Genomic DNA, 53,510 nt, shown 5'->3' with positions numbered 1-53,510 from the left:
CGAGATAGCGCGACTGGAGCCGTGGCAGGTCATTGCACGCGGTCAGCAGAAGACGGAGGAGTTTGTGAAGTTTACCGCTGAGGCGTTCTACAAGAGCTACTCGTGATGCGACGTGGCTCTCCGCCGCGACACAGAATCAGCCCGTCCTCCTGCCGGAGCCACGAGTTGCGGCCCTTACAGACAGGGTTGCAGCCGGCCGGGCGAAAACGCGGCCAGCCGCGCTCATCGTGCCCCGATCAGGCGACGCGAAGCTGGGCCAGAGAAGCGACCGCGTCGTTGTTGCCGTCGTTGCCGATGTCCGGGGTAATGATCAACTCGAGCACCTTGACCCCGGCAAGCTCGACTTGATGCTCTTCGGTCTCGGAAGTCGACGCTTGCGGGCTGAAGTTCCATTGCTGTCGGACGATCTCCCGAAACGATTGTCCGCCGTCGGCAGACCAGCGCAGCAGATACTCCTGCGTCCGCTGCACGGACGTCTCGAAAAAGCTGATCCGTATTTTACGCAGCCGCTGCGGCTGCGTAAAAAGGATCCGGATCGACTGCTTGCCGGGCGCCGCGGCGCGCCATCCGCTGCCTTCACCGGGCAAGAGAGCGGATTCGATGGGATAGGCGGGGTCTTCGGAGGTGATTTCCACCTCCGCCAGTTGCTCGATATCGAGCCAGTCGGCAGGCGCCGGTGGGCTACCTTGCTTGACGTCGGTGATCAGTCGCTTGCGCATTCGTTCGTCCTCGTTGTCAGTGGCGCACGATCCGCAAAGCGGACCGCACGTTGCTAGGCTGCCGTTTCGCCGAGTTGAGCGGCAATCTCCTGCTCGGCAAGCGCCCAGTAATGCGTATCACAGCCCTGGAAACCATTCCTTTCGGCGATGAAATAGGCTGCCGACTGGACCATTAGATAGCGTTCCTCGGCACTTGGCTTCGCCGGCGCTGGTGTCAGGTCTGGCGTGACCGTCTCGGCCGGTGTGGCCGCGGCGATGATGGTGACCGGCGCCGCTGCTGTCTCGGCTGCAGGAGGCGGCTGGGTTGCGATCTCCGGCGTCTGGACGGCTTTCCTGGCTGGCGTTTTTTTCTCGGCGGCCGCCGGTGGCGCTTTCTTGACCGCCGGCGTCTTGCTTGCCTCGCTGGCAGTCGGCGCGGCGCTCGCTGCGGTCTTCTTGGCAGCGGTCGCCCTCTTGGGCGTGCTCTTTTCTTCCATCATGATAATCCTCTTGTCGATGTGGGTGGAGTGCGGGGAGTGAGTGCTTCTGGAGCGGTTGTGGCTAAGCACAGTGTACGCTTGCAGGATAGAAAAAACAGGTCTGCCGGTCAAGGCGCGTGCAGAAAAGTGCCTGGAGCGACTGATCTCGCCCGCCGGATCGATGGTCTCCCGACGCTGTTGAAGGGGCTGAGCGGCCACCCGCTTGCCAATCACCCCTGCCGCTTCGGGCGCAGCCTCTTCAGGTGCCCGACAGCGTCGTCGACGTAGGTGAAGACGACCGGGATGACCAGCAGGCTGAGGAAGGTCGAGGTGATCAACCCGCCGATGACGACGATGGCCATCGGCGCGCGGAAGCTGGGGTCGGTGCCGAGGCCGATGGCGATCGGCAGCATTCCGGCGCCCATGGCGACGGTGGTCATGATGATCGGTCGGGCGCGCTTGCGGCAAGCGTCGAGCAAGGCGTTCCAGCGGTCCAGGCCGTGTTCGCGGCGGGCCAGGATGACGTAGTCGACGAGCAGAATCGAGTTCTTGGTGGCGATCCCCATAAGCATGATCAGGCCGATCATCGAGGGCATCGACAGCGCCGTTCCGGTGACGAAGAGCGCCAGGAAAGCGCCCGGCACCGAGAGGACGAGGGCCGCGAGAATGGTTGCCGGCTGGACGAAATCCCTCAGCAGCAGGACCAGCACGATGTAGATGCAGAGCACTCCGGTGAGCATCGCCAGACCAAAGCTCTGGAACAGTTCGCCCATCGCCTCGGCGTCGCCGACCGTGCTCTGCATGATCCCCGGCGGCAGGTCTTTCAGGCTGGGCAGGGCGAGCGTGTTCTTTTCGACTTCGCCCAGCGGCTGTCCGTTGAGTTCGATTTCGAAATTGATGTTGCGCAGGCGGTCGTAGCGGTCGATCTCGGCCGGGCCGCCGGAGAGGCGCAGGCTGGCGACGCTGCCGATCATCACCGGGCCGTTCTTGCCGGCGACGGTCAGGCGTTCGAGCAGGCCGAGATCCTGGCGCGCTGCCGGCGGCAGCTTGACGACGATGGGGATCTGGCGCTGCGCGAGGTTGAGCTTGGCCAGGCTCTGCTCGTAGTCGCCGGCAGTGGCGATGCGCAGCACGTCGGCGATGGCTGCCGTGGTGACGCCGAGGTCGGCAGCGGCGGCAGAATTCGGCCGCACGACGAGTTCTGGACGAACCAGGCTGGCGGTCGTGGTGATCGCGCCGACTCCGGGGATGGTCCGCAATTCGCGTTCGACGGTGCGGGCGTGTTCGTCGAGCAGCGGGCCGTTCTCGCTGGCCAGCACGAGGACGTATTTCTCGTTCGATCCGCCGAGGCCGACTTTCACCTGGGCGCCGGGCAGCAGCGTCAGGGCCTCGCGCAACTGCCGCTCTACCTCCTGCTTCTTGACCCCGCCGCGTTCGCCACGCGGCGTCATGTTGATGGTCAGTGTCGCCTTGCGCACCTCGGCGGCCCCACGCGCGGCAAACGGGTCGCTGCCCGTCGCGCCACCGCCGATGGCGGTGTAGACCATTCTCACGTACGGATTCTTCTCGACCATTCGCCGGGCTGCTTCGGCGGTGGCGAGCGTCTCCCGGAAAGTGCTGCCGGGCTGCAGCGACAGGTAGACCTGCGTCTGCGACAGGTCGTCCGGCGGCACGAAGCCGGTCGACAGCAGCGGCAGCAGGGCGAATGAGCCACAGAAGAATATGGCGGCGGTGAGGGCCGTCGTCAGCCGGTGCCTGAGACACCAGGTGGCCCAGCCGGTGTAGATGCGCAGCCAGCGCGGTTCGCCGGGTGTTGTTTTTGGTGGTCGCAGGATATAGGCGGCCATCATCGGCGTCAGCATGCGCGCGACGACGAGTGAGAAGAAGACGGCAATCGCCGCTGTCCACCCGAAGTGGACGAAAAACTTGCCCGCCACGCCGCTCATGAAAGCGGTGGGCAGAAAGACGGCGATCAGCGCGAAGGTCGTCGCGATGACCGCCATTCCGATCTCGTCGGCGGCTTCCATCGCCGCCTGATAGGGCGTCTTGCCCATGCGCAGGTGGCGCATGATGTTCTCGATTTCGACGATGGCGTCGTCGACCAGGATGCCGACGACCAGCGACATCGAAAGCAAGGTGACGACGTTGAGCGTGAAACCCATCAGATGCATGGCGGCAAAGGTCGGGATGATCGACAGCGGCAGCGCGGTGGCGGAAACGAAAGTCGCCCGCCAGTCGCGCAGGAAGAGCCAGACGACGATCACCGCCAGGATGGCGCCCTCGATCAGCAGCCACATCGACCCCTCGAAATTGTCCACTACCGGGTCAACGAAATTGAAGGCCTCGGTGATCGTGATGTCGGAGTGCTCGCGCTTGAGTTGCTCCAGTTTGCTGCGCACGCCATCGGCGACCTCGACTTCTCCGGCGCCGCGCGCGCGGACGATCTCGAAACCGACGACCGGCTGACCGTTGAGGAGCGCTGCCGAGCGCTGCTCAGCGACCGTGTCGCTGACCTTCGCCAGTTCGTTCAGGCGAATCCGGCGGCCGTCGGTGAGCGCAATTTCCATCGCGCCGAGTTCCTCGGCCGACGCGACCGTGGCGATGGTACGCACCGACTGCTCGGCGCCGCCGATATCGGACTGGCCGCCGGAAGCTTCCTGCTGCGTTTGCCGCAACTGGCGCGAAACGTCGGCGGCCGTGGTGCGCAAGGCGAGCAGGCGGGCCGGGTCGAGCTCGATACGGATTTCGCGGCTCACCCCGCCGACGCGCGACACGGCGCCGACGCCGCGGACACTCAGAATGGCCTTGGTGATGGTGTTGTCGACGAACCAGGAGAGCGCTTCGCCGTCCATCCGGCTGGAAGCGACGGTATACGTCAGGATCGGCGCTCCGGCGAGGCTGACCCTGGCGATCACCGGGTCTTTGAGGTCGCCCGGCAGATCGGAACGGATGCGCGAAACGGCATCGCGCACGTCGTCGACAGCCTCCTGGCTGGGCTTCTCGAGGCGGAATTCGACGGTGACCGTTGCCGTGCCATCCTGCACCTTGGTATAGATGTGCTTGACACCCTGCAGCGTGGCGACCGAGTTCTCGATCTTGCGCGCCACTTCGGTTTCCATCTGCGCCGGTGCAGCTCCGGGCAGGCTGGCAGTGACCGTGACCGTCGGCAGGTCGACGTCCGGGAACTGCTGGATCTTCATTCCGCGGAAGGCCATCAGCCCGAGCACGGTGAGCAGGACGAAGAGCAGAATCGACGGAATCGGGTTCCTGATCGACCACGAGGAGACATTCATGGCTGTCGGCCGGCAGCGATGACGCGTACCGTGTCGCCGTCGGCGAGAAATGCGCCGCCGTTGGCGACGACCTGCGCGCCAGCGTCGAGCCCGCTGGTGATCTCGATTCGGTCGCCGCTACGGCGGCCAGTGCCGACCTTCGTTTGCACGACCCTGGCCAGGGTGTTGCCGGCCGACTCGCTGGCGGAGCCGCCGCCCGAGTCGAGGCGGAAAACGTAGGCAAAGCCCTCGCGCAGCAGGACCGCCGACTGCGGTAGGGTCAGCGCCGGGCGCTGCGCCAGCTCGAAGCGGCCGCGGGTGAACATGCCGGCCGCGAGCGCCCGGGCGGCCTGCGGCGTCAGGTCTACGTAGATCAGTCCGTTGCGCGTCTGCGGGTCGACGGTCGGCGCAACGGCACGGACGATGCCGGCGACGCTGCCGCCGTCAGGCGTTTCCAGGCGTGCGGTCAGACCGGGTTTGAAGTGCGCCAGTTCGGCGGCGGTGACTTCGGCGCGCCATTCGAGCCGCCCACCGCGTATCAGGCGAAAAAGCTCCTGGTCGGGCTGCGTCAGCGAACCGACGGTGGCGCTGCGCGCCGAGATGATGCCGTCGTCAGGCGCGAGGACTACGGCCCGGGCGCGCCGCAACTCGGCCGAGTGCAGGCGTGCCCTGGCAGCGTTCAGCCGGGCAAGCGCCGTATCGGCGGCGGTCTGGCTCTGAATCCCCTGCTGCGGGCTGTAGAAGCCCTTGTCGCGTAATTGCCTGGCGCGCTCGTTGTTGGCGCCTGCCTCGGCCAGCGTTGCCTCGGCTTCGGCCACTGTGGCGCGCGTTTCAGCCAGTTCGCTGTCGACCGTATCGCTGGCGATGCGCGCCAGCACGTCGCCCTTCCTGACCCGGTCGCCGACGTTGGCACGCACTTCGGTGATCCGGTAATTGCTCAGTTCAGGGCCGATGATCGCTTCCTGCCAGGCAGCGATATTACCGCTGGCGGCGATCGTCAGCGGCCAGTCGAGCGCTTGCGGGGTGGCGGCGGTGACGGTCAGCGCCGGTTTCGTGGTCGGCGTCTTGCTTGGTGATGCCGCCTTGTCCTGACAGGCGGCGAGCGCGACGGTGAGCAACAGGGTCGCCAGCAGCGCCACAGGGGTCTTGTTCATTGCGTGTTTTCTGACTCGATGGAGGGGCGTGGAAGTAAGCGGCAACGCCTGGTTTACCGACATTGTCGCCCAGATTCGCCGCTGTCGTGTGGTCAGCGCTTGCAGGGCGCGTCTCCGACATTGACAGCGTCAGCATCGCGACGGTCATTGACCTCGACGACAAGACCCGTGCTTGGGGTGAGCGGTCGAAGGTTGGGGCGAGGAACGCAGCCCAACAGCGAAGGGCAGGGATTACGTTGGCGTTCCTTCGTCACCCCAGCCTACGGAACGCGACGAGCGCAGCGGCCGGACGGCCAGATCGGAAAGTTTGCGATCAAGTCAAGGCTTGCTAGACTGAAGCCGCAGTCCTCGATTGACCATCGACCGGCAGGAGGTAGTGATGAGCAAGCGCGCACTTGATAGTGGCCTCAACAACGTCTGGTACGAACTGGGCGTTCGCCACGCGCTGCGCGCGCGCGGCGTGGTGCTGGTGCGGGGACCGCGGCCCAACCAGCCCTTCGACATCTACACCGACCGCAAGCTGCACTACTCGCTGCGCGACGGAGCGCCCGACCCGGCGACCCTGGCGGCGGACCGTCACGCCATGACCGAGATGGTGCGCGCCAGCATGGCCAGTTCGACGCGGCGCAAGGTGAGTCCGGTCTTTCAGTTGATCCCCAACCTCGAGCAGCCGGAATGGCGCCGCCTGCTACTCGCCGAGCGCAACGAGTTCTCCGACGCGTATGCCAGTTGGGCTAGCCGAATGGAAGTCGCGCGGCAGAGAAACCGGCCCGGCGACATCCTGCTGCTCGCCGACGAAACGCCGATGCGGGCCTTGCACGTGGAAGCCAAGCGCTGCGCCGGTAACGCCTTGCTCAAGCTCAAGCAGTACGATCTGGCGCTTGAACAGTTCGAACGGGCCCTCGACATCGACAGCGACGACAAGATTAGCCGCGAGAAGAAGTCTCTCTGCCTCAGTCGCCTGGGACGCTTCGAAGAAGCGCGTGAATGGGTGCGTCAGCTCACCGATGACTATCCGCAGGATGCCGAATGCTGGGCGCAGGCCGGCCGCGTTGAGAAGGACAACTGGATGGCGCGCTGGCGGCAGGCGGAGCTGACTCCGGCACAGATGCACGCGGCCGCCAGCGACGAGGACGCCGCTCTCGGCGAGGCGATCGATCCCTATTACCGGGCCTTCGTCGCCGACCCAACGCATCATTATGCAGGCATCAACGCGCTGACGCTGCAAGTGCTGCGCCAGCACTGCGCAGGCGACAGCGAGCAGACGGTGATCGAGCGGCTGATCGGCGGCGTGCAGTGGGCCAGCCTGACCGCGCAGGAGCGCAACCGCAAGGACTACTGGGCGCGCGCCAGTTTTGCCGAGCTGTGCCTGCTGGTCAAGCCGGTCGACAGCGTGCGCAAGGAGTACGGCAATATGGTGGCGGCGGCCAATCGTGACTGGTTTGCGCTGGAATCGAGCCGCCTGACGCTGACCCTGTTCCAGGACATCGACTTTCGCCCCGCCGAGACGGCGGTGGCTCTGGGCATTGTCGAACGTGAGATCGCGCGCAGCAAGCCACCTGTCGAGCCGAGGCAGGTGCTGCTCTTCAGTGGGCACATGATCGACCCCGCAGGCCGTGTACCGCCGCGTTTTCCGGCCGAGCGCGAGGCCCTGGCGGCCGAGAAGATCGGTCAAACCCTCGACCAGCTCGGCGTCGGTACCGAGGATCTGGCGCTAGCGCAGGCGGCTAGCGGCGGGGACATGTTGTTTCTCGAAGCGTGTCGGGCGCGCGGCGTCCGCTTGCAGCCGATGTTGCCCTTCGACGAGCCGGAATTCATCGAGCGCTCGATCCTTCCCGCCAGCAACGGCGAGCGCTGGCGCGAACGCTACTTCAACCTGCTCGCCACCCTCGAAGAGGCGCCGTGGATCATGCCCATTGAAATCGGCGCCCTGCCCAGGAGCGCGAGTGGTGAAGAGGCGAACGCCTTCGAGCGCTGCAATCTGTGGCTGCTATACACCGCGCTCGCCTGGGGGGTGAGCAAAGTGCGTTTCATTTGCCTGTGGAATGGCGGTGGTGGCGACGGGCCGGGTGGAACGGCGCACATGTACAACGAAGTGAAGCGCAGGACCGGGCGGGTGAGCTGGCTCGACACGCGCACCCTGTGGTGAACCCGTTCGCTTGATGGGCGAGAATTCAGAGAGAGGAGAGCACAGATGAACTGGCGTCACTGGCTGTTACCGTTGGCCATCAGAATCCTGCTGCTGAGCACGGGACATGCGCTCGGAGCACCGCCGGCGCTCACGGCCGTGGGGGAGATCATCCATGTCAGCGCTGGAATCGGCGAGGATGATGCGATCGAAGTCGAGATGCTGCGGCGTCTGCATAACCTGGAACTGGTTTTTGCATTGCAGGGCAGTGGATCGTACGTCGCCGACGTCAAGGTGAGCGTTTACAACGCGGCGGGTGCGAAAGTGCTGGCCGCGCAGTCGCCTGGGCCGCTATTTTTCGCGACGCTGCGACCCGGACAATACCGGGTCGACGCCGAGTTCCGGGGCCGCGTGCTGAGCAAGGTGACCAGCGTCACGCAGGCCGGGCGCCGGGACCTCTATTTCTACTGGGCAAGCGAGTAGGCTGCGAGCGCATGGTCGGACGAAAGGCGGCCAGGCGCGAGTCGGCGAATACAGGTCCTCCGGTCTTCGGATAGAATGCCGAAATCCCGATGTGCTCCTCAACCTGCGTGAATGGTGAATGCGGCCTCTCGTTGCAATCACTTCTTGACTGACTGCCGCTCCATGCCGTTTCCCCTCGTCTTCGCGCTGCTACTCTGGTCGACAACCGCTTATGCGCAGGCGGTGCTGGAGCTTGCCGCGCCCTCGCCCGAGCGCCGGAGGGAGCTTGTCCATCTCGTCCGTCAGGACTGCGGCTCGTGCCACGGCATGACCTTGCAGGGCGGTCTCGGCCCCCCGTTGACGCCCGCCGCCCTACGTGACAGGCCGGTCGACTCGATGGTCGCCACAATCTACGGTGGTCGGCCGGGGACGCCGATGCCGCCGTGGCATCGCTTTCTGAGCGAGGCAGAGGCGCGCTGGATCGTCGAGCAGTTGCGGGCGGGCTTTCCGCAGTAGGCCAGCCGGGCCGAGGTTGTCGCTCGCAACTCGGGCGTGTTCGTTCGGCCATGTTGGGTTACGGCCTGCGGCCCAACCCAACCTACGAGCTTGTCGAAGGAGCCAATAAACATGGGCCAGCGGAGCAGCGCACGCTGCTCCGCTGGCCCGCTGGGTAAGCTAGACCGAGAACGACGAGCCGCAACCGCAGGTTGATGAGGCGTTCGGGTTCTTGATGACGAACTGCGAACCCTCGAGGCCCTCGGTGTAGTCGATTTCGGCGCCGACCAGATACTGGTAGCTCATCGGGTCGACGAGCAGGGTGACGCCATCCTTCTGCAGCGCCGTATCGTCGTCGTTGGCAACCTCGTCAAAGGTAAACCCGTACTGAAAACCCGAGCAGCCACCACCGGTGACAAAGACGCGCAACTTCAAGTCCGGATTGCCTTCTTCCTCGATCAATTCCTTCACCTTGCCGGCCGCGCTCTCGGTAAAGACAAAGGGCAAGGGTATTTCTGTCGCTGCATTCATGGGTGAATCCTCCTGAATCTGATCTCTATGGCCTCATCCGACCCCCGCCTCAGGCAGGAGTTCCAGAGAGGCCTACATTCGCCGGTGTCCTGTGCGGCTGGCGACCGAATAATCATAACAGCTTTGTCGCCCTGCTGAAGCGGGATTCGATCGTCAGGGAAGCACCGCCAACTGCGCCAGGCCCTCTGTTTCCGGCAGCCCGAACATGATGTTCATGTTCTGCACCGCTTGGCCGGCAGCGCCCTTCACCAGGTTGTCGATGACCGAAAGGACCACCAGAACGTTGCCTCCCTGAGGACGATGCACGGCAATACGGCAGACGTTCGCGGCGCGCACCGAACGCGTGTCGGGATGCGATCCGGGCGGCAGGATATCGACGAAGGCTTCGCCACCGTAGCACTGCTCAAACAGTTGCTGGAAGTCAGCTTCCCCCTTGATGCGCGCGTAGAGGGTCGCATGGATGCCGCGAATCAACGGCGTCAAATGCGGTACGAAGGTCAGGCCTACGGGGTGTCCGGCCATGGTCGACAGACCTTGCTGAATCTCCGGCAGGTGGCGGTGTCCGGAAACCGCATAGGCCTTGAAATTGTCGGCAGCTTCAGCGAACAGGGTGGCGATTTCCGCCTTGCGGCCAGCGCCCGACACGCCTGACTTGGCGTCGGCAATCAACTGGTCCGTCTCGACCAGGCCTGCCTCGACCAGCGGCATGAAGCCCAGTTGCACCGCCGTCGGATAACAGCCGGGGTTGGCGACCAGGCGAGCGTTACGGACGGCGGCACGATGGTATTCCGGCAGTCCATAGACCGCTTTTTCGACCCATTCCGGGCTGGCATGCCGCATTCCGTACCAGCGCTCCCACTCGGCCACGTTCTTGATGCGGAAATCAGCCGCCAGGTCGATCACGCGGACTCCCGCGTCGAGCAGGGCCGGCGCCTGTTCCATCGCCACACCGTTCGGCGTGGCAAAAAAAACCAGATCACAGTTTCTCAGATTGGCCTTTGCGGGATCTTCAAATTTCAGATTCACTCGCCGCCGCAAGCTCGGAAACATGGTTGCAACGGGGATCCCCGCGTCGCCGCGAGAGGTAATGGCCACGACCTGCACCTCGGGATGCTGGGCAAGCAAGCGCAGTAATTCGACACCCGTGTAGCCGGTGCCGCCGACGATTCCAATCCTGATCATGAGAGCCTCCGCGATAGCCAGTAATGATAGTCTCGACCTTCTGAAAAAACAAAAGCCGCCCTCGGGCGGCTTTTGTCGTTCGGCTGGATTCGATCAGCGCTTGGAGAACTGCTTCCGACGACGTGCCTTGTGGAAACCGACCTTCTTGCGCTCGACTTCACGAGCGTCGCGGGTGACAAAACCTGCCTTGGACAGTACCGGTTTCAGAGACGCATCGTATTCGATCAGCGCCCGCGTGATGCCATGCCGTACCGCGCCGGCCTGGCCGGATTCGCCGCCACCGCCCACATTGACCAGGATGTCGAAGCCCGTCAGTTGCTCGACCAGTTGGAGCGGCTGGCGGACGATCATGCGCCCCGTAACGCGGGTGAAGAACTCATCGACAGGTTTGCCATTGACGACAAAATTGCCGCTGCCGCGCTTCATGAATACGCGCGCCACGGCGCTTTTCCGCCGACCAGTGCCATAGAATAAATTTTCAGCCATGGTGATCCCTTAGAGTTCCAGAGTTTTCGGCTGCTGGGCCGCATGCGGGTGGGTTGCGCCCGCATAGCACTTCATTTTCTTGATCATTGCGTAACCGAGCGGTCCCTTCGGGAGCATGCCCTTGACGGCCTTTTCCAGGACGCGCCCGGGGAAACGCTGCTGCATCTTGGTGAAGTTCGTTTCGTAAATTCCGCCCGGATAGCCCGAGTGGCGATAGTATTTTTTGTCTTCGGCCTTGTTGCCGGTCACGCGCAGCTTTTCGACGTTGGTGACGACAATGTAATCGCCTGTATCAACGTGAGGAGTGAATTCGGGCTTATGCTTACCACGCAAGCGGCGAGCAATCTCGGTCGCAAGGCGTCCGAGCACCTTGTCCGTTGCGTCCACCACAAGCCACTCGCGCTTCACTTCATGCGATTTGGCGGAGAAAGTCTTCATCAAAAACGCCGTCCTTTTTGCCTGATAACGGAAAGCCCAGCATCTTAGGGCAAAGCCGCAACTCGTGTCAATCGCTGTTTCCTTTTCACGCACCGTAGATCTGTGGCCCGGCGATCCTTGCATCACCGGCAAAAAAAAGCGCGGCTCGTTGGAGCCGCGCTAAATCCACACCAAAGGAGGAGGGTGGAGGAGACAAGCGGGAGAAGCCCAAGGCAAGCAATCAGTAAGGAACCACTTCATGACGCCGCTTCCGTTGAAAAGATTATGGCTCATCCAAGTGGAAAGATCAAGTATTTTTGGTGCGTTGCGCCATTATTTGTTCCGGCGGCGGACTGGCCCTGGCAGTGAGTCTGAAAGCAATTATGGTTCAGATGTTTGCTATCTAAATATGAGATAGATTTCACAATATGCAACTTATTAAGACGTTCTGAAGGTCGAAAATACAGACCGAAATGGTGCGGTGCAGCATGTGTGGTGAGGGGCTGCGAACCGATGCTCCTGGTGCCACGGAGTACGGATCACGGAACTGGCGGTGGCGCTCGAATCGTTGCTTGCAGCCGCGTCGAAGGCATCCGCCGCTCACTCGCGCCCGCCTCGCTGCGTGTCGCATGGCGCCTTTGATGCGATCATTGGGCATTGACGCGCTGTCGCGTTCGTTCGAAGAAAGGGAGCAGGCCATGGAATGCAAGGTGAAGTGGACCGGCGACGGGATGTCTTTTGTCGCTGAAACGGGGAGTAACCACACCGTCGTGATGGATGGCGCGCCGGAGGCCGGCGGGCGCAATCTGGCGCCGCGGCCCATGGAACTGCTACTCGCGGGGACCGGTGGGTGTACCGCGTTCGACGTGGTCCTGATTCTGAAGAAAGGCCGTCATGCCGTGACCGGATGTGAAGTGAGCCTGCAGGCCGAGCGCGCCGAGGTCGAGCCAAGGGTATTTACCCATCTGCATTTCCACTTCCGCGTGACCGGCAAGCAGTTGAAACCCGAAGCAGTTGCGCGCGCCATCGATCTGTCCAGGGAGAAGTACTGCTCGGCTTCGATCATGCTCGCCAAGACCGCCGAGATCACGCACGACTTCGAGATCGTCGAGGCCTGACGGGGGGCGGGCAAGCTGGGGACCTGGCGTCAGACGTAGTAGGCGGTGCGAGTCATCATCCGCGATGCTATGGTCATGGCTTTTCGGGCGGCCGCGGGCAACTCGCGTGCGCCGAGACGGACGGCGGTTTCAGCGTGTGAAATCTCGTCGAGCCTCATCTGCTTGACGATCGCGCGCGACTTGATGTCCTGCGCCGGCAGAGCGCTCAGATGATCGTCGAGGTGCGCCTCGACCTGTCGTTCGGTTTCGGCAAGAAACCCGAGACTCCAGGGGTCGCCAAGCTTGCCGGCGCCCACTCCGAATGCCAGTGCGCCAAGGTACCAGAGCGGGTTCAGCAGGCTCTTGCGTCCTCCCAGTTCGACCAGGCGACGCTCCGTCCAGGCCAGATGTTCGGTCTCCTCGTCAGCGGCTTTCTCCAGAGCCTGGCGAAGTACCGGATTACGACAGGCCAGTGCCTGTCCCTGGTAGAGCGCCTGCGCGCACACCTCGCCAACGTGATTGACCCGCATCAGCGCGCTGGCGTGGTTCCGCTCTTCGCTGGACAGTCCACCTTCCGCCTCCTGGCTGCCGGGCACCTCACGGGTCGTCGCTGCGGGCGCGAAAAGGGTCCGCAGAGCCTTGTCAAACTCGATGAGAAATCGGTCGGTGATGATCATGGGTCCGTTGTTCGGTGGCCGTTCAGCTTCCAAACGTGGTTGCTGCTAGTGCTGCCTGAGCGATGGGTCGCCGCCAGAGCGAAGTATCCGGCGTGCGTCATCGGCATCGCGAAGGAATGTGCCGATCGGGCAGAAATAGTCCTTGTAAAGCGCGGCGTGATGTCGATTGAGAGAATTTTCCCCGATTCGCGTCCACTGATCGTTGCGTGCCTTCGACCAGGTCTCGTCGGAGCGGCCCAGGGCATAGAGCCGGCGCTCGCCCGTTGCACAGCGCATGCCTTCGTAACTCACGTTTCGGGCCCCGGAAGGACTGATGATCACCACCGTAAAACGCACCACGCCGTCGGCCGCCACGCTCAGGGACTCGCCGTCGATCATGAACTTGTTGTCACTGGCCGAACTGACAAAAAAAGGAATCAGGTTCTCGGGCTGTGGAAACGGCGGCAGTTGCGCGGCAATTTCCTGCCAGGGTTTTTCGTCGACATCACGGTCGGCGCTGGCTGTGAAACCTGCGCACGGAAAAGCCACGGCCAGGACGCACAGCCAGCGTGCGATTCTCCCACTCGCCGGCAGATGGAGGGTTGCCAGGGTCAGCCTTGGCGCAGGCAGCAAACGATTCATCCCTTTTTTACGCTCTCGGGAGCCAGAAAGGCTTCTCGGTCGTGCCCGGCAGGCGGCCGGGTACGGCGGTGGTCTGCGTTGAGGAAACGCGCCAACTCGTTCAGGGCCTGCTCATAGACCCTGCGCTTGAACTCGATCACCGCGTCAAGGGATACCCAGTAGGTGTTCCAACGCCAGGCGTCGAACTCGGGATGATCGCAGGCGCGCAGCGATACGTCGGTGTCCCGGCCAACCAGACGAAGCAAGAACCAGATCTGTTTTTGCCCTCGGTAACTGCCACGCCACTCGCGTCTTACCCAATGAGTCGGCACGTCGTAACGCAACCAGTCCTTGGTCCGCCCGAGGATATGCACATGCTCGGGCAGCAAGCCGATCTCTTCATGCAGTTCCCGGTACATCGCCTGTTCGGGCGTCTCGCCCCGGTTGATTCCACCCTGCGGGAACTGCCATGAATGCTCTCGAATACGCTTGCCCCAGAACACCTCGTTCTTGGCGTTACAAAGAATGATGCCGACGTTCGGGCGATAGCCTTCACGGTCAAGCATTTATAGCACCTGCAAATTGTTTGATTGAACGCATTTTTTCACATTTCCATGAGCTTGGAAAGCAAACCGTCACTCTCGCTCCGACTCGCGTAAAATCGCGCTTTCCTCCTTCGCCGCCCGAATGCCATGCGCACGTCCCGCTTTTTCCTGTCCACGCTGAAAGAGGCACCGTCTGACGCGGAAATCATCAGCCACCAGCTCATGCTGCGCGCCGGCATGATCAAGCGCCTCGCCGGCGGGATATACACCTGGATGCCGATCGGTCTGCGCGTGATGCGCAAGGTCGAGAAGATCGTCCGTGAGGAAATGGACCGATCCGGCGCGATCGAGCTGTCGATGCCGGCTGTGCAGCCAGCCGAGCTGTGGCAGGAATCCGGGCGCTGGGACAAGTACGGTCCCGAGTTGCTGCGCTGCAAGGACAGGCACCAGCGAGACTTCGTCATCGGCCCCACCCACGAAGAAGTGATTACCGACGTGGTGCGCAAGGAAGTGAAGAGCTACCGTCAGTTGCCGCTGCATTTCTACCAGGTCCAGGTGAAGTTTCGCGACGAGATCCGGCCGCGTTTCGGCATCATGCGCGGACGCGAATTTCTCATGAAGGACGGCTACTCCTTTCACAGCAGCTTCGCCGATCTGCAACGCGAATACCGCAATATGTTCGACACCTACACGCGAATTTTTACTCGCCTTGGACTGAAGTTCCGGGCGGTGGCTGCCGACACCGGCTCGATAGGCGGGACCGGATCGCACGAGTTTCACGTCCTCGCTGAGTCGGGAGAGGATGCGCTGGCCTATTGTCCGGACTCCGGTTTTGCGGCCAATGTCGAGTTGGCAGAGGCTCTGGCGCCGTCGGAGCCCCGCGCTGCGGCGTCTGCTGCGCTGGAGAGGGTTGCTACGCCGGGCCGTACGCGCTGTGAGGATGTCGCCGCGCTGCTCGCCCTGCCGCTGACGCGGACGGTCAAGGCGATCGCCATCGTCCTGACCTCGGCGACCGGTGCTTCGGGTCAGTTCGCCCTGATTCTGCTGCGCGGCGATCATAATCTGAACGAAATCAAGGCCCAGAAGACCGTAGGCGACTTTCGCTTCGCACGCGACGACGAGATCCAGACGGCTCTGGGATGTCAGCCGGGCTATATCGGGCCGCTGGGTGTGGGCGCCTTGCCGGTTTTTGCCGACCGCAGTGTGGCGGTGATGAGCGACTTCGTTTGCGGCGCCAATGAAGCAGGCTTTCACCTTGTCGGCGTCAACTTCGGCCGCGACCTGGCGGAGCCGGCGATCATCGCCGATCTGAGAAATGTCATCGCCGGCGATCCATCTCCCGATGGCGAAGGCAGGCTGGAACTATGCCGTGGCATCGAGGTTGGGCACATCTTCCAGTTGCGTACCAAATACGCCGAGGCGCTAAAGTGCAGCTTCCTCGACGAAGGTGGCCACAGCCGGATCATGGAAATGGGCTGTTACGGCATAGGCGTGACACGTATCGTCGGCGCGGCGATCGAGCAGGGTCACGACGAGCGTGGGATCGTCTTCCCGGCGGCCATCGCCCCGTTCGAGGTATGTATCGTTCCCATGGGCTACGCCAAGAGCGACGCGGTGAAGGCCGCTGCCGATGCGCTGTACGCCGAACTGACCGGCGCCGGCATAGACGTGCTGCTCGATGACCGCAATGAGCGGCCCGGAGTGATGTTTGCCGAAATGGAACTGATCGGCGTCCCCCATCGGGTGGTCGTCGGCGATCGTGGGCTTGCCCAAGGCAAGCTCGAGTACAAGGGCCGTCTGGACGCAGAGTCGCAGATGCTGCCCGTAGCCGAAGTCGGCCAGTTCCTGAAAGGCAGGCTTTGCGCCGGCTGACGGCACTCGTCGCGCTGCTCGTCCCGCTGGCGGCGCACGGTGGCGCGCAGCTCTATGAACCGCTGTCGGCCAGCGTGCAGGCGGCCCTGTCGCGCGCGGTCTCCGATCAGGCGCCAAGGAAAAGTTCGTTTCAGGATTCAATGGCGGCGATCGACTGGCTGGCCGAGATGTCACGGCGCCTCGAGAAGCGCATCCCGGACCGTGAAAGTCGTCTCGAATTCCTGCGTTCGGTGCATTACGAAGCGACGCGCGCCGGTCTCGACCCGCAACTCGTTCTCGGACTGGTCCAGGTCGAAAGCGGTTTCAAGAAGTACGCCGTGTCCAGCGCCGGCGCCCGCGGTTTCATGCAGGTGATGCCTTTCTGGGTCAAGCTGGTCGGCGGCAGTGAAGACAATCTTTTTCATTTGCGCACCAACCTGCGCTACGGCTGCACCATTCTCCGCCACTATCTGGACATCGAACGCGGCGACCTCTATCGCGCGCTGGGTCGCTACAACGGTAGTCTTGGCCAGCCCGGCTACCCGAACATGGTGCGCGCCGTATGGGATCAGCAATGGTCCTACACGCGGAGCAAGCTCGCGCTGCGCTGAACCGCCGGGTTGGTGTGAAAGTCGCGTAGCGGCTCAGACCTGCTCGCTGACCCCGGCTGACTCGAAGCTGGCCATCTCGTTGAGAAATGCGGCCGCGGCGCGGACCAGCGGCCAGGCGAGTGCAGCGCCGGTTCCTTCGCCGAGACGCAGGCCGAGGTCGAGCAGTGGTTCGGCCTGCAGGGCGCGAAGTTGCGCCAGATGCCCGGTCTCGGCCGAGCGATGGCAGAAGACACAGTAGTCGCCAATCGCTGGCGCGATACGCGCGGCGACGAGCAGGGCCGAAGTGACGATGAAACCGTCGATCAGCAGCAGCATCCCGCGCTCGGCGGCGGCGAGCATCGCGCCAGTCATCATCGCGATTTCGAAGCCGCCGAACTCGGCGAGCACGGTCAGCGCGTCGGTGTCCGCTGGCAGTGCGGCGCGGTGTACCGCCTGCGCCAGCAGAGCCTGCTTGCGCGTCAGTCCGGCGTCGTCGAGGCCGGTGCCGCGGCCGACGCAGTCCACCAGTGGCGTGCCGGTGAGCAGATGCGTCAGCAGCGAAGCGGCTGCGGTGTTGCCGATGCCCATCTCGCCGAAACCGATCACCCGGCAGCCTCGATCGGCAAGGTCGCGGGCGATGGCGGCTCCGCGGGCGAGTGCTGCGTCGCGTTCAGGCGGGGTCATCGCCGCCTGTTCGAGATAGTTGCGCGTGCCGAGGGCGATCTTGGCGTCGACGAGGCCCTCACGGGCGCCGAAGTCGTGCGCCACGCCGGCGTCGATGACCTGTAGTTGCAAGCCGTTGTGGCGAGCGAAGACGTTGATCGCCGCGCCGCCGGCGAGGAAGTTCTCGACCATCTGCCAGGTCACTTCCTGCGGATACGCCGAAACGCCGGCGCGGGCGGCACCGTGGTCGCCGGCAAAGACCAGCAGGTGAGGGTGGTCAAGACTCGGGGTCAGCGACTGCTGGACCTGGCCGATCTGCAGGGCCAGGCGTTCGAGCTGGCCGAGCGAACCGGGCGGCTTGGTCTTGCCGTCGATCCGCGACTGCAGGCCGGGAACGATGGCGATTGGCGGGATGGAGAAGTGCATCTTGCGGCGAGCCTCTGATAAAGGCGCCGATTATACGCACCAATTTGCGCACTATCGTACGCAAAAGCGGGGCATGCTAAGCTGTGCAGCATGCGAGAACTGATCCTTGGTGGCGCCCGTTCGGGCAAGAGCCTGCTGGCCGAGCGCCGGGCCGGCGAAAGCGGTCTGCGCGTCATCTACGTGGCGACCGCGCAAGCGCTCGACGCCGAGATGTCGCGGCGCATCGTGCACCATCGCGACCGGCGTCGTGCCGACTGGGGACTGGTCGAGGAGCCGCTCGAACTGGCCGCTGCGCTGCGCCGGAACGCGGCACCCGAGGTTTGTCTGCTGGTTGATTGCCTGACGCTGTGGTTGTCGAATCTGCTCTTTGCCGGCGAAGCGGCGATCCAGGCCGAAGCCGGTAAAGCGGTCCGCTGCCCACGCCTCGACGGCGCGACGCAGGCCCTGATCGACCTGCTACCGCAACTTCCGGGGCAGGTGATCCTGGTTTCGAACGAAGTCGGCTCGGGCGTCGTGCCGATGGCCGCGTTGTCGCGGCTGTTTGCCGATGAGCAGGGGCGGCTCAACCAGCGCGTCGCGGCGGCGTGCGAACGCGTGACGCTGGTCGTCGCCGGCCTGCCGCTCAGTCTCAAGTAGCCCGTTGCCGGCCACGATCAACGGCGGGGATGTTCAGCTTGTCCGACCGCCATAAAGGAGCCGATAGCCAATGTACAAGCGAATCATGGTTGCCGTTGATGAAAGCGTCATGACCAGCCGGGTGATGGACAACGCCATCGAGTTGGCCAGGACCACCGGCGCGAAAATGGCGATTTGCCACGCGATCGACGAGACGCTATTCGCCCACCGTGAGCTGGCGATGCTGCTGCCGAGCAGCGCCGGCAAGACCGAGGCGCGCTTGCGCCTTGGCGCTGAAGGCTTTCTCGGTCGGCTGCTGCAGGTGGCGCTGGCGGCCGGGGTCGAGGCCGAAATCAAGCTCGTCGAATCCGAGCAGAAGCACGTTTCGGACATGCTGATCGACGCGGCGGCCGACTGGCAGGCTGATCTCCTGATTGTCGGCACACACGGCCGGCGGGGCATCGAGCGCTTTTTCGTCGGCAGCGTCGCCGAGCGTTTAGTGCGCAAGGCGCAGACGTCGCTGCTGCTGGTGCGCGGCGAGGAGTCGGACGAGTAGTGTTTCAAGGCGTAGGGTGCAATAAGCGAAGCGCATTGCACCGGATACAGGATGCCGGATGCCGGAGTGGACCGCCATCAGGCATCCTGCCAGTCATGCAACACTTGGCGCAATGCCCTTCGGTTATTGCGCCCTACGAACTGACGGATAGCCGGCGAGCATCTGCGCTCAGGCATTTTCCTGCCGCATGGCCACACGAGCCGCATCAGCCAGAAATCCGGAACGTGTCTCGCCGTGGGCCTTGGCGTAGCTGTCGATTTTCGCCAGCAGGCGGCGGGGAAGGGTGGTATTGACCTTCTCGGCGCGGCCATCGAAGCGGGAAACGTTCACGTCCACTGTCGCCCACGCGCCCTTTTCGAAGCCCGGATTCGCCAGGTGTTCGCCGATGGCGCGCGGCACAGCTATGCAGCGTGCAGCAGGAACTCGACCTTGACCGCCTCGAACGGAAACTCGATTCCGCCCCCCTGCGCCCGGCTGAGTACACCGGCCTCGAGGAGCGCGCTGACATCTCCGTGAACGGCCTTCACGTCTCGACCGAGACGCCGGGCCGCTTCACGAATCGATACCGGCCCGGCACCGCAAAGCGCCTTGAGAAGTTCCCATCGCTTGGCGGTGAGCACCTTCCACAGGAGTTCCGGAGTAGCGAAAGCAATCCGCGCCGACTCCTGGGGCTTGCCGGTCTTCCACGTCTGCACGAAGTCAGCCATTACTTCGGATGGCGCACACACCTCAAGAGTCACGGTTTTCATCATTCCACCTCGCAATATCACTCTGGAAGTCAGCGACCAACGCCTCGGGCGTAGAGAACGAGTAGCTCTCCTCAGCGGCGCCGTAGTGACGATGGTCGCCCTTGCCTGATTCGTTATCGTATCGAAGCACGCAAGCGCTATGGACGACGTACGCCAACCTGTATTTGTAGCGATGCGTCGAACCAGGCAAAGCTTCGGGAAGCTGCCATAGCACCAGTTCCGCGAAGGCATCCGCGGAGAAGGCGATCCGTCTGCGAAGGAGCTCGACTGCGTGCATGTTGGAGAATTTACCAACGGTCGCGAGCGTTGTCAATATCGCCAACCAAAGGGCAGACCTCGCTCCTGCTGGTGCGCGGCGAGAAGCCTGACGAGTAGGGCGTCAGTGCGCGCGGCGCCGCGCCGCGGCTAACGCATCGCCTGCGCCGGCAACCACTCGGCCAGTGGCCGCAGGTCCATGTGCTCCTCGACGGCGTCGGCGAGGCGGTCGATGTCGTTTTCCCGACGTTGGCGCGGATCGAAGTCCTGCGTCGGGCGGTGGCCAGCCCAGGTGAGCAGCGCCGCCAGCGCTGGCGGCGAATCGAACACGCCGTGGCAGTAGGTGGCCAGAATCTGTCCGTCGTCGGACAAGGCGCCATCGGGCTGGCCGGCGAGGACTGCCGCCGGATGCGCCAGCGCCGCGCCGCGCGTGACGCCCATGTGGATGGTGTAGCCGCCGACCTCCGGCGATCCCGGCAAGAGCAGGCAGCCGCTGACGTTGTCGAGCGTTTTCTCGGTGGCCAGTGTCGTTTCGTAGTCCAGCCATCCCAGTCCCGGCGAGCTGCCCGCGACGCCTTCCAGCCCCAGTGGATCGTGCAGTTGGCGACCGATCATCTGCAGGCCGCCGCAGATGCCGATCAGCTTGCCACCGTAACGCAGATGGCGGCGGATGGCTTCTTCCCAGCCCTGCGCGCGCAGCCAGTCGAGATCGGCCTGCACGGCCTTCGATCCCGGCAGCACGATCAGCTCGCAGGGCGGTGGCGGGTCGTTCGGGCCAACGAAACGAAAATCCACTTCGGGGTGAAAGCGCAAGGGGTCGAGGTCGTTGTGGTTCGACATCCGCGGGTAGGCCGGGGCGATGACGCGCAGCCCGGCCGCTGCCTTGTGCGCCGGCTCGCGTGGCACGGCATCCTCGGCATCGAGGTAGAGACCGTGCAGATACGGCAGCACGGCGAGCACCGGCTTGCCGGTCCGTTCTTCGAGCCAGCGCAGGCCACTTTCGAGCAGGCCGATGTCGCCGCGAAAGCGGTTGATCACGAAACCCTTGACGCGCGCCTGCTCGGCGGGCGAGAGCAGATCGAGCGTGCCGCACAGATGAGCGAAGACGCCGCCGCGATCGATGTCGGCAATCAGGATCACCGGGCAGTCGACTGCTTCGGCAAAACCCATGTTGGCGATGTCACGGTCGCGCAGATTGATTTCCGCCGGGCTGCCGGCGCCTTCGACGAGCAGGCACTCGTACTGCGCCGACAGGCGTTGCCACGACTCGAGCACGGCGGTCATCGCACGCGGCTTGTAGGCGTGGTAGTCGCGCGCATCGAGGTCGGTCAGCGCCTTGCCGTGGATGATCACCTGCGCGCGCTTGTCGGTCGCTGGTTTGAGCAGCACCGGATTGAAGTCCGAATGCGCCGGCAGGCCGGCAGCGAGCGCCTGCAGCGCCTGTGCCCGACCGATCTCGCCACCATCGATGGTAACCGCCGAATTGAGCGCCATGTTCTGCGGTTTGAAGGGCGCGACGCGGACGCCGCGGCGGTGCAGGATGCGGCACAGCGCGGTGACCAGCACGCTTTTTCCCGCGTCGGAAGTGCAACCCTGAATCATCAGGCTGGGAGTGCGGTGCTCGTTCATCGTAGAATCCGGGTTTCGATGCCCCGATTCTCGCATGCTCACCCCCTTGTCTTCACAATTCCTTGTCTTCAGCGTGCCGGCGGCGCTATCACTCTCCATGCCGCTCGCCGCGATCACCGGTGCAGCGCTCGATCGGCTACTTGGCGAGCCGCGGCGCTGGCATCCGCTGGTCGGTTTCGGGACGCTCGCCAGCCGTCTCGAAGCGATCCTGAACGCCGCTGGCTGGCGTCGCCTGCGCGGTCTGCTGGCCTGGTCGCTGCTCGTTCTGCCGCCGGTCGCGCTGGCTGTCTGGGCGATCCCGCCGGGGCTGCCCGGCTGGCTGATCGACACCCTCCTGCTCTACCTGGCGCTCGGCGGGCGCAGCCTCGGCGAGCATGCTCGCCGCGTTGCCGTGGATCTCGGCAGCGGTGATCTGCTTGCGGCGCGCGAGCACGTCGGCTGGATGGTCTCGCGGCAGACCGAGAACCTAGACGCGGCGGCGGTTGCCGGCGCGTGCATCGAATCGACGCTCGAGAACGGCAACGACGCCGTCTTCGGCGCGCTGTTCTGGTTCGCGCTGCTCGGCGGGCCGGGCGCCGTTCTCTTCCGGCTGGCCAATACGCTCGACGCGATGTGGGGCTACCGCAACGAGCGCTTCGCCGATTTCGGCTGGGCCGCTGCGCGCGCGGACGACGTGCTGAATTATCTTCCCGCCCGGCTGACGGCCTTGTCGTACGCACTGGGCGGGCGTACGAGAACGGCGCTGCGCTGCTGGCGGGTGCAGACAGCGGGCTGGAAGAGCCCGAACGCGGGGCCGGTAATGGCCGCCGGTGCCGGTAGCCTGGGTCTTGCCCTGGGCGGGCCAGCGGTCTACCACGGCCGGATCGAACAGCGGCCGGTGCTCGGCGAAGGCCGGCCGGCGTGCGGCGAGGATATCGCGCGGGCGCTGAACCTGGTGCGCGGCAGCCTCGGCGGGTGGTTGGCGATACTGTTCTGCTGGGGGCTGGCGCGTGCTTGAGCACGGCGGCCGCTTGCGCGCCGCGGCCCGCCAGTATGGAACCCGCGGCGAAAGCGCTCTGGCCGACTGGCTGGACCTGTCGACGGGCATCAACCCGCGCGCCTATCCGGTGCCGGTGATCGACCCTGACTGCTGGCGGCGCCTTCCCGAGGACGACGACGGGCTCGACGCGATTGCCGCTGCCTATTACGGCAGCGATCGCCTGCTCGCGCTGCCGGGTTCGCAGGCGGCGATCCAGCGTTTGCCGGCGCTGTTTCGGCCGGTCGTCGTCGCCTGCCTGACGCCGATCTACGAAGAACATCCTCAAGCCTGGGGGCGTGCCGGTCACAAGTTGCGCCGCCTGCAGCAGGCATCGTCGGCAGGGGGGCTGGAACGTGCGCTGGCGCGTGCACTCGCCGCGGCGACGCCGGTCATCGTCCTCTGCAACCCCAACAACCCAACCGGTGGCACTTTGCCGGTCACCGCCCTGCTCGACGCGGCAGCGCAATTGCAAGGCCGCGGCGGCTGGCTGGTGATCGACGAGGCCTTTGGCGACGCCGACCCGGTCAATTGCCTGACCGCACTGGCCGGTGGCCCGGAAGCGCCCAACCTGATCGTCCTGCGTTCTCTCGGCAAGTTCTTCGGCCTTGCCGGAGCGCGTGTCGGCTTCGTCTTTGCCGCGTGCGAAAAGCTAGCCCCGCTGCGTGAAGCAATTGGCCCCTGGCCTCTGTCCGGCCCGGCGCGTGCCGTCGCCAGGCTGGCACTGGCCGATACCCCCTGGCAGGCACGGACGCGCGCCGAGCTGATCGCCGCTGCGGCGCGTCTCGCCGCGCTGCTGGCGCCACTCGGCGAGGTGACGAGCACGGCCTTGTTCGCCACTGTGGCCATTCCGCAGGCCTTGCCGCTCTTTGAACACCTCGCGCGACAGGCGATCCTGACGCGATATTTTCCGGCCCACGACCTGCTCCGCTTCGGCCTGCCCGGAGCCGAAGCCGAATGGCAACGCCTGGCCAGCGCGCTGGCCGGATGGACCGCCTGACATGAGGCCGCTGTCGCGAAAGCTTCTCGCCGCCTGGCTGCTGGCCGCCAGCAGCGTGGCGCTGGCCGAGGTCAGCGTCGTAGACGATACCGGCGCCACGGTCCGCCTCGCGCAGCCGGCGAAACGGATCGTCAGCCTGGCGCCTCACCTGACCGAAACCTTGTTCGCCGCCGGCGCCGGCGAACGCATCGTCGGCAGCGTCGACTTCAGCGACTACCCGGCGGCAGCGAGCAGGATCGCGCGCGTCGGCGGCTACTCGCGGATCGATCTCGAACGTGTCACGGCGCTGCAGCCGGATCTGATCATCGCCTGGCAGAGCGGCAATGCGGCAGCGAATCTCGACCGCCTGCGAGCGCTGGGTTTTCGGATCTACGTCTCGCAGCCCAATCGCATCGACGATGTGGCCACCGAGATCGAGCGCCTCGGCGTGCTCGCCGGTAGCGCTCCGGTCGCCAATCGCGCCGCCGAGAGCTTTCGCCAACGGCTGGCTGGCCTGCAGAAGCGCTACGGCAGCCGCCCGCCGGTACGCACCTTTTACCAGATCTGGAAACAGCCGCTGATGACCGTCGGCCGCCGGCAGATCATCTCCGACATCATCCACTTGTGCGGCGGCGACAACGTTTTCGGCCAACTGGAGACCATGGCGCCGACGGTGACCGTCGAAGCGGTGATCAATGCCAACCCGGAAGCAATCGTCGCCAGCGGCATGGGCGAAGCGCGGCCCGAGTGGCTCGACGACTGGCAGCGCTGGACCTCGATCACCGCGGTGGCGCGCGGCAACCTGTTCTTTGTGCCGCCGGATCTCATCCAGCGCCACACGCCGCGCCTGCTCGACGGCGCCGAGTTGCTGTGTCAGCATCTCGAAACGGCGCGCAATCGGCGGCCAATGAAGTGAGATCTTGTGAATAAGTCAGTGAATCCAACCGCGCTCAGCGGCGCAAGAGCGGGTGGCGAATACGAATTGCCCACGGTCAGTTGCATCGTTCCGGCGCTCAACGAATGCGCCAACCTGCAAGTCCTGCTACCGAGTCTGGAAGCCATTCTCAAGTCACACAGTTCGGACTGGGAAATCATCGTCGTCGATGACGGCAGCACCGATGCCACCGCCGATCTGATGGCTTCATGGGCCGCCAGGCACGGCTTCCGATATCTGCAGTTGTCGCGCAACTTTGGCAAGGAAGCAGCGCTCAGCGCCGGTCTGGAGGCCGCTGACGGCCAGGTCGTGATCTGTCTTGACGCCGATCTGCAGCATCCTCCGGCGCTGATTCCGCAGATGCTGGAACGGTGGCGTGCGGGGGCTGATGTGGTTTGCGCCGTGCGCGTCAATCGCGATGACGAGTCACGCGTCAAGCGTTATGGCGCTTCGTTGTTGTACGCCATCCTGGGTTCCGGCAACCGCCTGCAGATCCTGCCGGATGCAGGTGATTTTCGCCTGATGGATCGCAAGGTCGTTGCCGCATTGATTCAGTTGCCGGAGCGTACGCGTTTCATGAAGGGCCTGTACGCCTGGGTTGGCTTCAGGACAGAAACGATCGAGTATCTTCCGCCCGAGCGCCTGCATGGCGCCAGTCGCTTCGACTTCATAGCCCTGGTGCAGTTTGCGGTCGACGGCATCACGGCGTTTTCGACCTGGCCGCTGCGGCTGCTGAGCTTCATCGGCTTCATCGTTGCCTTGCTCGCCTTCGCCTACGGCGCCTACCTGGTGGTCGAGTACATGCTGATCGGCAATCAGGTTTCCGGTTGGACGACGATCGTGACCACCATGCTCTTCCTGTCCGGGGTGCACCTGCTCGGCCTGGGAGTGATCGGTGCCTACCTCAGTCGCGTCTTCGACGAGGTCAAGCAAAGGCCGCTCTACGTCCTCAAGAACGATGTCGGCACGGGTTTGAAAAAGGCTTTGCCCGATAGCGAACAACCATGAGGAAAATCCTGTCTTCGCTTGCCGAAGGTGTGCTGGCAAACCGCTCGCCGGGCTTGCTGCTGATTTTCTGCGCGCTCTGGTTGTGCATGACGGCAGGCATCAGGCCGCTCATGTTGCCGGACGAAGGGCGCTACGTCGGCGTTGCCTGGGAAATGCTCACCAGCGGCAACTGGCTGGTGCCCACGCTCGATGGCCTGCCTTTCTTTCACAAGCCGCCGCTGTTCTACTGGCTGACCGCGCTGGCGTTGAAGCTCTTTGGCGGCAACGAATGGGCCGCGCGTCTGGCGTCGATGCTGGCGGCGGTGCTCGCGGCCGGAGCGCTGCATCTCTTCTTGCGCCGGCAGGCGGACAAGCGCCTGGCCAATCTGGCCGTCGTCGTTCTTGTCACCCAGCCCTTGTTCTTCGCCGCTGCCCAGTTTGCCAATCTTGACCTGCTGGTCGCGGCGATGATCTCGCTGACCATCCTCGCCGGAGCGGACGCTGTCTTGAGCCTGGAGCGTGGTCTACCCCATCGCATCGCTCTGGCATCGACCTACATTTTTGCGGCGCTGGGCGTTCTGGCAAAGGGCCTGATCGGTCTGCTGCTGCCGGGCGCGGTGCTGTTTGTCTGGCTGCTTCTCGGCAAGCGTTTCAGATTGATTCCAGCCTTGCTGCCTCTGCGCCTGATCGCGCTTTTTCTGGTCCTGGCCACGCCGTGGTTCTGGTGGATGGAGAAATCGTATCCCGGTTTCTGGGATTATTTTTTCGTCTACCACCATTTCCGACGCTTCGCCGAGACCGGCTTCAACAACCAATTGCCATTCTGGTTCTATGTCCCGGTTTTGCTCGTGGGCACACTGCCGTGGTCGCCCTGGATTTATCGCGCATGTTCGCGACACTTCCTCATCGGCGGCGAGCGCTTCGCGATCCGTAGCCTGATGATCATCTGGTTGTCGGTGATTCTGGTTTTCTTCTCCTTGCCCAGTTCAAAGCTGGTCGGCTACATTCTGCCAACACTGCCGCCGATGGCCTACCTGATCGCCGACGTGCTGCTCATCTGGTTGCCGGGCACGCGGAGGGCGGATGCCGCGGCCTGGCCGGGACTGTGCCTGGTGGTCGCCGGAACGGCCTGTCTTTCGCTGGTCCTGCTGGTCGCGCGCCTTGATCACGGGTCCTCGCGCAGTCTGGTGGACCAAGTCTTGCCGATGTTCCACACCGACGATCAAATCGTCATGATCGAAGACTATCAGTACGACCTGCCGTTCTATCTGCGGGCAAGAAAACATCCCTGGGTGGTCAGCGACTGGCGAGACCCGGATTTGCCGGCCAAGGACAACTGGCGCAAGGAGTTGTACGACGCCGGCCAGTTCGATCCGGTGAACAGGCAAGAATATCTCGTTCTTCCCGGTGAGTTCACGGCCAGGCTCTGTGGCTATTCCGGTGGCGCACTATGGCTGTGGGGGAAGAACCGGCTGTCGTCGCAATATCCCTTTCTGCAGGACCAGGCCGTCGTCTTTTCGGATGGCAAGAGAAGCCTGTGGCGGCTGGATGCCGCATCGCGCCGTACACTCAAGCCTTGTGCCGAAACGCCCAGTAGCGGCTGAGGACGAAGGTCAGCCCGGCGACGGCCACGAGAATGATCGCCAGCAGCCAGTAATACGGGATGTCGGTCGTTTTCAGAAGAAAGACGAAGGCGAATTCGTTGAGCGCGAAACCACCGCCGGAGATGAGCAGGAAGCGCCTGAGCGCTGGCCACAGGGACTTGGTCTGGTAACGAAAGGTGAGAAAAAAATGTCCGCAGAAGGAAACCAGCAGTGCGATTGACCAGCCGATCAGATTGGCCAGCGCCGGCGGCAGGGCAAACACCGCGATACCCCCCACCGCAGTTGCCCAGTGGGTCGCTGCCGCCGTGCAGCCGACCGCGATGAAGCAGCCGATTTGTCGCAGGAATGCTTTCATGGCCTCGGATCAGTGGGGTGGCGATACCGGCACGCAGGCAGTGAAACCGATGGTGGTCTGTGCGGACGATTTCGGCATGGCTCCGGGGGTCAATGCGGGCATTCTTGAATTGGCTCACGGCGGACGGCTGTCCGCAGTCAGTTGCATGAGCCGAGGGCGGTTTTTCCGGCTCGCGGCGCCAAGTCTTGCCGGCCTTCCTGTCGACAAGGGACTGCATCTTAACCTGACCGAGCGCTTGCAGGGCGATGAGTTCGATGAGTTCGATGAACGCGATGAACGCGATGAACGCGATGAATTCGCCCTGCCTTTGCGCCGTCTGCTGTGGAGCTGTTGGTCGCGGCAAATCGACGCCAGGCGGGTGGTACTGGAGATAGAGCGGCAACTCGATGCCTTCGAAGCGGTGCTCGGCGTGGCGCCGGATTACGTCGATGGACACCAGCACGTGCATCAGTTCCCGGTCATCCGCGATTGCCTGCTCGAGGTGCTCCGGCGACGCTATCCCGCACGCTTGCCGTGGCTCAGATCGACCTTGCCGCCGGTGGCGTCGACAGCGCTTGCGTTGCCGCAGCGGTTCAAGGCCAAGGGGATCGGCTTCCTGGGAGCGAGGGCGTTCACGGATCTTGCCAGCCGCCTCGGATTTCGCATGAATGCCCATTTGCTTGGCGTTTACGGCTTCGAAGGCGGCGAGGAGGTCTATGCACGGCTGCTCGGGGACTGGCTCGCTTGCGCCGGTGCCGGAGACTTGCTGATGTGCCACCCGGCCGGATTTGCCGATGAAGGAGTTTACGCTGGGAGGCAGCGCGTTGCGGAATACGCCGTCCTTTCCGGTGAGTGTTTTCGGAGTCTGCTCGAAGAGCATGGGGTCGTCGTCAGACGTCTGGCAGAGAGTGATCGCGGGGCGAGGGGCGAACGGCTCGCCATCCTGGCGCGCGAGGTTGATGCGCTACCGCCGCAGCAAGCCGCCGACACGCGGAGTGACGTCGACATCCTGGGCTACAACGAGCGCGGCGAGTGGTGATCGATTCTGCGACCGGACGATAGTCCACGTCCAGCCGTTTGAAGCCGCATGAGCCGCCCGAAAGGCGGGATATGACTTGACAGGTGTCGGAAAATTTTACACTGCGTGGCGTGGCGTGGCGTGGCGTGGCGTGGCGTGGCGTGGCGTGGCGTGGCGTGCAACCCGTTGTTGTAATTGATTGAAACAGTTTTCGGCATAATTCTTGCTCTCATGTGAGGGTCAATACCCAACGGAGGAGATCTCACATGTTCAGCCAAACGTCTCGCATGACCCCGCGTGCCCGTGCCCTGAGTGGACGGTGCCGCACCATCGCATTGACCATCGTTGCCTCGGCCATCGCTGCGAGTCTGATCGCCACGCCGGTCGCCGCCACGACTCTGTTTCAGGAAGACTTCGAGGCTTACGCGGTCGGCAGCAACGTGACCGGGCAGGGTGGCTGGGTGCCAGATTATGTGAACAACGCGCTGAACGTTGGCAACGGTTCGTTCCTGCCGACCAAGGTCTTGAATGGGCTGGCTCCGACCAATGGCGCACTGAATTTCTCGGCCCGTCCTCTGGGGTTTGCCCTCGACCCGAACCGCATCACGACGTTTGCTTTTGACGCCTATGCAACATCCAGTGGAAGAACACACAACGCGGTGATCGGGCTCGGCAACGCGAGCATTCCACTGTTCACGACGAGCGGGTTGTACTGGGAACCGTTCTTGCTCACTGCGGCTGGCCCTCGTTGGCGCTTTGAGGTTCAGAACTTTACCGGCAATCCCAGCGACTTCATTGATGTGTCGGGAGGCTACGACACTCCGGTGAAGATGAGCATCGTTATTGATGGTGTCGCCAACGAGGTCTACGGCGTCTATGACTTCGGCAGCGGCGCCCACCAAACACCGCACTACGCCATCACTGACGCCCAGATCGCTACACTCAACGAGGTCGGTGTCGCGTTCGACTTCCGCGGTACTCGGGGTCCCGAGTTGGACAACCTGCGGCTGTTCGACAACGTTTCCGCCGCTGTGCCGGAGCCAGGTACCGCGTTGCTCTTCGCCGCTTCCGTCGGTCTGCTCGGCTTCACCAGACGCCGTAGCTAGCCCCGTAGGTCGGGTTAGGCCATAGGCTGTAACCCGACACTTTCGCCGCAGGATGTTGGGTTACGCCCGGTGGGCTGACCCAACCTACGACTACGACCGTTGGCCAAGTCTCTCAACGTGATGACCGCTTGAGTGCTCGTTCGTGCGCTATCGTGGCTACGCGTCGGGAAGCCAGCCTTCGTCGAGGACTTGTGCTTCAATCGCCCAGGGACACTCGTCGGGGAAGCAATCGACGTTGGTCTCCTGCACGGCCTGGGCAACAGCCTTGGCCCATACTACCTTGAGCCACCGCGCCTCTTGCAGTCTGGGAATCAGACTTGGCGTGTCGTCCAGTCCGTAAGCGATTTCCATGCGTTGTGCGCGGATGGTCCTCTGCCAACTGGCGCAGCGCCTTTCTGCCTGGTACTTCCATTTGAGCAAATGCGCGAGGAGCACCGCCATCCGGCTTGCCAGTTCACGCTGTTCGCTCTTGCCCACGTCCTCGATCTCCTCGGCGATGTGTTCCCGGTCGAGCAACTCGAAGCGTCCGGCACGAATGAGTTGGGCCTGTTCGTTCGCCCACGCCACGACATCCGTTTCGTAGCTCGTTCCCACGCCGACCTCCAGTCCAAAAAAACCTGTGCCCGCTTGATTCTAGCGCACAACGGGCGTTGGCGAACTGATGAACAGGCGAATGAGCGTCGCAGACGAGGAGTCGACACGACGCCGTACGCAGCTAATCGTTCACTCCTGCTTGCCGCTCCCGGGATGGCAGGGAGCGCGGGGAGCAGCGGATGCGTTCCTCAAGGCATTGGCAAGTGCGAGAATCGGAAATCGGAGTGTTGGAAATCGGAGTAGCATGGATCAATGGGATTCTGTATTGTCGGGAAGATCGCGAGTGTGGAGACCATCGCCGAAGGCAGTGGTATTCGGGACCTTGCCCTGCTGCGGCAGCGATACGGAGTTGGCTATTGGCGCAAGAAAAAGGGTATCGCCATCCTGCGCCTCCCTGATGGGACGACGGCCAGGGCCGAAATTCACTGGTATGAGGCGCACGGCATCGGCAAGGCGACACTGAAGATAAAGGGATGGCTATGAAGTTCGTGGTTTGCCTGTCTCGCGAAGGTTTTGGCGAGTTCTCGACGGTTGATCTGACGCTTGGGCGGCTCTATGAAGTGCTTGCCCCGGCGGACAGCCACGGCATGCTGCGGATCATCGACAATTCCGGCGAGGATTTTCTTTATCCGGCTTCTCTTTTCGAAGCTGTGGAGGTGTAGGAGCAAACATCATCGCAGCGGAGCTATCGATGACCACCCTCAAGCCCACCCAGATTGACAATACAGACAGCCCTCCGCGGAGTGGGGCAATGAAAATCTTCCGAAAGCCGGTCACATGAATTCTCCCGAGACCATCCAGCAGGTCCTGCAGCGCTTGCTTGCCTCCCAGAGGTACGCGGTCCTGGCGACCGAGAACCAGGGGCAGCCCTATACAAGCTTGATGGCATTTGCCGTCACCGACGATCTGAAGGCGCTGATTCTGCTCACCGGGCGGGGGACGCACAAGTACGTGAACCTGATGGCCAATCGTCGTGTGGCGATGTTCATCGACAACCGCGAGAACGTCGGCTCCGATACCGAGGAGGCGGTGGCGGTCACCGCGTTGGGCGAAGCTGAGGAGGTGGCCGGCGACGAAGGCGCCGGGCTGCGGCATTCGTACCTCGCGCGCCACCCCTATCTGGCCGTGTTCGCGACATCCCCCTCATGTGCCGTCATGCGCGTCCGGGTCAAGTCTTACCTCGTCGTCAGGCGCTTCCAGGAAGTCGAGGAGTGGCGTCTTGGGCCGCAAGGGCCGGAGGATGTGCCGACCGAAGGGAAGCACCTCGGTCGCAATTGATGCGCTTCGTACCTCAGCGCGTCCTGCGGATCTGCTCACCCCGTCAGGCGCAGCGCGTGCAGGAAGGCTGCCTCAGGGTTGCCGTTCGAGCCAGTCGGCGATTCTCTCGGCGGCTGCCTGCCAGTGAGCGTCGAGCATCAGCGTATGGCCGGCGCGCGGAATCACCGCCACGTCGGCCCGCCAGCGCGTAGCGGTGAAAGCAAGCATATGCGGCGGGAAGACCGCATCGGCTTCGCCGCCGACGACCAGAACCGGCAGCTTCGGCCGTTTCTTGCCGACGCGCATCGCCAGTAGAGTCAGGTCGAGGATGGCACGGCGCGATTCGCCCTGGAACAGGGCGCCGAAGCGCTTCAGATCGTCGGTGCTGGTCTCCGGCGAGTAATAGACGTCGCGAATCGTTGCCAGCGTTTGCTCGCTGTACTCGCCGCGGCTGGCACGCGCCTGTTCGCTGAAGAAGGCCGGCTCGGTGAAGGCGATCTTCATCGTCGCGCCGAGAATGCCGGTGGCCGGCACCGGCGCCATGAGGATCGCTGCGCGCGCCTGGTGCCGTTCGAGGAAGCGTTCGACGACCACGGTGCCCATCGAGTGGCCGATCAGAATCGCTTCTCCGCCAAGTCCTTCCGCCACCTGCGCCAGGTCGTCGGCATAGTCGTTTATGCCGTAAGAATCGAGTTGCTCGCGGCCCTCGCTGCGGCCGTGGCCCGACAGGTCGAGCGCATGGCAGTCGAAGCCGCGGCGGCTGAACCAGGGCAGGAAGTAGGCGTCCCAACAGCCCGCCGTGGCGTAGCCGCCATGGACAAAAATGAGCCGCGCCGAGCGGCTGGGGCCGACCGCTGGTCGGTGCAGGGTATGGATGTGTCGACGTTTCATGATCTACCGGAATGAGCCAACAGACAGGGATGTCAGGCGCCCTTTCCGAGAGTATCGCTGGCCGTGCCACGCGCGGTCAATCAGCGATTGCCAGACAGAACCCCTCCGCCAGCCGCGGCGTCAGCCCGACCTTGCCTGCCTTGCAGTACAATGAACGTTTTGCTGCCGTACAACCTTTGAGAAAGGACGTCGCTGTGCTGGAATCCTATCGTGCCCATGTTGCCGAGCGCGCTGCGCTTGGCATTCCGCCGCTGCCGCTGACTGCCAGGCAGACCGAGGAACTCATCGGACTGCTGAAGAACCCGCCGCAGGGTGAAGAAGAGAACCTCGTCGAGCTGATCACCCATCGTGTGCCGGCCGGCGTGGATGACGCAGCCAAGGTCAAGGCCGAGTTTCTGGCCAGGGTGGCCAAGGGCGAGGAAGCCTGCGCGCTGATTTCGAAGGAGAAGGCAACCGAACTGCTCGGCACCATGCTCGGTGGTTACAACGTCAAGCCGCTGATCGACCTGCTCGCTGGCCCGACCGGCGTGATCGCCGCCGAAGGCCTCAAGAAGACCTTGCTGGTCTTCGATTTCTTCCACGATGTCAAGGAACTCGCCGACCATGGAGTCAACCCAGGTGCGGCCAACGCCAAAGGCGTGCTGCAGAGCTGGGCCGACGCCGAATGGTTCACTTCGCGCCCGGAGGTTCCCGCCTCGCAGAAGCTGACCGTTTTCAAGGTCACCGGTGAGACCAACACTGACGACCTGTCGCCGGCGCCGGACGCCTGGTCGCGTCCCGACATTCCGCTGCACGCGCTGGCCATGCTCAAGAATGCGCGGCCAGGAATCGAACCCGACACCGCCGGCGAGCGCGGCCCGATAAAGCAGCTCGATGAACTAGGCAGACAAGGCAACCTGATCGCCTACGTCGGCGATGTCGTCGGCACCGGTTCGTCGCGCAAGTCGGCGACCAACTCGGTCCTCTGGTTCACTGGCCAGGACATTCCCTTCGTTCCCAACAAACGCTTTGGTGGCGTCTGCCTGGGGTCGAAGATCGCACCGATTTTCTTCAACACCATGGAAGATGCCGGGGCGCTGCCGATCGAACTCAACGTCGATCAGATGGACATGGGCGACGAGATCGAGCTGAAGATCGATACCGCCACCTCTAAGGTGACGGCGCTCAAGAACGGTGCCGTGATCGCCGAATCGCAACTGAAGACGCCGGTGATCCTCGACGAAGTGCGCGCCGGCGGCCGCATCCCGCTGATCGTTGGCCGCGGCCTGACGACACGGGCGCGCGAGGCGCTGGGCCTGCCGGTATCGACGCTGTTCTGCCTGCCACAGAACCCGGCCGATACCGGCCAGGGCTATTCGCTGGCGCAGAAGATGGTCGGCCGGGCCTGTGGTTTGCCGGAAGGCAAGGGCATCCTGCCGGGCACCTATTGCGAACCCCGGATGACCACCGTCGGCTCGCAGGACACCACCGGCCCGATGACCCGCGACGAACTCAAGGACCTGGCCTGCCTCGGTTTCTCGGCCGATATGGTCATGCAGTCGTTCTGCCACACCGCCGCTTATCCGAAGCTGGTTGACGTCAAGATGCACCGTGAATTGCCGTCGTTCATCAGCACGCGCGGCGGCGTCGCGCTGCGTCCCGGCGACGGAATCATCCACTCGTGGCTCAACCGCCTGTTGCTGCCCGACACCGTCGGTACCGGCGGCGACTCGCACACGCGTTTCCCGATCGGCATCTCTTTCCCGGCCGGCTCCGGCCTCGTCGCTTTCGCTGCCGCCACCGGCGTCATGCCGCTCGACATGCCGGAATCGGTGCTGGTGCGCTTCAAGGGCTCGCTCGCCGAAGCCGGCAAGCGCGGCGTCACCTTGCGCGACCTGGTCAACGCGATTCCCTATTACGCCATCAAGGCGGGCCTGCTGACGGTCGAGAAGAAAGGCAAGAAGAACATCTTCTCGGGCCGCATCCTCGAAATCGAGGGATTGCCAGACCTGAAGATCGAGCAGGCCTTCGAACTCTCTGACGCCGCGGCCGAGCGGTCGGCCGCCGCCTGCGCGGTGGCGCTGAACAAGGAACCGATCATCGAGTACATGCGCTCGAACATCACCCTGATGAAGTGGATGATCGCCAACGGCTACCAGGACGCGCGCACACTTGGCCGCCGCATCAAGGCCATGCAGGCGTGGATCGCCAGGCCCGAACTGCTCAAGGCCGATGCCGACGCCACCTACGCGGCGGTGATCGAGATCGACCTCGCCGAAGTCACCGAGCCACTCGTCGCCTGCCCGAACGACCCGGACGACGTGAAGCTCCTGTCGACTGTCGCCGGCGACAAGATCGACGAAGTCTTCATCGGTTCGTGCATGACCAACATCGGTCACTTCCGTGCCGCCGCCAAGGTGCTCGAAGGGCGGACCGACATTCCGACGCGGCTGTGGATCGCCCCGCCGACCAAGATGGACGCGACGATCCTCAACGAGGAAGGTTACTACGCGATCCTCGGCAAGTCGGGCGCGCGCATGGAAATGCCCGGCTGCTCGCTGTGCATGGGCAACCAGGCGCAGATCCGGAAGGGCAGTACGGCGATGTCGACCTCGACGCGCAACTTCCCGAACCGCCTCGGCATCGACACCCGCGTCTACCTCGGCTCGGCCGAACTCGCCGCCGTCTGCGCCTTGCTCGGCAAGATCCCGACGCCGGCCGAGTACCTTGATCAGGTGCAGGCGGTCAATGCCAAGGCGGCCGACATCTATCGCTACATGAACTTCGATCAGATCAAGGAATTCAGCGACGTCGCGGATACGGTGACCGTGTAAGCGTCAAGTCAGCGGCAGTCTGAAACGCCCCTGGAAGGAGACTTCCGGGGGCGTTTTTCAAAGATCTTCTCGATACGGTGTCTCATGCAGGACTTTGGCCAATTTCTCTTCAAGCTCAGGCAACGACATTTTGATCGTATCCCAAACCACTTCCAGATTTATCTCGAAGTACCCGTGGGCCAGGCGATTTCGCATGCCGCGCATCGACCGCCATGGAACCTCCGAGTGCTGCTCTGCCCATTCAGGGTATGCGTTACCAAGCTGCGTGGCCGCTTCGCCAAGAACAAGGATATTCAGAATGACCGCCTGCTGAGTTTTCCTGTCGGCGAAGAATTCTTCGCGGCTCGTTCCTTCTACGTAGCCGTGCACCAGACGAATCGCGTCGATCATGTGTCCGACATAGTCGAGTTGCCGCAATCGCCGTGCATTCACAGGGCTCGGGCTTCCTGCAACACCTGTTGGCGAAATTTTTCGGGTAGATCGCCCGGCGTCAGAACGTCCACCGGGATTCCCAGCAAATCTTCAAGATCGATCTGGATGCCGCCTAAATCCAGCAAGGTGGCACCCGGCAAGGGGTCAACGAGCAAGTCCAGATCGCTGCGTTCGGTATCCTTCCCGTGCAGAACAGAGCCGAACACCCGCGGCTTCGCAGCATGGTGGGCGGCGACGATCTCCAGAATTTTTTGGCGGTTCTGCTCGAGAAGTTTGGACGGAGTCACTGATTCCCTTATTCCAGTCTGATGACGGCATTCACGAGTTGTGCTTTGAACCCAAGTGCGCTCTTGCTGCCTGGCATTCTAGTCTGATTTCGAAGCAGAGCCCTGAGCGCCTGTGAAAACGGCTTCATTCATGGATTTCGTCCGTTCAGTGAGCGCGAATGGCGCCCGTTGCGGCTGCGCTAAGGTCATGGATCGAGCACGTTGCCCATCGCTACATGAACTTCGATCAGATCAAGGAGTTCAGCGACGTCGCGGATACGGTGACCGTGTAGCGTCAGCGCAACAGCCGAAGCAAAGTCGCCTTGCCAGGAGACTGGTGGGGCGTTCGTTTTTCGAAGGCGACGGTCGCGTCTTCTTGCGCGACTGGCACAGTGAGCCGCAGGCCGGGGCGGCTTGTCAAGCGCGTCGAGTTCTGCGTGTTCGTCTGCGCTATACTTTCCCCCGTGGGCGCAGTCACTTTCGATACTCTGGAGGCCATCCGGCGCCTACGCGATGCCGGCTTCGACGAGAAGCAGGCGGAAACGGTCGTTGGCGTGCTTTCCGACGCGCAATCGAATCTGGTAACGCGGGAGCACTTCGACGCCAAGTTTGCGGTGGTTGAGGCGAAGATGGACAAGTTGTCGTGGATGATGGGTGCCTTGATCGCCATCGTCGCAGCCAATTTCGCCAAGCGGTTCTTCTGACTCACGCCAGCACCGAGTTTCACGGATAGCAAGGAGCCGGATATGACCATGAGCCGACAACGCTCAACGCGCATCGCCCGCACGCTATGCGCCTCGCTGACGCTTCTCGCACCGCTTGCCGTCTCTGCTGCCGCGCCCGATCCTGTCGCGGGAAGAATCGCCCTGGTGATCGGCAACGGCGCTTATGCCGCCGCGCCGCTCGTCAATCCAGCAGCGGATGCCCGCGCAATCGCCGAGCGTCTGCGCGAGGCGGGTTTCCGTGTGACGCTGAAAACCGACGCGCCACGTCGCGAGCTGCAGGATGCGATCCGCGGTTTTGGCGATGCGCTGGCGCGCGATAACCAGGCAGTTGGCGTCTTCTACTACGCAGGCCATGGGGTTCAGCTCAACTGGCGCAATTTCATGCTGCCGGTGGATGCGCGAATCCGGCGTCCGGCGGATATCGCGGCGCAGGGCGTCGACGTCGGCTTGTTGCTCGACAGCCTCGGCCGAGCGCGCAATCCACTCAATCTGGTGATCCTCGACGCCTGTCGCGACAACCCCTTCGGCCGCGATTTCCGCACCGACGACCGCGGATTGTCACAGCTCGACGCGCCGCCCGGCACGCTCCTCGCCTACGCCACTGCGCCCGGCAATACGGCCGACGACGGCGAAGGCGCACACGGGTTGTATACCGAGAACCTGCTGAAGGAAATGAAAGTGCCCGGAGCACCGGTGGAAGATGTCTTCAAGCGCGTCCGTCTGGCCGTCCGACGGGCGTCTGAAGGAGCGCAGATTCCGTGGGAGAGCACCTCGCTGGAAGGCGATTTCGCCTTCGTTGGCGGCAGCGGCCGCGACCCGAGCCGTGAGCAGAAGGAGTTTGAAGCGGACCTGGCCACCTGGAACATGCTGCGCGAGGCGACGACGCCCGAGCCGCTGGAAGACTTCATCCGGCAGAGGCCGAGTGGCAAATTCGCCGAGCTTGCCCAGTACCGGCTCGATCTGGTGCTGCGCAAACGCGGCGAAAAGCCCGTCCACGCCGCACCTCCACCGCCGCTTGGACCCGAGATGTGCGTGCCCATTGCCGCTGACGGCAAGGCCAGTCCCTACAGCGGCCAGACGGCTTCTTTCCGTCCCGGCGAGCGCTACACCTATCGCACCGTCGATCTCCTTGCGCAGACCGAGACCGCGCGCAGCACCGATACCGTCCTCAGGATCGTCGGCGACGAGGTGTTGTACAACGACGGCAGCAAGGTGTCCGACCTGTTCGGCAACAATGTCCGGGCGCCCGACGGCAAGCGCTGGACGCCCTACCAGTTCTTCATCAACGACTACGCGCTCGGCAAACGCTGGCCGACGCAGTTCATCATCACCCAGCCGGACGGCACGACCGTCGGCGTGCGTTTCGAGGTGCGCGTCGCCGGCCGCGAACGTATCACGCTTCCGGCGGGCACTTTCGACAGCTACCGCATCGAAGCCCGAGGCTTCGACCTGGCCAGCGGCGCTCAACTGGAGCGTACTGCCTGGGTCGCACCGGAACGTTTGCGCGGTGTTCTGGCGATGGAGAGCCTGTCTCGCAAGGGTGGAACCGTGGTCAGCGGGGAGCGGGTCGAACTGACCGATTACGCTGCCGGCGTTCCCCCTGTGATTCCTGCGGCGAAACCGTCAGCGCCTGCGGAAGAGAAGCAGGACGGACGCCGATGGCCGTTTTCGTATTGAGCAACCGACGGCTGCCGACGCTTGGGTCTCATTTCGCTGCGCGCAGCAAGTGAGGGAAACGGTTATGTTTTCATGATCCGGGGTGTCTTGATAGGTCATGACCGTTTGGGGACCCACGACCCAGGCACAACTACTGCCGGGCGCCATGCGCCCGCGACGGTCTGCGCCAGCAGGCGGGCTTCTGCAGGCGTGAGACATCCACCCGTTGAGCAGCAAAGATCTCCTGCGCCAGCGCCCAGCGATGATGCTCGGCCAGCGAAACTCCGGCAATTTGTTGAAACCACTTCTGAATGCGATTCATGGTGAGTGACTCCTCCCTGGGGACGATTGGATCGAAATTCGCGACCACTGGGCAAGAATAGCAGACAACTGTATGGATGTACAGTATTGAGTGACGATCATGAGTGACTATCCACAGGATTTGGTCAGCACGCGCCGCTTGTCCGACGGCCGGGCGGTGACCATCCGCCCGATCCGCCCCGAGGACGGTGAGTTGGTGCAGGGCTTCGTGCGCCATCTCTCTGATGAATCACGGTATTCGCGCTTCATGGCCCAGTTGCACGAGCTGTCGGCGAGCAAGCTGAGGTACTTCACCCAGATCGACTACGATCGGCATCTGGCGCTGATTGCCGTAGCCGTGCAGGCTGACCGGGAAGTCGAAATAGCCGTCGCGCGCTACGCCGACTTGCAGCCGAGCGACACTTGCGAGTTCGCCATCGCCGTCGATGATGCCTGGCATGGCTCCGGGGTGGCGGGCATCCTGATGACGACGCTGATCGAGGCGGCGCGCGAACGCGGCTTCAAAAGGATGGAAGGTACGGTCCTGGCCACCAATCACAAGATGCTGAAGTTTATCCGGCCGCTCGGTTTCGCGGTGCTCGTCGATCCCGACGACGCCGGCACGTTGCGGGTCGTGCGACCACTCTAGCGCTCAGTGAAGCACCTCGGGCCGCAGCGGATCGAGATGTGCTGTGGCCCATGCGGTTTCACTTGTCCTGATCGATACTGGTTGAGCGGGGTAGCGCGCGGCTGACGAGTGGTCCGGCCAGCAGCGCGATGGATTTTGTCGGGCGATAACGTTCTGGTCGGCGAGAAGCCGTTAGACTACGGTTACCAGCCCCGGAACATCGCCATGACCAACGCCACCAGGCCGCTGCCCAAGACGCACGATCTCGAAGTGATTTCGCTGATCGGCTTCGTGCATGGCGTTTCGCATTTTTTCCACCTGCTGTTGCCCCCGCTGTTCCCGTGGCTGATGAAGGACTTCGGGCTCAGCTTCACCGGCATCGGAGCGACGATGACGATCTTTTTCATCGTTTCGGCGATCGGCCAGGCGCTGGCCGGCTTCCTCGTCGATCGCTACGGCGCGGCCAGGGTCGTCGGGGGCGGTATCGGCTGCTTTCTCGTTGCTGCGCTCCTGCTCTCGGTCGCCGAGGGGTACGCCGGGCTCGCCGTCGTCGCCGCACTCGCCGGGCTGGGCAACAGCGTTTTCCATCCTGCCGATTTCACCGTTCTCAACCGCCACGTTTCGCCGCCCAGGCTCAGCTACGCCTTTTCGATTCATGGCCTCTCCGGCAATCTGGGCTGGGCATTGGCGCCGGTGTTCATGACCGGAATTGCCGCCGCCGCCGGCTGGCGGGTAGCTGCCCTGGCCGCTGCCGGAGTCGCCGTCCTGGCGCTGGCCTTGCTCTTCTGGCGCTACCGCACGCTCGCCGATCCACCGGGTAACGTCCATGCCAGTGACTCCGGACAGGCGGTTTCAGTGTTTGCCTTTCTGCGCTCGACAGCGGTCTGGCTTTGTTTCGCCTTCTTCTTTCTGATCACCACCGCTTTCGGTGCCATCCAGAATTTTGCCACACCGATCCTGCAGAACCTCTACGGGCTGTCGCTGGCGGCCGGGGCGACGGCGCTCTCTGCCTATCTGCTCGGCGGCGCCGGCGGCATTCTTACCGGCGGCTTCCTGGCCCGGAAGGGCGATCAGGAACGCCTGATCGCCGGCGCCCTCGGCGCCGGGGCGATCCTGGCCGTCGCCCTGGCGACGCTGCCGCTGCCGGCGTCGGCCGTATTGCCGCTGATGGTGTGCATTGGCTACTGTACCGGCATTGCCGGCCCCTCGCGCGATCTGCTCGTGCGCCGTGCGGCTACGTCGCGTTTCGGCCAGGCTGCGTACGGACGCGTTTACGGGTTTGTCTACTCCGGACTGGACGCGGGATTGGCGCTGGCGCCGCTGGCCTTTGGCGGCTTGATGGATAGTGGACGCTTCGCGGCGGTGCTGGTGGGTATTGCGGTCTTGCAGGGCCTGGCTATCCTGACTGCTTTCCGGGTGGGCGGCGTTACTGGGCAGGCAGTGGCCTGAAGGCCTTCCCGGTTGCGCAAGTCAGGGCGGGTTAACGTGGTAAATACAGAAAAGGGGGGTCCATCATGATGCTGACTCTGGAATTGCTGCTCATTCTTGCCTGTCTGTTCTACGGCGCGCGCAAGGGTGGCGTGGCGCTCGGATTGCTGGGCGGTATCGGCATCGTCCTGCTGGTCTTCGTTTTTCACGTGCCGCCGGGCAAGCCGCCGGTCGACGTGATGCTGACCATCGTCGCGGTGGTCGCCGCGTCGGCTACCCTGCAGACTTCGGGTGGCCTGGAGGTGCTCTTGCTGCTGGCGGAGAAGGTCTTGCGACGTAATCCCAAGTACGTATCTATCCTGGCCCCCTTCGTCACCTGCTTCCTGACGATGCTGTGCGGTACCGGGCACGTGGTCTACACGATGCTGCCGATCATCTACGACATCGCGATCAAGAACGGTATCCGGCCGGAGCGGCCGATGGCAGCGTCTTCGATTTGCGCCCAGATGGGAATCATCGCCAGCCCGGTTTCGGTGGCCGTCGTTTCATTGGCCGCCTTTCTGGCCAAAGCGCCTGCCGGTGCGCCGGTGATCGGTTTCGTCACGCTGCTCTCGATCACCATCCCGTCGACACTCGTCGGCGTGCTGATGATCGGCATCTTCAGTTGGTTCCGCGGCAAGGATCTCGACCAGGACGAGGATTTCCAGAAGTTGATCAGTGACCCCGAAAACCGCAAGTTCGTTTATGGCGAATCGGTGACGCTGCTCGGCAAGACGCTCGAGCGTAGCCAGTGGCTGGCGATGTGGATCTTCGTCGCGGCGATTGCCGTCGTCGCTGTCCTGGGCGCGTTTGAGGCGCTGCGGCCGCAGTTCGACGGCAAGCCGCTGTCGATGGTGCTGACGATTCAGATGTTCATGATGATGGCCGGCGCGCTGATCATCATTTTCACCAGGACCAACGCGGCGGCGATCGGCAAGAGCGAGGTCTTCCGTGCCGGAATGATCGCCGTCGTCGCTGTTTTTGGCGTTGCCTGGATGGCCGACTCGGTGTTCGACGCCAACCTGCCGGTGATCAAGGCCGGACTGACCGACCTCGTCAAGACGCAACCCTGGACCTACGCCGTCGCGCTCCTGATCGTCTCCAAGTTCGTCAACTCGCAGGCGGCCGCGATCAGCGCGATGGTGCCGGTGGCGCTGTCGATCGGTGTCCCACCGGGCTATATCGTCGCGTTTGCCGCGGCGTGTTACGGCTACTACATCCTGCCGACCTACCCCAGCGACCTGGCGGCCATCCAGTTCGACCGTTCGGGAACGACGCACATCGGCAAGTACCTGATCAACCACAGCTTCATCGTGCCCGGCCTGATCGGTGTTGGCACTTCGTGCGTCATCGGCTATCTCCTGGCCACGGCGCGCGGGCTGGTGTGAGCCTTTTTGCAGTTGCGTAGGGTGCATAACCAACGGGCATTGCGCCGGCCTGACGAGGCATGTGGTGCAATTCGGTGCAATGCGCTGCGCTTATTGCACCCTACATGCGCACCCCACATGCCTACGAACCTTCCCAGCAAGGCCGGCTGCCGATTCGTTCGGCCAGATAGTCGACCAGTACCCTTACGCGCTGCGGTACGTAGCGATTGCCGGGGAGGATGACGTGGATGCCGAGTTCGGGCATCGGGTAATCGCTCAGGATAACGCGTACGCTGCCGGCCTCGATCGCTGCGGCGGTCATGAAGGTCGGCTGGACGGTGATGCCCAGTCCGCGACCGGCGGCGTCGAGCAGCGCATCGCCATTGTTGGCCCGCATTCGGCTGCGCATCGGAAAGGTGGTCATCACCCCGTCGACCAGGAACATCCACCCCTCCTGCTGGGTCGGCAGGTAGACCAGACACTCGTGCTCGGCCAGTTCCCCCGGATGCTTTGGTTCGCCGCGGCGGCGCAGGTAGTCCGGCGAGGCGACTGCCAGCAAGCGACTGTTGCCGATTCGCCGCGCGACATCGAGCGGGTCCAGGCGCTGCGTGATGCGAATCGCCAGGTCCAGTCCTTCGTCGACCAGCTTGACGCGGCGGTCGGTGAAGTCGATCTCGGTGGTCACCTCCGGGTAGGTAATCGTGAAATCGATCAGCAGCGGTGCCAGGTGGCGCAGACCAAAACTCAGGGGGACGCTGAGGCGGATGATGCCGCGGGGTTCCTCGCGTTCGTCGGCGAGGCCGGTCTCGGCCGCTTCGACCAGGTTCAGGATTTCCCGGCAACGTTCGAGGTAGGTCGTCCCGGCCGAGGTGAGGGTCAGACTGCGCGTGCTGCGAGCGATCAGCTTGACGCCGAGGTGAGCTTCGAGCCCGGCGATCTGGCGCGTGATCACCGAGCGCGCCACGTCCGTTTGACGGGCCACCGCGGCGAAGCTGCCCAGTTCGGCGACGCGCAGGTAAATGCGCATGCTGTCGAGACGATCCATTCTCCCTCCTCATCGTTGCTGAAGAAGCAACAAGCAATTGCAGATTGTCGTCTATATCGCTGCCAATAAGTGAACTACAGTTCGGCCATCGCAACCGTTAAAGAATCGTGCAAATGGCCAACCCATCGCTTCCCGCTCTTTTCGTTGCCCACGGCGCGCCGACCATGGTGCTCGAACCGGGAGCTGCCGGCGCCGCTCTGGCCCGAGCAGCCGCCAAGCTGCCCAGACCGCGGGCGATCGTCGTCGTCAGCGCCCATTGGCAGACCGAACTGCCGACCGTCGGCATTGCTCCCCAACACGCGCCTCAATTCGAGACGATCCACGACTTTTCGGGTTTCCCGTCGGAACTGTACCGAGTCCGCTATCCGGCGCGCTGCGACCTCGGCGTTGCCGAACAGGTTCGCGGCTTGCTCAACAGCGGCGGCTTTGACACGCAGGTCGACGACAGCCGCGGCCTGGACCACGGCGCCTGGACGCCGCTGCTCCTGATGTACCCGGCGGCGGACATTCCGGTGATCCCCATTTCGCTGCACAGAGGCCGCGGTCCCGTGCACCACTTCCAGGTCGGGCGCGCGCTTGGCGCTCTGCTCGCCGATGGCGTGCTGCTGCTGGCGTCAGGCAACCTGACACACAACCTCGGCGACTTCCGCCGCTCTCTCGGCGATGGTGGGCGAACCCCGGCGTACGTGCGCGAGTTCGCCGACTGGATGTGGCAGCACATCGCCACCGGCGACGAGCAAGCGCTGCTCGCCTACCGCCAGCGGGCCCCGCACGCCGTCCGTGCGCACCCAACTGAAGAGCATCTGTTGCCGCTCTACGTTGCCCTCGGCGCCGCCGGCCGCGCCTGTCGGCCCGAGTGCCTGTACACTGGCGTCGATTTGGTCGTCCTGGCGATGGACAGCTTTGCCTTCTGGCCGGCCCGTTCAAGCTGACGGAGAACCCCATGCCCGATACCCGCTACACCCTTACCGCGATCGTCCTGCACTGGCTGATGGCCCTGCTGCTGGTCGGCCTGTTCACCGTCGGCCTGTACATGAGCGATCTGCCCTTGTCGCCTCAGAAGCTGAAGATCTACTCCTGGCACAAGTGGGCCGGGGTGACCGCTTTCACCTTGGTGCTGATCCGCCTCACCTGGCGTATCGGTCACCGGCCGCCGGCCTTGCCCGCGATGCCCGGCTGGCAGAAAGCCGCCGCGCACGGTATGCATCATCTGCTCTACCTGCTGATGATCATCATTCCGCTCTCGGGCTGGCTGATGAGTTCGGCCAAGGGCTTCCAGACTGTGTACTTTGGCGTCCTGCCGCTGCCCGACCTGGTGCACAAGAACAAGGAACTCGGCGACCTGCTGAAGACCGTGCACGCCAGCCTCAACTACGGCCTCGCCGCTTTGGTCGTCGCCCACTTCGGCGCCGCGCTCAAACACCATCTGCTCGACCGCGACGACGTGCTGTCGCGGATGTTGCCCTTCCTGGCCGGAAGTCGCTGAACCCGGCCGCAACGCTACGCATGGAGAAGCTCATGATCACCCTTCGCCTCATCCTTGCTGCGCTGGCGTTTGCCGCAGCAGCTTCGGTCAGCGCGGTCGAGTACAACCAGTTCCTGGCCGACAAGAGCACGCTGAGCTTCGTTTCCCGGCAGATGGGCGTGGCCATCGACGGCCGCTTCAGGAAGTTCGTCGCCACCCTGGCCTTCGATCCGGCCAGGCCGACGGCCGCCCGTGCTCGCCTCGACCTCGATCTGGCCAGCATCGACGCCGGTTCACAGGACGCCGATGACGAAGTGGTCGGCAAGCCGTGGTTCAATCTCAAGGCCTTTCCGACGGCAAGTTTCGTTTCCTCCGCCATCCGCCCGCTCGGCGGCGACAAGTTCGAACTCGCCGGCAAGCTGACGATCAAGGGCAAGACGCAGGAGATCAGCGCTCCCTTCACTTTCCGTCAGGACGGCAGCAACGCTGCATTCGATGGCGCTTTCACGCTCAAGCGCCTCGATTTCGGCGTTGGCGACGGCGTGTGGTCCGATGTGAGCACCGTCGCCAACGAAGTCCAGATCAAGTTCCACATCGTCGCCGCGCCGGTAGCGGCGCGCAAGTAAGACAACCCACACCAGGAGTTCCATCGTATGAAAAAGCCAATTGCCCTCTTTGCCCTCGCCACGGTGTTCGCCTCCGCGGCCTTCGCCGCGGCGGAAACCTATGTCGTCGATCCCAACCACACCTATCCGCGTTTCGAATACAACCATTTCGGCTTCTCGAACCAGATCCAGCGCTTCGACAAGACCTCCGGTACGATCGTCGTCGACCGCGCAGCGAAGACCGGGTCGGTGGACATCGTCATCGACGCGAAGTCGGTCGACACCGGTTATCCGCTGTTCAACGAGCACCTGCAGGGGGAAGACTTCTTTGACACCGCCAAGTACCCGACGATTACCTTCAAGTCCACCGCCGTCAGGTTCGACGGGGACCAGCCGGTCGCCGTGGACGGCAGCCTGACGATCAAGGGAATTACGCGGCCGGTCACGCTCAAGGTCACTTCGTTCCAGGCCATGCCGCACCCGATCACCAAGAAGGAGGCTATCGGCGCCAACGCCGTGGCGACGGTCAAACGTTCCGAGTTCAATGCCGGCAAGTACGTTCCCAACGTCAGCGACGAGGTCAAGCTGATCATTTCTCTCGAAGCCATGCAGCCGTAAAGGACGCACGATGCCTGCCCTGACCGCCGAAGCGCTCGATCAACTTTTCATCAGCGCCCGAACCCACAACGGCTTCGCCGCCGAGCCGATTCCCGAGGCCACGCTGCGTCGCCTCTACGACCTGATGAAGTGGGGTCCCACCTCAATGAACTGCCAGCCGGCGAGGCTGGTTTTCGTGACCACGCCCGAGGGCAAGGCGAAGCTCGCCCCGGCGCTTTCTCCCGGTAACCTGGACAAGACTCTGGCCGCACCGGCGACGGTGATCATCGCTACCGACAGCCTCTTCCACGAGCATCTGCCGACGATGTTTCCCTCGTACGACGCCCGGCCAATGTTTGCCGGCAACGCCGAGCTGGCTGCCGGAACGGCGTTTCGCAACGGCACGCTGCAAGGCGCCTACCTGATCATTGCCGCGCGCGCGCTGGGTCTCGACTGCGGTCCGATGTCCGGCTTCGACGCCGGCAAAGTCAACGCTGCGTTCTTCCCCGACGGGCGTTGGCAGGCCAATTTCCTCTGCAACGTCGGCATCGGCGACCCGGCCAGGCTGCATCCGCGCGGACCGCGGCTGAGTTTCGAGGAAGCGTGTCGGATCGCCTGACCAGGCGATCGATCACGAGAGGGGAAAGGCTGCCGGTGGCGGGGATGCGGTGGCGGTTGGCTTTTCCCTGCCGGGAGTGGCTCCTTGGCGCTGATTGCTGCTGCCCGCGTCGGTGATCAACACTGCGGCACCGCGTAGCTGGCCGGCCCTCAACTGCTGCAAAGCCTCGTTGGCCGCGGCCAGCGGAAATGTGGCCACTTCGGTTTGCACCCCCGCCTTCGGCGCGATGGCGAAAAACTCGTCGCCATCGCGCCGGGTCAGGTTGGCGATCGAGCGCAGGTGCCGCTCTCCCCACAGGAGGGCATAGGGGAACTCGGGAATGGGGCTCATGTGGATGCCGGCGCAGACCACGGTGCCACCTTTCGCCGTGTGCGCCAGTGCCTGCGGCACCAGATCGCCGACCGGTGCGAAGAGAATCGCTGCGTCCATTGGCTGCGGTGGTGCCTGGTCTGCACCTCCGGCCCAGGCGCATCCCAACTGGCGTGCGAAATCCTGCCCATCGACATCGCCCGGCTTGGTGAAGGCGAAGACTTCACGCCCTTGCCAGCGAGCCACTTGCGCGATGATGTGCGCGGCGGCGCCAAACCCGTAGATGCCGAGGCGCTGCGCGTCGCCGGTAGCGACCAACGAGCGATAGCCGATCAGTCCCGCACAGAGCAGCGGCGCCGCCTCGGCGTCCGAGTAGGCGTCGGGCAGGGCGAAGCAGTAACGCTGATCGGCGAGAGCGAAATCGGCGTAACCGCCGTCGAGCGTGTAGCCGGTGAACTCTGCCGCGTCGCACAGGTTCTCTGCACCGCGCGCGCAGTAAGGGCAGTGACCGCAGGTACTCCCCAGCCAGGGAACGCCGACCCGCTGGCCAAGAGAAAAGCGTTCGACCCCGGGGCCTTTTTCGACGACGATGCCGACGATTTCGTGGCCGAGAACGAGCGGCAGTCTGGGCTGCGTCAGATCGCCGTCGATGACGTGCAGGTCGGTCCGGCAGACGCCGCAGGCCCGCACCTCGAGCACGATCTGCCCAGCCCCGGCGCTTGGCCGAGGCACTTCGGCCAGTCGCAAGGGCTCGCCCGGTGCATCCAGAATCATCGCTTTCATGCGGCTCTCTCCGGCACGTGATCCGCTGGCCAGCGCCTGGGTGGCACGGGCAGGCAAGCCGATTCTATTCCCCCGCGGTCGGTGGACGCAACGGCGGTGGCGAGCGGGAGCGGCGAAAGACGGCTTCACAGGCAGGGACTTCCTGCGCTAGACTATCTCCCACCATGGCCCTTCTCGATATCCGCAACGTCAGCCGGCGCTTCGGCGACCTCAAGGCCCTTGACGACGTTTCGCTGTCGATCGAGGCCGGTGAATTCTTCACCCTGGTCGGCCCTTCGGGCTGCGGCAAGACCACACTGCTGCGCATAATTGCCGGTTTCGACGATCCCGACGGCGGCGATCTGCTGCTCGATGGGCAGTCGCTGGCCGGTATGCCGCCCGAAAAGAGGCCGGTGCACACGGTTTTCCAGAGCTACGCGCTGTTTCCGCACCTGACCGTGGCGCAGAACGTCGCTTTCCCGCTGCAGATGGCCGGCAAGAGCGAGTCCGAGATCCGCAGCCGTGTGAAGGAAACACTCGAGTTGGTCCATCTGACTGACAAGGCGCGCCAGTTTCCACACGAACTCTCCGGCGGGCAGAGGCAGCGTGTCGCACTGGCCCGCAGTCTGATCAACAATCCTCGCCTGCTACTGCTCGACGAACCGCTGGCCGCGCTCGACGCCAGGCTGCGCGTGCAGATTCAGGGCGAACTCATCGCGCTGCAGCGCGAGGTTGGCATCACCTTCGTCTTCGTCACCCATTCGCAGGAGGAGGCGCTGGCGCTGTCGCACAGGATCGCGGTAATGAACGAGGGACGCATCGTTCAGATCGGCGCTCCCGAGCAGATCTACAGTAGCCCGAAAAATCGTTTCGTCGCCGACTTCATCGGCACCATCAACCTGCTTTCCGTCGACGTGCGGGAAGCGACCAGCGATCACCTGCGGCTCCATGCTGCCGGGCTTGGCGAGATCACCAGCGTGCCGGCCAGCGGGGTTGCCGCCGGCCAGCGAGGGGCTTTCGCTTTACGTCCGGAACAGGTGAATGTGGTCGCGCCGGGCGACTTTCAGGAACTGGACAACCACTTCCATGGCACGGTGCGTGACCACCTGTACCTCGGCGATGTCACCCTCTACAAGATCGCGCTCGATAATGGTGTCGTGCTCGAGGCGCTGCTCACCAATTCGCTCCCCGGATGTGTCCGCTTCCTCGAACGTGGCGACCCGGTCGGCGTTGGCTGGCGGCGCGAGGCAGGGGTCTTCCTGCATGACTGAAAAGCGGCGCCATCAGGTCAGCCAGAGAGATGCGCCTACCAGGTGGCTGGTCAGCCTGCCGCCGACGCTGTTCCTGCTCGTCTTTTTCCTCGCACCGGCGCTGCTGATGATCGGCGCCTCGTTCCAGCAGCCGGGCGATTTCGGTGGGCTGGCACCGGCCTGGCAGAATGGCCAGTTGAACCTGTCGCTGGAGACCTACCATTTCTTCTTCGGCGACTGGATCTATGCGGAGATCTTCTTCCGCTCGTTCCTCGTCGCTGCGGCGACAACGCTGATCTGCCTGTTGCTGGCCTACCCGCTGGCCCTGGCCATTGCCGGCAGCGCCAGGCGCCATCGCCACCTGCTGGTCCTGCTTGTCATCCTGCCGTTTGCCAGCAACTTCCTGATCCGCGTCTACGCCTGGATCATCCTGCTCGGCCCGGCCGACCTGCTGTATACCCCTTTCGCGGTGATCGCCGGCATGGTCTATGTACACCTGCCGTTCATGGTTCTGCCGCTGTACACCAACCTGGACAGGCACGACTTGGCGCTGCTCGAAGCGGCGCAGGATCTCGGTGCCGGCACCTGGACGCGCTTCCGACGCATTACCCTGCCACTCTCACTGCCCGGAATCTGGGCCGGTTCAGCGCTGGTCTTCATCCCGGTACTCGGCATGTTCGCCATTCCCGAACTGCTCGGCGGCACGCGCGACATCCTGGTTGGCAACCTGATCAAGGAGCAGTTCCTCGACAACCGCGACTGGCCGCTTGGCTCGACCCTGTCGATCGTGCTCACCGCCGCCGTGCTGCTGCTGGCCGCGCTTTCTGCGCTGGTCGGGCGGCCGCGCCGGAGCGCCCCATGACGGCGGGCCGTGCCAGCCGCAAGAGATGGCTGTGGGCTGCGGCGCTGACTGTCTACGCCTTCCTCTACGTTCCGCTGGCGGTGGTCGTGCTGTTCTCGTTCAACGACTCGCTACTCAATGCCGAATGGGTTGGCTTCACGACGCGCTGGTACGTGACGCTGTTCGACGATGAGCAGATGTTGCGCGCCGCCGGCAACTCGCTGTTCATCGCCCTCAGCGCGGCGAGCGCAGCAACCGTTCTCGGGACCATGGCCGGGCTGGCCATGCACCGCTGGCGGTCGGGTTTCCAGCGCGTCCTGCCGTTTCTGGTACTGACGCCGGTGGCGATGCCCGAGATCCTGCTCGGCGTGTCGCTACTGATTTTTTTCCGCCAGGTGCTCGACCTCACCCTCGGGCTGACCTCGATTCTGCTTGCGCACATCACTTTCTCGATCGGCTTCGTCGCCATCGTCGTCCGTACCTCGCTCGCCATGCAGGACGAAAGCCTATTCGAAGCGGCGCGTGATCTCGGCGCCAGCCCTTGGCAGACCTTCCGGCGCGTCACGCTGCCACTGATTCTGCCGGCCGTGCTGGCCGGTTTCCTGATGAGTTTCACGCTCTCGATCGACGATTTCGTGATCACCGTTTTTGTCGCCGGCGTCGGTGTCACGACGCTGCCGCTGCAGATCTACTCGATGATCAAGGTGGCGGTGAGTCCCGAAGTGAATGCCGTCTCGACGCTGCTGATGGCGCTGACGCTGACGCTGATCGCGCTGGCCGCGAAACTGGCGCCGGACGCGCTGAAGGGCAGGGCGTGAAGGCGTGAGAACACTGCTCGCTCGCTTTTCCTCGGTCTCCGCGGTCCTGCTGGCCGTCCTCGCGCCGCTGGCGCACGGTGAAGAAGTCCTCTACCTGTATATCTGGAACAGCTACCTCTCGGAGGACACCGTCCGCCGTTTCGAGGCGCATTGTCATTGCCGCGTGAACCAGGATTTCTACTCCGACAACGAGGAGATGCTGGCCAAACTAGAAGCCGGTGCCAGCGGTTACGACCTGCTCGTGCCGACCGGCAACGCCGTCGAAGCGCTACTGCGGCAGCAGGCGCTGCGCCCGCTCGACAAGCAGAAGCTGCCGAACCTGAAGAACGTCAAGGCACGTTTTCGCGACCCCTGGTACGACCCCGGTATGCGCTACGCAGTGCCTTATGCGACGACGCTGACGCTGCTCGGCTACAACGCCACCAAACTGGCCGAACTCGGCTTGCCGACCGACACCTGGGCGCTGATCTTCGAGCCGCGCTACCTCGAAAAGCTCAAGGGCAAGGTGACGGTACTCAACAGCCAGCGCGAGCTGATGGCAGCGGCGATGAAATACCTCGGCTACTCGGTCCAGGAGACCGACCCCGCCCGCTGGGCAGAAGCCAAGCGCCTGATCCTGCGCGCCAAACCGTACTGGGCAACGTTTTCCAACAGCACCTACATCAAGGACCTGGCGATCGGCAACATCTGGGTCGCCCACGGCTATTCGAGCGACATGTACCGCGCGCAGCAGGACGCGCGCGAAGCCAAGCGGCCGTTCTCGATCGATTTCCGGCTGCCCAAGGAAGGCGCGGTGCTGGCGGTCGACAGCTTCGTCCTGCACAAGGGAGGCAGTCGCCCGGACCTCGCGCACCAGTTCATCAACTTCATGCTCGACGGCGCCAACGCCGCCGACGGCTCCAACCTGATCGGCGCGGGCAATCCGAACGCTGCCGCGACCGAGCACATCGTTCCCGAGATTGCCGGCAATCCAGGCATCTTCCCGCCCCCGGACGACCTGCAGCGCCTCGAAATGCTGCGCGACTTCGACCCGAAAACGCGTCGCATCCTGTCGCGGATGTGGACCGAGATCAAGGTTCGCTGAATTCGTCGGGGTCAGCCGGCGGTGCGCGACGAAGCGCGCGGACCGCCAGCCGCGGCGGTTCTCTCGCGCCGCTGGGCTCAGTAGGGCGGATTGATGACCACGTACTCGACCGTGCTGCCGACATACTGCGGTTGATACCAGGAACTGCCGCACTGCTGATAGACCATGCCGTTGTAGTTGACCGGCGCGCAGTTGGCCGGCACGGTTCGTACGACCGAGCCGACGACGGCTGCGGTCACCGCAACAGCGGCGGTGACCGCAGCGGCGGTAGCGACCGGGTGATAATTGTTGTCCCAGCCACCTCTGCGATTGACATCGACATTGACATTGCGGTTGACGTTATTGACGCTGGTGTTGCGCACGTTGGTGGCGCGTACGTCGCGATGGCTGTTATTGACCTGCATGCCGCGTCCACCGCCGCCAATATTGCCACCACGGCCACCGCCACCACCACGGCCACCGCCACCGCGGGCCTCAGCGATAGGGGCCAGCGCGAAGCTGGCCAGGAGAACAACGCTCAAGGGAGCCAGGAACAGTTTGCTGAATGACTTTTTCATGTGGGCGCTCCTTTACTGGCTATTCAGTGGACGAATTCCGATGGCGCGGGCATCACTGGGCGGCGTGAACTTGAAGATCGTATCCTTGAACGTCGGCTTCAGGTTCCAGGCCATGTAGGAGACCGATTGCGGGCGGGCTTCGTCAGCGCGGTTGGTGATCACGAGCTTGCGCGGCAGCGGCGCCTCGCCGGTCGTGATCCAGATCTGCCAATCGATCGTGCCCTGACGAAACGCGTAGTGATCGCACAAATCCTTGCCGATGAAATCCTGGCCGGCGTTCATCGCCGAGTCGATCTTGTCGAGTGGCGCTGCATCGGTGCCCCAGAGGAAAAGGTCCTGGAGCGGAACCTGCACGCCGTACTTGACTTCCAGTTGGTCGATCATCCCGCCGATCGTCGCGGGCACTTCGGTTGTGGCGTAGTACTTCAGTGCGGGCGTATAGAGAGTGGCTGTCTTGCCGTCATAGATCAGCTCACGCTCGGCGCGCGCGCTCCACATCAGGGCGCGCAAGCTGTTCGGGCGCTGCACCTGGATCTCGGCCGACGAGCTCTGCTGCAGTTTTTGTCCATCCTCGAGAACCGTCTCCGAAGACAGCTCCGTCCTGGCCTGAAAACGGTGCAGCGTCTGCAGGTAGGCGCCCATCTTCTTCAGGGCCTGAATCGACCCAGGATCAACAACGTTGACGACCGGTTGGGCAGTGCTCGCTGGAGCAGGCTCGGCGTAGAGGCCGGGTGCTGCGAGCGACAGCGCCAGCAAGCTCAGGCAGAGTTTCTGACGTACCATGGTTTTCTCCTGGGTTGGGCAAGGGTTTCCGAAAGGAAAACAGCACAGCGGCCGCCTCCGTTCGCCGATGATTATATAGCGGCCGGGCAAGGCGAGACAGCTTCAGCTTCCATGACCGGCAGGCGCGTGAGCCTGAAAGTGGCCACTCGCTGATCATGGCTCCGCTGTGATGGAGGTGATCGCTGCCCAGCGGGGCGCAGCCCTGAAGCATGACCTCCTAAGCGCAGTCGTAGGAAGGCTTTGCCACGACCGAGAAAAATAACTTTCGCAATGGGGGGGTGGCTAAACGCTCGCGCGGGCTTCTGGCAGAATACCGGTGGCGAAAAAGTTGGCATTACAGCGGCAGGGTCTGCGATGGAAGTGATTGAGTCGAGAAGTTGGGTGCACTGCGGTCGCGAGTTCAGTGCGGCTGATGTGGCCGAGATCTGCACGACGGTGGCGTGGCTGCCGGGATTGGCGCGCCAGGAATTGGCGGCGACGCTGTGCGAGCATCTGAGTTGGCTCACGCTGACGGGGACGGCGAAGATCGACGCCTGCCTGGAGTTCCTGGCGCGTTTGCAGGCGGCCGGGCTGCTGGTATTGCCGGCGCTGAGGCCGTCGCCACCGCGCCGCCGGTTGGCAGTGGCTTGGGGAGACCAGCGGGCGCGGGCTGGCCCGCCCCGGCCAGTCCTATCACAGCACGCCCCGCCAGGTGTGGGTCAAGCCGCTGAGCCAGCAGTTCTCATTTCAAATTCCATGGTAGCGAGTGGTGAGGGTAAGGACTGTTGGATGGGGTAAGTCAACCGGTGTCTGGGGCGTTGGGAGCGAGGCGCTGCTGCATGAAGCGCATGAGGTGATCCCAGTCA

At 63.6% G+C, this 53,510-nt stretch carries 60 protein-coding genes (1 of these 60 running past the window's edge); 34 read left to right on the top strand and 26 right to left on the bottom strand.

What is annotated here, in order from left to right; genetic code table 11:
• A protein-coding gene (locus tag ACCAA_RS02085; protein WP_186405590.1) for a DndE family protein crosses the window boundary here: on the top strand, window positions 1–106 show its final stretch. The gene continues 1,424 nt to the left of window position 1, outside the view; only the last 106 of its 1,530 coding nucleotides appear in the window; its start codon lies beyond the left edge, outside the window; it ends in the stop codon at window positions 104–106.
• 130 nt (window positions 107–236) lie between these two features.
• Here ACCAA_RS02085 and ACCAA_RS02080 read toward each other — a convergent pair whose 3' ends face one another.
• The 4 genes from ACCAA_RS02080 to ACCAA_RS02065 all read right to left on the bottom strand — a co-directional run bounded on the left by ACCAA_RS02080 (window position 237) and on the right by ACCAA_RS02065 (window position 5,603).
• On the bottom strand, window positions 237–719 hold the full coding sequence (locus ACCAA_RS02080; RefSeq protein ID WP_186405589.1) for a carbohydrate-binding protein: 483 nt from the start codon (window positions 717–719) through the stop codon (window positions 237–239).
• Window positions 720–772: 53 nt separating this feature from the next.
• Complete coding sequence (locus ACCAA_RS02075) at window positions 773–1,198, bottom strand: DUF2934 domain-containing protein (RefSeq protein WP_245754389.1); 426 nt, start codon at window positions 1,196–1,198, stop codon at window positions 773–775.
• Between the two features lie 209 nt (window positions 1,199–1,407).
• Entirely contained in the window at window positions 1,408–4,470 is a 3,063-nt protein-coding gene (locus ACCAA_RS02070) for an efflux RND transporter permease subunit (protein ID WP_186405588.1), read from the bottom strand.
• Window positions 4,467–5,603: an efflux RND transporter periplasmic adaptor subunit gene (locus ACCAA_RS02065; RefSeq protein ID WP_186405587.1), complete on the bottom strand. Its 1,137-nt coding sequence runs from the start codon at window positions 5,601–5,603 to the stop codon at window positions 4,467–4,469. Before ACCAA_RS02065 ends, ACCAA_RS02070 begins: the two co-directional genes overlap by 4 nt.
• Before the next feature lie 379 nt (window positions 5,604–5,982).
• On the opposite strand from ACCAA_RS02065, the gene ACCAA_RS02060 reads away from it, so the two are divergent.
• The 3 genes from ACCAA_RS02060 to ACCAA_RS02050 all read left to right on the top strand — a co-directional run bounded on the left by ACCAA_RS02060 (window position 5,983) and on the right by ACCAA_RS02050 (window position 8,709).
• Entirely contained in the window at window positions 5,983–7,752 is a 1,770-nt protein-coding gene (locus ACCAA_RS02060; protein WP_245754388.1) for a TRAFs-binding domain-containing protein, read from the top strand.
• A 45-nt stretch (window positions 7,753–7,797) separates the two neighbouring features.
• A complete protein-coding gene (locus tag ACCAA_RS02055; RefSeq protein ID WP_186405586.1) occupies window positions 7,798–8,214 on the top strand; it encodes a hypothetical protein in 417 nt (138 codons plus the stop codon).
• Between the two features lie 162 nt (window positions 8,215–8,376).
• A complete protein-coding gene (locus ACCAA_RS02050) occupies window positions 8,377–8,709 on the top strand; it encodes a c-type cytochrome (RefSeq protein WP_186405585.1) in 333 nt (110 codons plus the stop codon).
• A gap of 159 nt (window positions 8,710–8,868) precedes the next feature.
• Here ACCAA_RS02050 and erpA read toward each other — a convergent pair whose 3' ends face one another.
• The 4 genes from erpA to rplM form a co-directional block, all read right to left on the bottom strand.
• On the bottom strand, window positions 8,869–9,219 hold the full coding sequence (gene erpA, locus ACCAA_RS02045; protein ID WP_186405584.1) for an iron-sulfur cluster insertion protein ErpA: 351 nt from the start codon (window positions 9,217–9,219) through the stop codon (window positions 8,869–8,871).
• 153 nt (window positions 9,220–9,372) lie between these two features.
• A complete protein-coding gene (gene argC, locus ACCAA_RS02040; protein ID WP_186405583.1) occupies window positions 9,373–10,401 on the bottom strand; it encodes an N-acetyl-gamma-glutamyl-phosphate reductase in 1,029 nt (342 codons plus the stop codon).
• Between the two features lie 93 nt (window positions 10,402–10,494).
• On the bottom strand, window positions 10,495–10,887 hold the full coding sequence (gene rpsI / locus ACCAA_RS02035) for a 30S ribosomal protein S9 (protein ID WP_186405582.1): 393 nt from the start codon (window positions 10,885–10,887) through the stop codon (window positions 10,495–10,497).
• A gap of 9 nt (window positions 10,888–10,896) precedes the next feature.
• On the bottom strand, window positions 10,897–11,325 hold the full coding sequence (gene rplM, locus ACCAA_RS02030) for a 50S ribosomal protein L13 (protein WP_186405581.1): 429 nt from the start codon (window positions 11,323–11,325) through the stop codon (window positions 10,897–10,899).
• A gap of 677 nt (window positions 11,326–12,002) precedes the next feature.
• Here rplM and ACCAA_RS02025 point away from each other — a divergent pair.
• Window positions 12,003–12,422 carry an OsmC family protein gene (locus ACCAA_RS02025; protein ID WP_186405580.1) on the top strand — a complete coding sequence of 140 codons (420 nt, stop codon included), beginning with the start codon at window positions 12,003–12,005 and terminating at the stop codon, window positions 12,420–12,422.
• Between the two features lie 29 nt (window positions 12,423–12,451).
• Here ACCAA_RS02025 and coq7 read toward each other — a convergent pair whose 3' ends face one another.
• From coq7 to ACCAA_RS02010, 3 genes are read right to left on the bottom strand one after another with little or no spacing between them, the layout of a single operon-like run.
• Window positions 12,452–13,078 carry a 2-polyprenyl-3-methyl-6-methoxy-1,4-benzoquinone monooxygenase gene (gene coq7 / locus ACCAA_RS02020; protein WP_186405579.1) on the bottom strand — a complete coding sequence of 209 codons (627 nt, stop codon included), beginning with the start codon at window positions 13,076–13,078 and terminating at the stop codon, window positions 12,452–12,454.
• A gap of 45 nt (window positions 13,079–13,123) precedes the next feature.
• Complete coding sequence (locus ACCAA_RS02015; protein WP_186405578.1) at window positions 13,124–13,699, bottom strand: CNP1-like family protein; 576 nt, start codon at window positions 13,697–13,699, stop codon at window positions 13,124–13,126.
• Entirely contained in the window at window positions 13,696–14,244 is a 549-nt protein-coding gene (locus tag ACCAA_RS02010; RefSeq protein WP_186405577.1) for an RNA pyrophosphohydrolase, read from the bottom strand. Before ACCAA_RS02010 ends, ACCAA_RS02015 begins: the two co-directional genes overlap by 4 nt.
• A 126-nt stretch (window positions 14,245–14,370) precedes the next feature.
• Between ACCAA_RS02010 and ACCAA_RS02005 the strand changes: the two genes are divergently transcribed.
• Both ACCAA_RS02005 and ACCAA_RS02000 read left to right on the top strand, forming a co-directional pair.
• Window positions 14,371–16,095, top strand: coding sequence for a proline--tRNA ligase (locus ACCAA_RS02005; RefSeq protein ID WP_186405576.1), 1,725 nt, complete (start codon window positions 14,371–14,373; stop codon window positions 16,093–16,095).
• Window positions 16,083–16,685 carry a lytic transglycosylase domain-containing protein gene (locus tag ACCAA_RS02000; protein WP_186405575.1) on the top strand — a complete coding sequence of 201 codons (603 nt, stop codon included), beginning with the start codon at window positions 16,083–16,085 and terminating at the stop codon, window positions 16,683–16,685. Before ACCAA_RS02005 ends, ACCAA_RS02000 begins: the two co-directional genes overlap by 13 nt.
• A 33-nt stretch (window positions 16,686–16,718) precedes the next feature.
• On the opposite strand, the gene cobT is transcribed toward ACCAA_RS02000, so the two are convergent.
• A complete protein-coding gene (cobT, locus tag ACCAA_RS01995; protein WP_186405574.1) occupies window positions 16,719–17,753 on the bottom strand; it encodes a nicotinate-nucleotide--dimethylbenzimidazole phosphoribosyltransferase in 1,035 nt (344 codons plus the stop codon).
• Between the two features lie 90 nt (window positions 17,754–17,843).
• Here cobT and cobU point away from each other — a divergent pair, with 90 nt between their 5' ends.
• The gene (cobU, locus tag ACCAA_RS01990) at window positions 17,844–18,389 is read left to right on the top strand and encodes a bifunctional adenosylcobinamide kinase/adenosylcobinamide-phosphate guanylyltransferase (RefSeq protein WP_186405573.1); all 546 of its coding nucleotides are present in this window, start codon (window positions 17,844–17,846) and stop codon (window positions 18,387–18,389) included.
• 70 nt (window positions 18,390–18,459) lie between these two features.
• On the top strand, window positions 18,460–18,924 hold the full coding sequence (locus tag ACCAA_RS01985) for a universal stress protein (protein ID WP_186405572.1): 465 nt from the start codon (window positions 18,460–18,462) through the stop codon (window positions 18,922–18,924).
• 168 nt (window positions 18,925–19,092) lie between these two features.
• Here ACCAA_RS01985 and ACCAA_RS01980 read toward each other — a convergent pair whose 3' ends face one another.
• From ACCAA_RS01980 to ACCAA_RS01970, 4 genes are all read right to left on the bottom strand, one after another.
• Complete coding sequence (locus ACCAA_RS01980; protein ID WP_245754387.1) at window positions 19,093–19,323, bottom strand: type II toxin-antitoxin system HicB family antitoxin; 231 nt, start codon at window positions 19,321–19,323, stop codon at window positions 19,093–19,095.
• Between the two features lie 2 nt (window positions 19,324–19,325).
• Window positions 19,326–19,673, bottom strand: coding sequence for an HVO_A0114 family putative DNA-binding protein (locus tag ACCAA_RS01975; protein ID WP_186405598.1), 348 nt, complete (start codon window positions 19,671–19,673; stop codon window positions 19,326–19,328).
• Window positions 19,654–19,950, bottom strand: coding sequence for a toxin-antitoxin system TumE family protein (locus tag ACCAA_RS21740; RefSeq protein ID WP_222104792.1), 297 nt, complete (start codon window positions 19,948–19,950; stop codon window positions 19,654–19,656). The genes ACCAA_RS01975 and ACCAA_RS21740 overlap by 20 nt, the downstream gene beginning before the upstream one ends.
• A gap of 128 nt (window positions 19,951–20,078) precedes the next feature.
• On the bottom strand, window positions 20,079–21,557 hold the full coding sequence (locus tag ACCAA_RS01970) for a cobyric acid synthase (protein WP_186405571.1): 1,479 nt from the start codon (window positions 21,555–21,557) through the stop codon (window positions 20,079–20,081).
• A gap of 34 nt (window positions 21,558–21,591) precedes the next feature.
• On the opposite strand from ACCAA_RS01970, the gene cbiB reads away from it, so the two are divergent.
• The 5 genes from cbiB to ACCAA_RS01945 are packed head-to-tail and all read left to right on the top strand — an operon-like array spanning window position 21,592 to window position 27,076.
• Window positions 21,592–22,554, top strand: coding sequence for an adenosylcobinamide-phosphate synthase CbiB (gene cbiB / locus ACCAA_RS01965; protein ID WP_186405570.1), 963 nt, complete (start codon window positions 21,592–21,594; stop codon window positions 22,552–22,554).
• Window positions 22,547–23,572 carry a threonine-phosphate decarboxylase CobD gene (gene cobD, locus ACCAA_RS01960; RefSeq protein WP_186405569.1) on the top strand — a complete coding sequence of 342 codons (1,026 nt, stop codon included), beginning with the start codon at window positions 22,547–22,549 and terminating at the stop codon, window positions 23,570–23,572. The genes cbiB and cobD overlap by 8 nt, the downstream gene beginning before the upstream one ends.
• 1 nt (window position 23,573) lies before the next feature.
• On the top strand, window positions 23,574–24,467 hold the full coding sequence (locus ACCAA_RS01955; protein WP_186405568.1) for a cobalamin-binding protein: 894 nt from the start codon (window positions 23,574–23,576) through the stop codon (window positions 24,465–24,467).
• 18 nt (window positions 24,468–24,485) lie between these two features.
• On the top strand, window positions 24,486–25,493 hold the full coding sequence (locus ACCAA_RS01950; protein WP_245754386.1) for a glycosyltransferase family 2 protein: 1,008 nt from the start codon (window positions 24,486–24,488) through the stop codon (window positions 25,491–25,493).
• Window positions 25,490–27,076 (top strand): ArnT family glycosyltransferase, encoded by a 1,587-nt coding sequence (locus tag ACCAA_RS01945; protein ID WP_186405566.1) that lies wholly within the window; start codon window positions 25,490–25,492, stop codon window positions 27,074–27,076. Before ACCAA_RS01950 ends, ACCAA_RS01945 begins: the two co-directional genes overlap by 4 nt.
• Here ACCAA_RS01945 and ACCAA_RS01940 read toward each other — a convergent pair.
• A complete protein-coding gene (locus ACCAA_RS01940) occupies window positions 27,042–27,431 on the bottom strand; it encodes a GtrA family protein (RefSeq protein ID WP_186405565.1) in 390 nt (129 codons plus the stop codon). The two genes, ACCAA_RS01945 and ACCAA_RS01940, sit on opposite strands and share 35 nt — an antisense overlap.
• On the opposite strand from ACCAA_RS01940, the gene ACCAA_RS01935 reads away from it, so the two are divergent.
• Together ACCAA_RS01935 and ACCAA_RS01930 are read left to right on the top strand one after the other, a co-directional pair.
• Window positions 27,430–28,449: a ChbG/HpnK family deacetylase gene (locus ACCAA_RS01935; protein WP_186405564.1), complete on the top strand. Its 1,020-nt coding sequence runs from the start codon at window positions 27,430–27,432 to the stop codon at window positions 28,447–28,449. The genes ACCAA_RS01940 and ACCAA_RS01935 overlap by 2 nt on opposite strands.
• A gap of 245 nt (window positions 28,450–28,694) precedes the next feature.
• Window positions 28,695–29,534, top strand: a complete 840-nt coding sequence (locus tag ACCAA_RS01930; RefSeq protein WP_186405563.1) for a PEP-CTERM sorting domain-containing protein — start codon at window positions 28,695–28,697, stop codon at window positions 29,532–29,534.
• A gap of 156 nt (window positions 29,535–29,690) precedes the next feature.
• Here ACCAA_RS01930 and ACCAA_RS01925 read toward each other — a convergent pair whose 3' ends face one another.
• Window positions 29,691–30,128 (bottom strand): DUF29 domain-containing protein, encoded by a 438-nt coding sequence (locus tag ACCAA_RS01925; RefSeq protein WP_186405562.1) that lies wholly within the window; start codon window positions 30,126–30,128, stop codon window positions 29,691–29,693.
• Window positions 30,129–30,380: 252 nt separating this feature from the next.
• On the opposite strand from ACCAA_RS01925, the gene ACCAA_RS01920 reads away from it, so the two are divergent.
• From ACCAA_RS01920 to ACCAA_RS01910, 3 genes are all read left to right on the top strand, one after another.
• Complete coding sequence (locus tag ACCAA_RS01920) at window positions 30,381–30,611, top strand: hypothetical protein (protein WP_186405561.1); 231 nt, start codon at window positions 30,381–30,383, stop codon at window positions 30,609–30,611.
• Window positions 30,602–30,790, top strand: coding sequence for a hypothetical protein (locus ACCAA_RS01915; protein ID WP_245754385.1), 189 nt, complete (start codon window positions 30,602–30,604; stop codon window positions 30,788–30,790). Before ACCAA_RS01920 ends, ACCAA_RS01915 begins: the two co-directional genes overlap by 10 nt.
• Window positions 30,791–30,905: 115 nt before the next feature.
• Window positions 30,906–31,406: a pyridoxamine 5'-phosphate oxidase family protein gene (locus tag ACCAA_RS01910; RefSeq protein ID WP_186405560.1), complete on the top strand. Its 501-nt coding sequence runs from the start codon at window positions 30,906–30,908 to the stop codon at window positions 31,404–31,406.
• 72 nt (window positions 31,407–31,478) lie between these two features.
• Here the strand turns inward: ACCAA_RS01910 and ACCAA_RS01905 are convergent, their stop codons facing one another.
• The gene (locus tag ACCAA_RS01905) at window positions 31,479–32,276 is read right to left on the bottom strand and encodes an alpha/beta hydrolase (protein WP_186405559.1); all 798 of its coding nucleotides are present in this window, start codon (window positions 32,274–32,276) and stop codon (window positions 31,479–31,481) included.
• Between the two features lie 194 nt (window positions 32,277–32,470).
• Here ACCAA_RS01905 and ACCAA_RS01900 point away from each other — a divergent pair, with 194 nt between their 5' ends.
• Window positions 32,471–35,089: a bifunctional aconitate hydratase 2/2-methylisocitrate dehydratase gene (locus ACCAA_RS01900; protein WP_186405596.1), complete on the top strand. Its 2,619-nt coding sequence runs from the start codon at window positions 32,471–32,473 to the stop codon at window positions 35,087–35,089.
• Window positions 35,090–35,146: 57 nt separating this feature from the next.
• Here ACCAA_RS01900 and ACCAA_RS01895 read toward each other — a convergent pair whose 3' ends face one another.
• Together ACCAA_RS01895 and ACCAA_RS01890 are read right to left on the bottom strand one after the other, a co-directional pair.
• Window positions 35,147–35,479, bottom strand: coding sequence for a HepT-like ribonuclease domain-containing protein (locus tag ACCAA_RS01895; protein ID WP_186405558.1), 333 nt, complete (start codon window positions 35,477–35,479; stop codon window positions 35,147–35,149).
• A gap of 38 nt (window positions 35,480–35,517) precedes the next feature.
• The gene (locus tag ACCAA_RS01890; RefSeq protein ID WP_186405557.1) at window positions 35,518–35,808 is read right to left on the bottom strand and encodes a nucleotidyltransferase family protein; all 291 of its coding nucleotides are present in this window, start codon (window positions 35,806–35,808) and stop codon (window positions 35,518–35,520) included.
• Between the two features lie 371 nt (window positions 35,809–36,179).
• On the opposite strand from ACCAA_RS01890, the gene ACCAA_RS01885 reads away from it, so the two are divergent.
• On the top strand, window positions 36,180–36,491 hold the full coding sequence (locus tag ACCAA_RS01885) for a CCDC90 family protein (protein WP_186405556.1): 312 nt from the start codon (window positions 36,180–36,182) through the stop codon (window positions 36,489–36,491).
• 48 nt (window positions 36,492–36,539) lie between these two features.
• Window positions 36,540–38,189 (top strand): caspase family protein, encoded by a 1,650-nt coding sequence (locus ACCAA_RS01880; protein WP_186405555.1) that lies wholly within the window; start codon window positions 36,540–36,542, stop codon window positions 38,187–38,189.
• Window positions 38,190–38,319: 130 nt separating this feature from the next.
• On the opposite strand, the gene ACCAA_RS01875 is transcribed toward ACCAA_RS01880, so the two are convergent.
• A complete protein-coding gene (locus ACCAA_RS01875; RefSeq protein ID WP_186405554.1) occupies window positions 38,320–38,490 on the bottom strand; it encodes a hypothetical protein in 171 nt (56 codons plus the stop codon).
• A 99-nt stretch (window positions 38,491–38,589) separates the two neighbouring features.
• Between ACCAA_RS01875 and ACCAA_RS01870 the strand changes: the two genes are divergently transcribed.
• From ACCAA_RS01870 to ACCAA_RS01860, 3 genes are all read left to right on the top strand, one after another.
• Complete coding sequence (locus ACCAA_RS01870) at window positions 38,590–39,117, top strand: GNAT family N-acetyltransferase (RefSeq protein WP_186405553.1); 528 nt, start codon at window positions 38,590–38,592, stop codon at window positions 39,115–39,117.
• Window positions 39,118–39,321: 204 nt separating this feature from the next.
• A complete protein-coding gene (locus ACCAA_RS01865) occupies window positions 39,322–40,545 on the top strand; it encodes an MFS transporter (RefSeq protein WP_186405552.1) in 1,224 nt (407 codons plus the stop codon).
• Window positions 40,546–40,610: 65 nt separating this feature from the next.
• Entirely contained in the window at window positions 40,611–41,951 is a 1,341-nt protein-coding gene (locus ACCAA_RS01860; RefSeq protein WP_186405551.1) for an anaerobic C4-dicarboxylate transporter, read from the top strand.
• Between the two features lie 121 nt (window positions 41,952–42,072).
• Here the strand turns inward: ACCAA_RS01860 and ACCAA_RS01855 are convergent, their stop codons facing one another.
• Window positions 42,073–42,975: a LysR family transcriptional regulator gene (locus ACCAA_RS01855; protein ID WP_186405550.1), complete on the bottom strand. Its 903-nt coding sequence runs from the start codon at window positions 42,973–42,975 to the stop codon at window positions 42,073–42,075.
• 113 nt (window positions 42,976–43,088) lie between these two features.
• On the opposite strand from ACCAA_RS01855, the gene ACCAA_RS01850 reads away from it, so the two are divergent.
• Genes ACCAA_RS01850 through ACCAA_RS01830 form a run of 5 tightly spaced genes read left to right on the top strand, consistent with a single transcriptional unit; the run spans window position 43,089 to window position 46,261 of the window.
• Complete coding sequence (locus ACCAA_RS01850) at window positions 43,089–43,907, top strand: DODA-type extradiol aromatic ring-opening family dioxygenase (RefSeq protein WP_186405549.1); 819 nt, start codon at window positions 43,089–43,091, stop codon at window positions 43,905–43,907.
• Between the two features lie 11 nt (window positions 43,908–43,918).
• Window positions 43,919–44,461: a cytochrome b gene (locus ACCAA_RS01845; RefSeq protein ID WP_186405548.1), complete on the top strand. Its 543-nt coding sequence runs from the start codon at window positions 43,919–43,921 to the stop codon at window positions 44,459–44,461.
• Between the two features lie 32 nt (window positions 44,462–44,493).
• The gene (locus ACCAA_RS01840; protein ID WP_186405547.1) at window positions 44,494–45,066 is read left to right on the top strand and encodes a YceI family protein; all 573 of its coding nucleotides are present in this window, start codon (window positions 44,494–44,496) and stop codon (window positions 45,064–45,066) included.
• A 27-nt stretch (window positions 45,067–45,093) separates the two neighbouring features.
• A complete protein-coding gene (locus tag ACCAA_RS01835; protein ID WP_186405546.1) occupies window positions 45,094–45,663 on the top strand; it encodes a YceI family protein in 570 nt (189 codons plus the stop codon).
• Between the two features lie 10 nt (window positions 45,664–45,673).
• Entirely contained in the window at window positions 45,674–46,261 is a 588-nt protein-coding gene (locus tag ACCAA_RS01830) for a malonic semialdehyde reductase (protein WP_186405545.1), read from the top strand.
• A gap of 12 nt (window positions 46,262–46,273) precedes the next feature.
• On the opposite strand, the gene ACCAA_RS01825 is transcribed toward ACCAA_RS01830, so the two are convergent.
• Window positions 46,274–47,353, bottom strand: a complete 1,080-nt coding sequence (locus ACCAA_RS01825) for a zinc-dependent alcohol dehydrogenase family protein (protein ID WP_186405544.1) — start codon at window positions 47,351–47,353, stop codon at window positions 46,274–46,276.
• A gap of 164 nt (window positions 47,354–47,517) precedes the next feature.
• On the opposite strand from ACCAA_RS01825, the gene ACCAA_RS01820 reads away from it, so the two are divergent.
• From ACCAA_RS01820 to ACCAA_RS01805, 4 genes are read left to right on the top strand one after another with little or no spacing between them, the layout of a single operon-like run.
• Window positions 47,518–48,603, top strand: a complete 1,086-nt coding sequence (locus ACCAA_RS01820) for an ABC transporter ATP-binding protein (protein ID WP_186405543.1) — start codon at window positions 47,518–47,520, stop codon at window positions 48,601–48,603.
• The gene (locus ACCAA_RS01815) at window positions 48,596–49,444 is read left to right on the top strand and encodes an ABC transporter permease (RefSeq protein WP_186405542.1); all 849 of its coding nucleotides are present in this window, start codon (window positions 48,596–48,598) and stop codon (window positions 49,442–49,444) included. Before ACCAA_RS01820 ends, ACCAA_RS01815 begins: the two co-directional genes overlap by 8 nt.
• The gene (locus tag ACCAA_RS01810) at window positions 49,441–50,241 is read left to right on the top strand and encodes an ABC transporter permease (RefSeq protein WP_186405541.1); all 801 of its coding nucleotides are present in this window, start codon (window positions 49,441–49,443) and stop codon (window positions 50,239–50,241) included. Before ACCAA_RS01815 ends, ACCAA_RS01810 begins: the two co-directional genes overlap by 4 nt.
• 4 nt (window positions 50,242–50,245) lie before the next feature.
• Window positions 50,246–51,325, top strand: coding sequence for an ABC transporter substrate-binding protein (locus ACCAA_RS01805; RefSeq protein WP_425394440.1), 1,080 nt, complete (start codon window positions 50,246–50,248; stop codon window positions 51,323–51,325).
• Window positions 51,326–51,402: 77 nt separating this feature from the next.
• Here the strand turns inward: ACCAA_RS01805 and ACCAA_RS01800 are convergent, their stop codons facing one another.
• Window positions 51,403–51,882, bottom strand: coding sequence for a hypothetical protein (locus tag ACCAA_RS01800; RefSeq protein WP_186405540.1), 480 nt, complete (start codon window positions 51,880–51,882; stop codon window positions 51,403–51,405).
• A 12-nt stretch (window positions 51,883–51,894) separates the two neighbouring features.
• Window positions 51,895–52,665 (bottom strand): DUF2092 domain-containing protein, encoded by a 771-nt coding sequence (locus ACCAA_RS01795; RefSeq protein ID WP_186405539.1) that lies wholly within the window; start codon window positions 52,663–52,665, stop codon window positions 51,895–51,897.
• Window positions 52,666–53,510 lie beyond the last annotated feature (845 nt).

The sequence above is a fragment of the Candidatus Accumulibacter aalborgensis genome (assembly GCF_900089955.1).
Classification (GTDB): domain Bacteria; phylum Pseudomonadota; class Gammaproteobacteria; order Burkholderiales; family Rhodocyclaceae; genus Accumulibacter; species Accumulibacter aalborgensis.
This window is presented reverse-complemented; position numbering and strand designations above follow the sequence as displayed.

What these genes read in the sequence shown, in the direction of transcription:
- ACCAA_RS21740 (WP_222104792.1), bottom strand. Translation starts at nt 19,950, where the DNA reads ATGCACGCAGTCGAGCTCCTTCGCAGACGGATCGCCTTCTCCGCGGAT.
- argC (WP_186405583.1), bottom strand. Translation starts at nt 10,401, where the DNA reads ATGATCAGGATTGGAATCGTCGGCGGCACCGGCTACACGGGTGTCGAA.
- ACCAA_RS01895 (WP_186405558.1), bottom strand. Translation starts at nt 35,479, where the DNA reads ATGATCGACGCGATTCGTCTGGTGCACGGCTACGTAGAAGGAACGAGC.
- ACCAA_RS02070 (WP_186405588.1), bottom strand. Translation starts at nt 4,470, where the DNA reads ATGAATGTCTCCTCGTGGTCGATCAGGAACCCGATTCCGTCGATTCTG.
- ACCAA_RS01840 (WP_186405547.1), top strand. Translation starts at nt 44,494, where the DNA reads ATGATCACCCTTCGCCTCATCCTTGCTGCGCTGGCGTTTGCCGCAGCA.
- ACCAA_RS02065 (WP_186405587.1), bottom strand. Translation starts at nt 5,603, where the DNA reads ATGAACAAGACCCCTGTGGCGCTGCTGGCGACCCTGTTGCTCACCGTC.
- ACCAA_RS01940 (WP_186405565.1), bottom strand. Translation starts at nt 27,431, where the DNA reads ATGAAAGCATTCCTGCGACAAATCGGCTGCTTCATCGCGGTCGGCTGC.
- erpA (WP_186405584.1), bottom strand. Translation starts at nt 9,219, where the DNA reads ATGAATGCAGCGACAGAAATACCCTTGCCCTTTGTCTTTACCGAGAGC.
- ACCAA_RS01810 (WP_186405541.1), top strand. Translation starts at nt 49,441, where the DNA reads ATGACGGCGGGCCGTGCCAGCCGCAAGAGATGGCTGTGGGCTGCGGCG.
- ACCAA_RS01825 (WP_186405544.1), bottom strand. Translation starts at nt 47,353, where the DNA reads ATGAAAGCGATGATTCTGGATGCACCGGGCGAGCCCTTGCGACTGGCC.
- ACCAA_RS01880 (WP_186405555.1), top strand. Translation starts at nt 36,540, where the DNA reads ATGAGCCGACAACGCTCAACGCGCATCGCCCGCACGCTATGCGCCTCG.
- ACCAA_RS02050 (WP_186405585.1), top strand. Translation starts at nt 8,377, where the DNA reads ATGCCGTTTCCCCTCGTCTTCGCGCTGCTACTCTGGTCGACAACCGCT.
- ACCAA_RS01820 (WP_186405543.1), top strand. Translation starts at nt 47,518, where the DNA reads ATGGCCCTTCTCGATATCCGCAACGTCAGCCGGCGCTTCGGCGACCTC.
- ACCAA_RS02075 (WP_245754389.1), bottom strand. Translation starts at nt 1,198, where the DNA reads ATGATGGAAGAAAAGAGCACGCCCAAGAGGGCGACCGCTGCCAAGAAG.
- ACCAA_RS01875 (WP_186405554.1), bottom strand. Translation starts at nt 38,490, where the DNA reads ATGAATCGCATTCAGAAGTGGTTTCAACAAATTGCCGGAGTTTCGCTG.
- ACCAA_RS01975 (WP_186405598.1), bottom strand. Translation starts at nt 19,673, where the DNA reads ATGAAAACCGTGACTCTTGAGGTGTGTGCGCCATCCGAAGTAATGGCT.
- ACCAA_RS01985 (WP_186405572.1), top strand. Translation starts at nt 18,460, where the DNA reads ATGTACAAGCGAATCATGGTTGCCGTTGATGAAAGCGTCATGACCAGC.
- ACCAA_RS01850 (WP_186405549.1), top strand. Translation starts at nt 43,089, where the DNA reads ATGGCCAACCCATCGCTTCCCGCTCTTTTCGTTGCCCACGGCGCGCCG.
- ACCAA_RS01970 (WP_186405571.1), bottom strand. Translation starts at nt 21,557, where the DNA reads ATGAACGAGCACCGCACTCCCAGCCTGATGATTCAGGGTTGCACTTCC.
- ACCAA_RS01870 (WP_186405553.1), top strand. Translation starts at nt 38,590, where the DNA reads ATGAGTGACTATCCACAGGATTTGGTCAGCACGCGCCGCTTGTCCGAC.
- ACCAA_RS01865 (WP_186405552.1), top strand. Translation starts at nt 39,322, where the DNA reads ATGACCAACGCCACCAGGCCGCTGCCCAAGACGCACGATCTCGAAGTG.
- ACCAA_RS02015 (WP_186405578.1), bottom strand. Translation starts at nt 13,699, where the DNA reads ATGAATCGTTTGCTGCCTGCGCCAAGGCTGACCCTGGCAACCCTCCAT.
- ACCAA_RS01910 (WP_186405560.1), top strand. Translation starts at nt 30,906, where the DNA reads ATGAATTCTCCCGAGACCATCCAGCAGGTCCTGCAGCGCTTGCTTGCC.
- ACCAA_RS01860 (WP_186405551.1), top strand. Translation starts at nt 40,611, where the DNA reads ATGATGCTGACTCTGGAATTGCTGCTCATTCTTGCCTGTCTGTTCTAC.
- ACCAA_RS01800 (WP_186405540.1), bottom strand. Translation starts at nt 51,882, where the DNA reads ATGAAAAAGTCATTCAGCAAACTGTTCCTGGCTCCCTTGAGCGTTGTT.
- ACCAA_RS02080 (WP_186405589.1), bottom strand. Translation starts at nt 719, where the DNA reads ATGCGCAAGCGACTGATCACCGACGTCAAGCAAGGTAGCCCACCGGCG.
- cobT (WP_186405574.1), bottom strand. Translation starts at nt 17,753, where the DNA reads ATGCACTTCTCCATCCCGCCAATCGCCATCGTTCCCGGCCTGCAGTCG.
- ACCAA_RS02005 (WP_186405576.1), top strand. Translation starts at nt 14,371, where the DNA reads ATGCGCACGTCCCGCTTTTTCCTGTCCACGCTGAAAGAGGCACCGTCT.
- cbiB (WP_186405570.1), top strand. Translation starts at nt 21,592, where the DNA reads ATGCTCACCCCCTTGTCTTCACAATTCCTTGTCTTCAGCGTGCCGGCG.
- rpsI (WP_186405582.1), bottom strand. Translation starts at nt 10,887, where the DNA reads ATGGCTGAAAATTTATTCTATGGCACTGGTCGGCGGAAAAGCGCCGTG.
- ACCAA_RS01855 (WP_186405550.1), bottom strand. Translation starts at nt 42,975, where the DNA reads ATGGATCGTCTCGACAGCATGCGCATTTACCTGCGCGTCGCCGAACTG.
- ACCAA_RS01905 (WP_186405559.1), bottom strand. Translation starts at nt 32,276, where the DNA reads ATGAAACGTCGACACATCCATACCCTGCACCGACCAGCGGTCGGCCCC.
- ACCAA_RS01935 (WP_186405564.1), top strand. Translation starts at nt 27,430, where the DNA reads ATGGCCTCGGATCAGTGGGGTGGCGATACCGGCACGCAGGCAGTGAAA.
- ACCAA_RS02010 (WP_186405577.1), bottom strand. Translation starts at nt 14,244, where the DNA reads ATGCTTGACCGTGAAGGCTATCGCCCGAACGTCGGCATCATTCTTTGT.
- ACCAA_RS01915 (WP_245754385.1), top strand. Translation starts at nt 30,602, where the DNA reads ATGGCTATGAAGTTCGTGGTTTGCCTGTCTCGCGAAGGTTTTGGCGAG.
- ACCAA_RS02055 (WP_186405586.1), top strand. Translation starts at nt 7,798, where the DNA reads ATGAACTGGCGTCACTGGCTGTTACCGTTGGCCATCAGAATCCTGCTG.
- ACCAA_RS01795 (WP_186405539.1), bottom strand. Translation starts at nt 52,665, where the DNA reads ATGGTACGTCAGAAACTCTGCCTGAGCTTGCTGGCGCTGTCGCTCGCA.
- ACCAA_RS01945 (WP_186405566.1), top strand. Translation starts at nt 25,490, where the DNA reads ATGAGGAAAATCCTGTCTTCGCTTGCCGAAGGTGTGCTGGCAAACCGC.
- ACCAA_RS01815 (WP_186405542.1), top strand. Translation starts at nt 48,596, where the DNA reads ATGACTGAAAAGCGGCGCCATCAGGTCAGCCAGAGAGATGCGCCTACC.
- ACCAA_RS01845 (WP_186405548.1), top strand. Translation starts at nt 43,919, where the DNA reads ATGCCCGATACCCGCTACACCCTTACCGCGATCGTCCTGCACTGGCTG.
- ACCAA_RS02025 (WP_186405580.1), top strand. Translation starts at nt 12,003, where the DNA reads ATGGAATGCAAGGTGAAGTGGACCGGCGACGGGATGTCTTTTGTCGCT.
- coq7 (WP_186405579.1), bottom strand. Translation starts at nt 13,078, where the DNA reads ATGATCATCACCGACCGATTTCTCATCGAGTTTGACAAGGCTCTGCGG.
- ACCAA_RS01830 (WP_186405545.1), top strand. Translation starts at nt 45,674, where the DNA reads ATGCCTGCCCTGACCGCCGAAGCGCTCGATCAACTTTTCATCAGCGCC.
- ACCAA_RS02060 (WP_245754388.1), top strand. Translation starts at nt 5,983, where the DNA reads ATGAGCAAGCGCGCACTTGATAGTGGCCTCAACAACGTCTGGTACGAA.
- ACCAA_RS01835 (WP_186405546.1), top strand. Translation starts at nt 45,094, where the DNA reads ATGAAAAAGCCAATTGCCCTCTTTGCCCTCGCCACGGTGTTCGCCTCC.
- rplM (WP_186405581.1), bottom strand. Translation starts at nt 11,325, where the DNA reads ATGAAGACTTTCTCCGCCAAATCGCATGAAGTGAAGCGCGAGTGGCTT.
- ACCAA_RS01930 (WP_186405563.1), top strand. Translation starts at nt 28,695, where the DNA reads ATGTTCAGCCAAACGTCTCGCATGACCCCGCGTGCCCGTGCCCTGAGT.
- ACCAA_RS01955 (WP_186405568.1), top strand. Translation starts at nt 23,574, where the DNA reads ATGAGGCCGCTGTCGCGAAAGCTTCTCGCCGCCTGGCTGCTGGCCGCC.
- cobU (WP_186405573.1), top strand. Translation starts at nt 17,844, where the DNA reads ATGCGAGAACTGATCCTTGGTGGCGCCCGTTCGGGCAAGAGCCTGCTG.
- ACCAA_RS01920 (WP_186405561.1), top strand. Translation starts at nt 30,381, where the DNA reads ATGGGATTCTGTATTGTCGGGAAGATCGCGAGTGTGGAGACCATCGCC.